Annotated in this window: 49 protein-coding genes and 1 pseudogene (1 of these 50 cut by a window edge); 31 read left to right on the top strand and 19 right to left on the bottom strand. The window is 54.0% G+C overall.

Annotation, left to right across the window (positions count from 1 at the left end; translation table 11 throughout):
- A protein-coding gene (locus tag FEE96_RS12850; RefSeq protein ID WP_138163496.1) for a MurR/RpiR family transcriptional regulator crosses the window boundary here: on the bottom strand, window positions 1–588 show its 5' portion. It extends 267 nt beyond the left edge of the window; only the first 588 of its 855 coding nucleotides appear in the window; it begins with the start codon at window positions 586–588; its stop codon lies beyond the left edge, outside the window.
- Window positions 589–704: 116 nt separating this feature from the next.
- Between FEE96_RS12850 and FEE96_RS12845 the strand changes: the two genes are divergently transcribed.
- Genes FEE96_RS12845 through FEE96_RS12820 form a run of 6 tightly spaced genes read left to right on the top strand, consistent with a single transcriptional unit; the run spans window position 705 to window position 6,708 of the window.
- Window positions 705–2,486 (top strand): branched-chain amino acid ABC transporter ATP-binding protein/permease, encoded by a 1,782-nt coding sequence (locus FEE96_RS12845; protein ID WP_138163495.1) that lies wholly within the window; start codon window positions 705–707, stop codon window positions 2,484–2,486.
- 29 nt (window positions 2,487–2,515) lie between these two features.
- Window positions 2,516–3,670, top strand: coding sequence for an ABC transporter substrate-binding protein (locus FEE96_RS12840; protein ID WP_138163494.1), 1,155 nt, complete (start codon window positions 2,516–2,518; stop codon window positions 3,668–3,670).
- A 10-nt stretch (window positions 3,671–3,680) separates the two neighbouring features.
- Window positions 3,681–4,397, top strand: coding sequence for an ABC transporter ATP-binding protein (locus tag FEE96_RS12835; protein ID WP_138163493.1), 717 nt, complete (start codon window positions 3,681–3,683; stop codon window positions 4,395–4,397).
- A 3-nt stretch (window positions 4,398–4,400) separates the two neighbouring features.
- Window positions 4,401–5,294: a branched-chain amino acid ABC transporter permease gene (locus FEE96_RS12830; RefSeq protein WP_138163492.1), complete on the top strand. Its 894-nt coding sequence runs from the start codon at window positions 4,401–4,403 to the stop codon at window positions 5,292–5,294.
- A 23-nt stretch (window positions 5,295–5,317) separates the two neighbouring features.
- The gene (locus FEE96_RS12825; RefSeq protein ID WP_138163491.1) at window positions 5,318–6,076 is read left to right on the top strand and encodes an N-formylglutamate amidohydrolase; all 759 of its coding nucleotides are present in this window, start codon (window positions 5,318–5,320) and stop codon (window positions 6,074–6,076) included.
- Complete coding sequence (locus FEE96_RS12820) at window positions 6,073–6,708, top strand: cysteine hydrolase family protein (protein ID WP_138163490.1); 636 nt, start codon at window positions 6,073–6,075, stop codon at window positions 6,706–6,708. The genes FEE96_RS12825 and FEE96_RS12820 overlap by 4 nt, the downstream gene beginning before the upstream one ends.
- Window positions 6,709–6,735: 27 nt before the next feature.
- On the opposite strand, the gene FEE96_RS12815 is transcribed toward FEE96_RS12820, so the two are convergent.
- Window positions 6,736–7,773: an OmpA family protein gene (locus tag FEE96_RS12815; protein ID WP_138163489.1), complete on the bottom strand. Its 1,038-nt coding sequence runs from the start codon at window positions 7,771–7,773 to the stop codon at window positions 6,736–6,738.
- Between the two features lie 189 nt (window positions 7,774–7,962).
- Here FEE96_RS12815 and FEE96_RS12810 point away from each other — a divergent pair, with 189 nt between their 5' ends.
- Window positions 7,963–9,450, top strand: a complete 1,488-nt coding sequence (locus FEE96_RS12810) for a caspase family protein (protein ID WP_246079436.1) — start codon at window positions 7,963–7,965, stop codon at window positions 9,448–9,450.
- 114 nt (window positions 9,451–9,564) lie between these two features.
- Here the strand turns inward: FEE96_RS12810 and FEE96_RS12805 are convergent, their stop codons facing one another.
- Genes FEE96_RS12805 through FEE96_RS12780 form a run of 6 tightly spaced genes read right to left on the bottom strand, consistent with a single transcriptional unit; the run spans window position 9,565 to window position 13,872 of the window.
- A complete protein-coding gene (locus FEE96_RS12805) occupies window positions 9,565–11,127 on the bottom strand; it encodes a DUF4384 domain-containing protein (protein ID WP_138163488.1) in 1,563 nt (520 codons plus the stop codon).
- Window positions 11,124–11,531, bottom strand: a complete 408-nt coding sequence (locus tag FEE96_RS12800) for an ExbD/TolR family protein (RefSeq protein WP_138163487.1) — start codon at window positions 11,529–11,531, stop codon at window positions 11,124–11,126. The genes FEE96_RS12805 and FEE96_RS12800 overlap by 4 nt, the downstream gene beginning before the upstream one ends.
- Window positions 11,528–11,944 carry an ExbD/TolR family protein gene (locus FEE96_RS12795; protein WP_138163486.1) on the bottom strand — a complete coding sequence of 139 codons (417 nt, stop codon included), beginning with the start codon at window positions 11,942–11,944 and terminating at the stop codon, window positions 11,528–11,530. Before FEE96_RS12795 ends, FEE96_RS12800 begins: the two co-directional genes overlap by 4 nt.
- A 16-nt stretch (window positions 11,945–11,960) precedes the next feature.
- Window positions 11,961–12,578, bottom strand: a complete 618-nt coding sequence (locus tag FEE96_RS12790) for a MotA/TolQ/ExbB proton channel family protein (protein WP_138163485.1) — start codon at window positions 12,576–12,578, stop codon at window positions 11,961–11,963.
- A gap of 2 nt (window positions 12,579–12,580) precedes the next feature.
- Window positions 12,581–13,000, bottom strand: a complete 420-nt coding sequence (locus FEE96_RS12785) for a hypothetical protein (protein ID WP_138163484.1) — start codon at window positions 12,998–13,000, stop codon at window positions 12,581–12,583.
- 26 nt (window positions 13,001–13,026) lie between these two features.
- Window positions 13,027–13,872, bottom strand: a complete 846-nt coding sequence (locus tag FEE96_RS12780; RefSeq protein WP_138163483.1) for a hypothetical protein — start codon at window positions 13,870–13,872, stop codon at window positions 13,027–13,029.
- A gap of 173 nt (window positions 13,873–14,045) precedes the next feature.
- Between FEE96_RS12780 and tssA the strand changes: the two genes are divergently transcribed.
- From tssA to FEE96_RS12675, 22 genes and pseudogenes are all read left to right on the top strand, one after another.
- A complete protein-coding gene (tssA, locus tag FEE96_RS12775; protein ID WP_138163482.1) occupies window positions 14,046–15,098 on the top strand; it encodes a type VI secretion system protein TssA in 1,053 nt (350 codons plus the stop codon).
- A gap of 66 nt (window positions 15,099–15,164) precedes the next feature.
- Window positions 15,165–15,680: a type VI secretion system contractile sheath small subunit gene (tssB, locus tag FEE96_RS12770; protein WP_138163481.1), complete on the top strand. Its 516-nt coding sequence runs from the start codon at window positions 15,165–15,167 to the stop codon at window positions 15,678–15,680.
- Between the two features lie 11 nt (window positions 15,681–15,691).
- Window positions 15,692–17,188, top strand: coding sequence for a type VI secretion system contractile sheath large subunit (tssC, locus tag FEE96_RS12765; protein ID WP_138163480.1), 1,497 nt, complete (start codon window positions 15,692–15,694; stop codon window positions 17,186–17,188).
- 66 nt (window positions 17,189–17,254) lie between these two features.
- On the top strand, window positions 17,255–17,755 hold the full coding sequence (locus FEE96_RS12760; RefSeq protein ID WP_138163479.1) for an Hcp family type VI secretion system effector: 501 nt from the start codon (window positions 17,255–17,257) through the stop codon (window positions 17,753–17,755).
- 75 nt (window positions 17,756–17,830) lie between these two features.
- On the top strand, window positions 17,831–18,634 hold the full coding sequence (locus tag FEE96_RS12755; RefSeq protein WP_138163478.1) for a type VI secretion system accessory protein TagJ: 804 nt from the start codon (window positions 17,831–17,833) through the stop codon (window positions 18,632–18,634).
- Window positions 18,627–19,124: a type VI secretion system baseplate subunit TssE gene (gene tssE, locus FEE96_RS12750; protein WP_138163477.1), complete on the top strand. Its 498-nt coding sequence runs from the start codon at window positions 18,627–18,629 to the stop codon at window positions 19,122–19,124. The genes FEE96_RS12755 and tssE overlap by 8 nt, the downstream gene beginning before the upstream one ends.
- Window position 19,125: 1 nt before the next feature.
- A complete protein-coding gene (tssF, locus tag FEE96_RS12745; RefSeq protein WP_138163476.1) occupies window positions 19,126–21,003 on the top strand; it encodes a type VI secretion system baseplate subunit TssF in 1,878 nt (625 codons plus the stop codon).
- Complete coding sequence (gene tssG / locus FEE96_RS12740) at window positions 20,967–22,007, top strand: type VI secretion system baseplate subunit TssG (protein WP_138163475.1); 1,041 nt, start codon at window positions 20,967–20,969, stop codon at window positions 22,005–22,007. Before tssF ends, tssG begins: the two co-directional genes overlap by 37 nt.
- 19 nt (window positions 22,008–22,026) lie before the next feature.
- On the top strand, window positions 22,027–24,735 hold the full coding sequence (tssH, locus tag FEE96_RS12735) for a type VI secretion system ATPase TssH (protein ID WP_138163474.1): 2,709 nt from the start codon (window positions 22,027–22,029) through the stop codon (window positions 24,733–24,735).
- Between the two features lie 17 nt (window positions 24,736–24,752).
- A complete protein-coding gene (locus tag FEE96_RS12730) occupies window positions 24,753–25,850 on the top strand; it encodes a hypothetical protein (protein WP_138163473.1) in 1,098 nt (365 codons plus the stop codon).
- A 63-nt stretch (window positions 25,851–25,913) separates the two neighbouring features.
- Window positions 25,914–26,738, top strand: a complete 825-nt coding sequence (locus tag FEE96_RS12725) for an ion transporter (RefSeq protein ID WP_245227173.1) — start codon at window positions 25,914–25,916, stop codon at window positions 26,736–26,738.
- A pseudogene (tssB, locus tag FEE96_RS23810) lies at window positions 26,731–27,234 on the top strand (type VI secretion system contractile sheath small subunit); the annotation flags it as partial. The gene FEE96_RS12725 and the pseudogene tssB (FEE96_RS23810), both read left to right, overlap by 8 nt.
- On the top strand, window positions 27,226–31,476 hold the full coding sequence (locus FEE96_RS24050; protein ID WP_342770970.1) for a type VI secretion system contractile sheath domain-containing protein: 4,251 nt from the start codon (window positions 27,226–27,228) through the stop codon (window positions 31,474–31,476). The pseudogene tssB (FEE96_RS23810) and the gene FEE96_RS24050, both read left to right, overlap by 9 nt.
- Window positions 31,477–31,539: 63 nt before the next feature.
- Window positions 31,540–33,639 carry a type VI secretion system Vgr family protein gene (locus FEE96_RS12715; RefSeq protein ID WP_138163470.1) on the top strand — a complete coding sequence of 700 codons (2,100 nt, stop codon included), beginning with the start codon at window positions 31,540–31,542 and terminating at the stop codon, window positions 33,637–33,639.
- A 9-nt stretch (window positions 33,640–33,648) separates the two neighbouring features.
- Window positions 33,649–34,260, top strand: a complete 612-nt coding sequence (locus FEE96_RS12710) for a DUF6931 family protein (RefSeq protein WP_138163469.1) — start codon at window positions 33,649–33,651, stop codon at window positions 34,258–34,260.
- An 18-nt stretch (window positions 34,261–34,278) separates the two neighbouring features.
- A complete protein-coding gene (locus FEE96_RS12705) occupies window positions 34,279–34,578 on the top strand; it encodes a PAAR domain-containing protein (protein WP_138163468.1) in 300 nt (99 codons plus the stop codon).
- A gap of 8 nt (window positions 34,579–34,586) precedes the next feature.
- Entirely contained in the window at window positions 34,587–36,098 is a 1,512-nt protein-coding gene (gene tagH, locus FEE96_RS12700; protein ID WP_138163467.1) for a type VI secretion system-associated FHA domain protein TagH, read from the top strand.
- 39 nt (window positions 36,099–36,137) lie between these two features.
- Entirely contained in the window at window positions 36,138–37,478 is a 1,341-nt protein-coding gene (gene tssK / locus FEE96_RS12695) for a type VI secretion system baseplate subunit TssK (protein ID WP_138163466.1), read from the top strand.
- Between the two features lie 13 nt (window positions 37,479–37,491).
- Window positions 37,492–38,904 carry a type IVB secretion system protein IcmH/DotU gene (gene icmH / locus FEE96_RS12690; RefSeq protein WP_138163465.1) on the top strand — a complete coding sequence of 471 codons (1,413 nt, stop codon included), beginning with the start codon at window positions 37,492–37,494 and terminating at the stop codon, window positions 38,902–38,904.
- Complete coding sequence (tssM, locus tag FEE96_RS12685) at window positions 38,901–42,464, top strand: type VI secretion system membrane subunit TssM (protein ID WP_138163464.1); 3,564 nt, start codon at window positions 38,901–38,903, stop codon at window positions 42,462–42,464. Before icmH ends, tssM begins: the two co-directional genes overlap by 4 nt.
- A 5-nt stretch (window positions 42,465–42,469) precedes the next feature.
- On the top strand, window positions 42,470–43,147 hold the full coding sequence (gene tagF, locus FEE96_RS12680; protein ID WP_245227171.1) for a type VI secretion system-associated protein TagF: 678 nt from the start codon (window positions 42,470–42,472) through the stop codon (window positions 43,145–43,147).
- Entirely contained in the window at window positions 43,144–43,866 is a 723-nt protein-coding gene (locus FEE96_RS12675; protein WP_138163462.1) for a PP2C family protein-serine/threonine phosphatase, read from the top strand. Before tagF ends, FEE96_RS12675 begins: the two co-directional genes overlap by 4 nt.
- A gap of 26 nt (window positions 43,867–43,892) precedes the next feature.
- Here the strand turns inward: FEE96_RS12675 and FEE96_RS12670 are convergent, their stop codons facing one another.
- Both FEE96_RS12670 and FEE96_RS12665 read right to left on the bottom strand, forming a co-directional pair.
- Window positions 43,893–46,040, bottom strand: a complete 2,148-nt coding sequence (locus FEE96_RS12670) for a serine/threonine-protein kinase (protein ID WP_138163461.1) — start codon at window positions 46,038–46,040, stop codon at window positions 43,893–43,895.
- A gap of 45 nt (window positions 46,041–46,085) precedes the next feature.
- Window positions 46,086–46,667, bottom strand: a complete 582-nt coding sequence (locus FEE96_RS12665) for an OmpA family protein (protein WP_138163460.1) — start codon at window positions 46,665–46,667, stop codon at window positions 46,086–46,088.
- 180 nt (window positions 46,668–46,847) lie between these two features.
- Here FEE96_RS12665 and FEE96_RS12660 point away from each other — a divergent pair, with 180 nt between their 5' ends.
- Complete coding sequence (locus FEE96_RS12660; RefSeq protein WP_138163459.1) at window positions 46,848–47,684, top strand: M15 family metallopeptidase; 837 nt, start codon at window positions 46,848–46,850, stop codon at window positions 47,682–47,684.
- A gap of 6 nt (window positions 47,685–47,690) precedes the next feature.
- Here the strand turns inward: FEE96_RS12660 and FEE96_RS12655 are convergent, their stop codons facing one another.
- From FEE96_RS12655 to FEE96_RS12615, 9 genes are all read right to left on the bottom strand, one after another.
- Entirely contained in the window at window positions 47,691–48,287 is a 597-nt protein-coding gene (locus FEE96_RS12655; RefSeq protein WP_138163458.1) for a hypothetical protein, read from the bottom strand.
- 31 nt (window positions 48,288–48,318) lie between these two features.
- Window positions 48,319–49,818, bottom strand: coding sequence for a caspase family protein (locus tag FEE96_RS12650; RefSeq protein WP_138163457.1), 1,500 nt, complete (start codon window positions 49,816–49,818; stop codon window positions 48,319–48,321).
- A 177-nt stretch (window positions 49,819–49,995) separates the two neighbouring features.
- Complete coding sequence (locus FEE96_RS12645) at window positions 49,996–50,322, bottom strand: hypothetical protein (protein ID WP_138163456.1); 327 nt, start codon at window positions 50,320–50,322, stop codon at window positions 49,996–49,998.
- Between the two features lie 2 nt (window positions 50,323–50,324).
- Window positions 50,325–50,711, bottom strand: a complete 387-nt coding sequence (locus FEE96_RS12640; protein WP_138163455.1) for a response regulator — start codon at window positions 50,709–50,711, stop codon at window positions 50,325–50,327.
- A gap of 36 nt (window positions 50,712–50,747) precedes the next feature.
- Window positions 50,748–51,599, bottom strand: coding sequence for a CheR family methyltransferase (locus tag FEE96_RS12635; protein ID WP_138163454.1), 852 nt, complete (start codon window positions 51,597–51,599; stop codon window positions 50,748–50,750).
- The gene (locus FEE96_RS12630; RefSeq protein ID WP_138163453.1) at window positions 51,596–52,063 is read right to left on the bottom strand and encodes a chemotaxis protein CheW; all 468 of its coding nucleotides are present in this window, start codon (window positions 52,061–52,063) and stop codon (window positions 51,596–51,598) included. Before FEE96_RS12630 ends, FEE96_RS12635 begins: the two co-directional genes overlap by 4 nt.
- Window positions 52,047–54,233 carry a chemotaxis protein CheA gene (locus tag FEE96_RS12625; RefSeq protein WP_138163452.1) on the bottom strand — a complete coding sequence of 729 codons (2,187 nt, stop codon included), beginning with the start codon at window positions 54,231–54,233 and terminating at the stop codon, window positions 52,047–52,049. Before FEE96_RS12625 ends, FEE96_RS12630 begins: the two co-directional genes overlap by 17 nt.
- Window position 54,234: 1 nt before the next feature.
- Window positions 54,235–54,609 (bottom strand): response regulator, encoded by a 375-nt coding sequence (locus tag FEE96_RS12620; protein ID WP_138163451.1) that lies wholly within the window; start codon window positions 54,607–54,609, stop codon window positions 54,235–54,237.
- Window positions 54,606–54,893 (bottom strand): STAS domain-containing protein, encoded by a 288-nt coding sequence (locus FEE96_RS12615; protein WP_138163450.1) that lies wholly within the window; start codon window positions 54,891–54,893, stop codon window positions 54,606–54,608. Before FEE96_RS12615 ends, FEE96_RS12620 begins: the two co-directional genes overlap by 4 nt.
- Window positions 54,894–55,321: 428 nt before the next feature.
- Here FEE96_RS12615 and FEE96_RS12610 point away from each other — a divergent pair, with 428 nt between their 5' ends.
- On the top strand, window positions 55,322–57,670 hold the full coding sequence (locus FEE96_RS12610) for a methyl-accepting chemotaxis protein (RefSeq protein ID WP_138163449.1): 2,349 nt from the start codon (window positions 55,322–55,324) through the stop codon (window positions 57,668–57,670).
- Window position 57,671 lies beyond the last annotated feature (1 nt).

Here is a 57,671-nt window from a genome sequence, read left to right as displayed (position 1 = left end):
CTTCGCGAGGCTGACCTGATAGCGGCGAAAGTCGACCACCAACAGGATATCGCGTGGGCGCATTCGCAGCAGATATTCCGGCCAGACTTCGGGGTCAGGTGGGAGCTGGAAAACTTTGACACGGACTTGGCGTAGATGGCGGGAAATGTACGACGCTATCGTGTCGCTCATCCGCCCGCCAATAACGTAGATGCTGCGCTTTGGATCGCTGAGTAGGCCACAGACCTTTTCAAACTGAACTTCTGTGACCGAAGCCTTTGTTGTTTCCAAAATGTCTTCTGCGCGATCAAGAAACCCAGCCAGAAAGGCGCCCTGCACCGGGGCGCTGGTTTTCTGTAGATCAACTGGAGAACGCTGCCCCTCTTTCAACTCTTCAATGAGTTGACGTTGGAATTCTTGAAACCCCGAAAAACCCAACTTGGAGACAAACCGCGACACTGTCGGAGGAGAGGTCTTGGTGTTTGAAGCCAGCTCCTGAATCGGGAGCAATCCAGCAAATGGATAGTCCATCAGCAACAGCGCGCTCAGGCGCCGTTCTGTTGCCGTGAATTCGGGTGACATGTTTTCGAGGCGGGTTTTGACGTCCATGATCTCTCCTTATCCATCATTTGGCCGTGTTGAAAGTTTTTTGTCAATAATGAAAAAAATATTGACTATGAAAATAATTCATCAATGCTGGGCGCATCCAGAAAGTGGGATTCTTGATGATAACGTCACCGCCGAAACACATAGTCGTCTCTATCCTTGGCATTGTTGCCCTTTGCATTGGGTCAGCTTTGGTTGCAAGCGCACTTGGTTCAGCAAGTGAGCGTATTCTGACGGTTTTCTTTATATCCTTGATCGCGGTTGTGGGCATGGGTGTTTATTCTGGCAATAGCGGCATTCTGAGCTTTGGACATCTGTCGTTTATGGGTATTGGCGCTTATGCCTCGGCGCTGTTGACGCTACCTGTGCAAATGAAGGTCGCAACCCTGCCCAAATTGCCTGAATGGCTGGCAGGGACGGAGACCGGGCTGCTTACGGCTGTCGCTGTGGCCATAGTGTTCACCTCCTTTGTTGCCCTCATAATTGGGCTCGCTCTGAACCGGCTTGAAGGATCGGCCGCGACAATTGCGACGCTTGGGCTGCTAATTATTGTGCATGGGATTACCATCGGCTGGCGGGATGTAACGCGTGGATCTCAGTCGTTTTTTGGGGTGCCACGCGACACCACGCTCTGGTCGGCAGCGATTTTCTGTATTCTCGCGCTAATTGTGGCGCGGCTATATCGAGATTCTGTTTCCGGGCTTAGGCTGCGGGCAGGGCGTGAAAATGCCATTGCTGCAAGTGCGGTTGGTGTACATATCCGTCGCGAACGTCTGATCGCTTGGGTTCTGAGTGCTGCCATCATGGCGCTATCCGGGGCTTTGATGGCGCATTTTCTAGGCGCGTTCAGCCCCAAGAAATTTTATTTCACTGACACGTTTCTTTTGCTGGCGATGCTCATCGTAGGCGGCATGACCACCGTAACGGGGGCGGTCACCGGGGCGCTGACGATCACCATCGTGACCGAAGTTCTGCGCCGGTTTGAAGGTGGGTTTTCCGTCGCGGGTATGGAAATCCCGGCTGTCTTTGGGACAACTCAAATTGGTATCGGCCTGATCATTCTGTTTGCGATGTTCCGAAAACCCGAGGGGCTTGCCGGGCTGAAAGAGCTGGAAGAGCGCTTTCTGTCTGGACACAGTATTAAATCCAAAACCAGAGACACACATGTGTCCGTTGCCGCCGCAGATCCCACACCGCTAACAGGGGATAATCTGACAATGCGTTTTGGGGGGCTGGTCGCAGTCAACGATGTGTCGATTGAGGTTAAGCCTGGCGAAATTGTTGGACTGATTGGGCCAAACGGATCCGGTAAAACAACATTACTGAATATGCTGTCGGGGGTGTTAACCCCAACCGATGGCAGCGTTCAGCGAGGGGACATGGTTCTAACCAACGCAGCGCCACATGATGTTGCCAACCATGGCATAGCCCGAACATTTCAGAACATTCGCTTGTTCAATGAACTGACTGTCTATCAAAATGTGCTGACGGCGGCGCTGTCGACCCTTGACGGCAAACGCGCAACCGAACGCTGTGAGGCTGCGATTGTTGCAATGGGTGTTGCACAATTTGCAGAAAACGACGCCAACACTCTGTCTTACGGCGATCAGCGACGGGTTGAAATTGCCCGGGCATTGGCCTGCGAACCTTCACTGGTGTTTTTGGATGAACCAGCCGCAGGCATGAACCGCGAAGAGACCGACGACCTGATGAAGACCCTGCAAAACCTCACCGGTGAGCTGGGTCTGGGTGTTTTGATTGTCGACCATGATTTGAAACTGATCAACCAGCTATGTGACCGCATTATCGTCTTGAATGAGGGCATGCTGATTGCCCAGGGAACACCTGCTGAAATTCGAAAAAACCCGGCCGTTATAGAAGCCTATCTAGGTCATTCGTGACCCAACCAACCGACCAATGGGAGATTAAGATGAAACGATTTTTGACATTGACCGCCATAGGCGCGCTGCTGGCAGCACCGGCCATGGCTGACACCCTGCGTGTAGGTCTGGCGACCGCGCAAACGGGTGGTCTTGCGACCTATGATTCACCGGTGATCGACGGTGTCCACATCGCAGTGGACGAGATTAATGCCGCCGGTGGTATTGGCGGAACAACCATGATCGAGCTGATCGAAAAAGACGTCCGCTCTGACGCTGCGCAAACCTCTATTGCGGCACAGGAACTGGTAGATGCGGGCGTTTCGGTGCTGGTGCTGCCCTGTGACGCGGACCCATCCCTAGCGGCAATTGGCATCGTGTCCTCCGCCCAGATCCCGGCGATTTCAACTTGTGCCTCATCGCCGACGCTGCCGATGATTGGCGGTGATTACATGTTTGCCAACTTCCCGGGTGACAACGTGCAGGCAACGGTTTCGGCCGCTTGGGCGCGTGAGCAAGGCCATGACAGCACTTACATCATCTATTCGCCTGACAGCCAGTACACGACCATGCCGCTGTATTTTGCAGAAGTCTTTGAGAAATCTGGCGGCACAGTTTTGGGGCAAGATACTCACTCTATCGGCCAGCAGGACTTTTCAGCGATTGCCACCAGAATAGCATCTTTGGAAGATCAGCCCGATGTGATCATGACCTCAGCATATGAGCCCGACTTCCCATCCATGCTCAAGGCGCTGCGGGCCGCTGGTGTTACTAGCCAGATCATCGGCTCAGACGGCATCGACAGCCCGACAACATTCTCGCTGGGTGATGCGGGCGAAGGTGTGGTCTTTACCACGGCTGGCCATGCGCTGGATGGCAATCCACTGGCCGAGTTCAACACCAAGTTTGAAGCGGCAACAGGCAACAAATCCGAAACTGTATTCAACGCAGTTGGTTATGACCTGATCAAGGTTGTTGAAGCTGCGGTTCTTGTCACTGAGGGTTCAACTGACCCTCAAAAAATTCGCGATGCGATTGCAAATCTTGAAGGTATTCAGGGTGCGACCAGCACAATCACCTACAAAGGCACCAATGGTATGCCAGTGCGTCAGGTGGCGCTGATCCAGGTAAAGGGTGGAGAGCGTGAATACCTTGGCTCCCCCAGCCCGGATGCGGCGATGATCCCCGCACCACGTATGCAGTAAGGAAACAGCCATGGCACCCCTTCTATCAGCACAGGGACTCCAAGTCAGATACGGCGCAGTAGAAGCGGTGCGTGGTGTAAGTTTTGAAATTCAGCAAGGCGAGATCGTCGCCTTGCTGGGCGCTAACGGGGCCGGAAAATCGTCTATTCTAAATGCCATTGTTGGATTGGTTCCAACAGCATCCGGTCAGGTCATGTTTGATGGCAAGGACATCACCGGGGCCGCACCAGAAGGGCTTGCCCCTTCGGGCCTGACACTGTCACCTGAAGGGCGTCGCGTGTTTGGGACACTCAGTGTTTCAGACAACCTGCGCATGGGGGCGTTTGGCCTAACAGATAAAGACGAGATAGCTGAGGCTTGGGAGAGGGTTTACGATCTGTTTCCAATCCTGAAAGAACGCAAAGATCAATATGCTGGGACGCTGTCCGGTGGTCAGCAGCAGATGCTTGCGGTTGGCCGCGCCTTAATGTCGAACCCGCGGCTGTTGTTGTTGGATGAACCCTCGCTGGGGTTGGCGCCGCTGATCATGGATCAGATCTTCGAGCTCATTGCCAAACTTAGGGATCAAGGTGTGACCTTGTTGGTGGTCGAACAGAACGTCGCCAAAACTCTGCAGGTTGCCGACCGTGGATACATATTGGTCAGTGGTGAAATTGTCGAAGCAGGCAAGACCAGTGAGCTAACTCAAAGCAGCAGCATGCAAGACGCCTATCTGGGAGCGAACTGAGACATGGAACTTTTCCTTCAACAGACGGCAAATGCACTGGCCTTGGGTGGGACATATGCCCTACTGGCGCTGGGGCTGGCTGTGGTATTTTCGATCATGGGCTTGATCAACTTTGCCCACGGTGAGTTGATGACCATTGCCGGCTATGTACTGATGTACTGTGGTATTGCCAGTGTGCCCTTCGTCATCGCAGTTCCGTTGGCAATTACGGCCTCAGTCCTGGCCGCTGTTGCAATGGAGCGGATCGCCTTTCGTCCGGTTCGCAACGGATCTGGTGCTACGATGCTGGTGACCAGCTTTGCGGTGGCCATGATCCTGCAGGTACTGTTCCAAAACCTGATTTCAGCTCGCTCACAACCGGTTCTTCTACCCGCTTTACTGTCTGATAGCGTTCGTGTGTTTGGGCTGGTGATCGGTGTAAACAAACTGGCCGCGATTGCGTCTACAATTGTCATGCTGGTCTTTCTGGACTGGTTCATGAAGCATCAGAAAACCGGTGTTGCGATGCGGGCCGCCGCTGAAGATTTCGCAGTTGCTCGACTGATGGGCATTCGCGCCAATACGGTGATTGCCGGGGCTTTTGCCCTGTCAGGCTTGCTGGCCGGCGTCGCAGCCGTGCTCTGGGTTTCACAACGGGCTTCGGTTGATCCGCTCATGGGCTTTATGCCCGTATTGAAGGCCTTTATCGCAGCCATTCTTGGCGGTTTGGGAAGCCTGCGCGGCGCTGTCGCAGGTGGCTTTCTGCTGGGGTTCATTGAAATCTACCTTGCCGCATTCCTGCCTCCTGAAATGCAGGAGTTCCGTGATCCGATCGGGCTTGGCATTGTTGTTTTGGTTCTGCTGATCCGACCTAACGGCTTGATCCCGTCAGCGACATTGAAAGCCGAAAAAGTATGAGTTGTGGTCCCAATGTAGCCCCTATGGAGGCTCTGCTTGGCAAGGGCGAAGTAGGGCCGGTTGAAGTCCTCAACGGTGACAGCATCTTTCCTGTTGTTCTGGTTTGCGAACATGCCGGACGGGCAATCCCAGCGGCCTTGGGAGATTTGGGTTTGTCCCCCGAGGATTTGCAGGCGCATATCGCTTGGGACATCGGAGCTGAAAAGGTTGCCCGTCTTGTTGCAGCCCAACTCAACGCGCCGCTGATCCTGCAACGTTACAGCCGGTTGGTTGTCGACTGCAATCGGCCCCCCCACAGTGAAAACGCTATGCCACCAATCAGCGACGGGATATTGGTGCCTGCGAACAATGACCTGTCGCCGCCGCAGAGACAGTCCCGGATTGCAGAGGTTTTCACCCCGTTTCAGGACGCGGTCAGTACACAGATCAGACGACCTTCTTGCGCGATGGTTCTGTCCATCCATAGCTATACCCGCACCATGGCTGGCTATAAACGACCCTGGGATGTTGGATTTTTGTACCGTAAGCATAGCAAAACATCGCAAGACCTTGCCGTAGAATTTGGCGCATTTGTTGCTCCAGAAAAGATCGGTTTAAATCAGCCCTATCAAATAGATGACGAGTTTGATTGGTTTGTGCCGATGCATGGAGAGGCAAGTGGGCTTCCTCACAGCCTTATTGAAATATGCAATGATCTGATCGCCACAGCTGACGGGCAACAAAAATGGGCTGACTGGCTCGCCTGTGCAATCACCCGTTCACTTAGGAAAGACCACTCATGACCCTGACCCGCAATGTGCCGCTCCAACTTGACCAATCTGCGATGCTGTTCATCGACGTGCAGAACTTTGCAGCCCATCGCAAAGGCGCTGAGTTTGCCGGTCTAAGTGATGCGGAGTTCGACGACAAATATGGCTGGTTCTTTGGGCAGATGAAATCAACAATTGTCCCGAATATGCAAAGGCTTCAGGCAGCGTTTCGCAAGGCGGGTGGCGAGGTGCTTTACACCACAATTGAAAGTCTGACCAAAGATGGCCGGGATCGCAGTCTTGATTATAAGATCACCGGTTTCAATGTCCCCAAGGGATCCTGGGACGGCAAAATGATCGACGAGTTGGCACCGGGCGATGATGAGATTGTCTTCCCCAAGTCGTCCTCTTCGGTCTTTGTTTCCACACATATTGATTATGTTTTGCGCAATCTTGGCGTTAAGCAACTGGTGATCAGCGGAATTATTACCGACCAATGTGTAGAGGGCGCGATCCGGGACGCCTGCGACCTGGGATATCTTGTCACTCAGGTAACCGATGCCTGCATGACATATAGTCAGGACCGGCATGATCATTCGCTGAGAACGATTAAGGGGTATTGTCGACAAGTAACGACGGATGAACTGGTCAGCGAGCTTCGCTGACCGTCACAATTCTCGTAGATTCGCGCGCTAGTTTACGACCAAGAACTCGATCCGCCGATTTTTAGCCCGGTTTTGTGCTGTGTTGTTCGGAACCAGAGGCTGTGTCTCACCATACCCGGTCACTTTCATACGGGTCTCAGGTATTCCCTTTTCGTGCAGATATTCGGACACCGCGTCTGCACGCCGCTCACTTAGCCGGACGTTTTGAGATGCTTTTCCGAGACTGTCGGTATGGCCCCCAATTTCAATTACGAGGTCAGGACACCGGCTAACGACATCATACAGTGTATCTAGCAGGGCAGTAGAGCTTGGATCTAGCCGTGACCCGGCAGGGGCAAAATTAATGCTGCCAGTTTTCGACAAGATTTCGAACCGACCGACACAGGCGGCCCTGTCAAAGTTACCTTCGGTCTCTAAGGCGGCCGAAGCGGCAACTACAGGCGTTGGTTGAGGCAAGGCTGTGCCAGGGGTGGTCCGGTCAAAGGTCAAATTCAGACTAACAATAGCCAGAGGGGTGATGGTCACGCCAGCGGCCTCTTCCAGCTTGGCCCGTCCAGCCTCGAGACCGAAGTCTTTCATCAGAATTGGAATTGGTTTGACGGTCGCAACATTGATCCGGTCATTGCTTATTAGCGAAATGATGACTGGTGCGCTTAGCTCGGCCTTTACGCCGTGCAAAGAAAGCGAAAATGGTAATGTCACCTCTTTGCGACGCAGATTTGGTAAGTCTGCCAAATCTGCGGCGTCCAGATGCGTTGTAATGACAGCTTGAGGGTGCAGGAATGTTTCAAAAAACAAGAACCGCATTCGCACGTTGCGCAAATCGACTGCGGTATCGACTGAATCCAATGCAATGGTTAGCACTGCAGTGCCATCTTCGCTGATCTGACCATTCACTGTGGCAAAACTGTTGGTTTCAGCAATGTGGCCTTTCTTAATCGACATGTAGGTAATGTTCGACGCCACCTGATCCAGTTGCCACCCGTTTTCAAATGGGCTTTGTGCCGACAAAAAACCGGGTAGGCACATCAGTAAGAGCGCTGACAGGGAAGGGAATAATCGCATAGCAAAGCCACTTTCAAAACAATTAAACGGAACTTTGGCGCTAAGGCCGAAGCAAAAACTTCGTGTGGTTTTCACATACTAACAGGAAACTTGCACCTTTAGGCAAGTATCGCGATAGTTTGCTAACGGTTTTCTGCTAAGCTATGCCTATTGCGGCTAGTTGGTTAGTTGCTGGGTTGGAGTGTGAGCGTGAAACGATTTTTCTATATGCTTTGCCTGTTGGCACTGTTTGCTGCACTGCCGCTGGCTTGGGGTACCAAAGCCAATGCTGAAGAGCGGCTTGCTCTTATTTTTGGCAACTCCGCTTATGGTTCCGTTTCACCACTGGACAATCCGGTGCATGACGCCAAGCTGATGGCGGATGCGCTGGCGCAGGTGGGTTTCGAAGTAACATTGCTGAGTGACGCCACCCAGCTAGAGATGAAAAGGGCCATTGCCCAGTTTGGCCGCGCCCTGCGTAAGGCTGGCAGTGATGCTACCGGGCTGTTCTATTATGCCGGACATGGCGTGCAGAGCTTTGGCAACAACTACCTGTTGCCTGTGGATGTCGCACTAGAAGACGCTGCAGATCTCGATCTTGTTGCAGTTGAGGCCCAGTCGGTTTTGCGCCAGATGGCGTCAGCGCGCAATCGCACCAATATCGTAATTCTGGATGCCTGCCGGAACAACCCGTTTGGCGATATCCCCGAACTGAACGATAACGGCCTGGCCGAGATGAAAGCGCCGACGGGTACGTTCCTGGCCTATGCAACCGCCCCCGGGGGCGTCGCGCTAGACGGTCTGGAAGGAAATAGTCCCTTTACCCGGGCTGTGGTGGACCAAATATCTGTGCCTGGTCAGCCTGTCGAACAATTGTTTAAACAGGTGCGTCGGGCTGTTTTGAAAGAAAGCAATGGATTGCAGACGCCCTGGGACGCCTCGTCGCTCGTGAGTGATTTCTTGTTTATCGATCAACCTGAGCCCCCTAAGCCAGCCGCAGCAGGCGAGCTGCAGGTGTGGCAATCGGTGCAAGCAACGCGTGACCCGGTGCAATTGACCCTATATCTGCGCGGTTACCCTGATGGCGAGTATGCGGATGAAGCACGCACGTTGCTGGCTGAAATCATCGAAAAAGAACTGGCGCCACCACCCAGTGATCCTGTGCCACTACCGGGCGAGGCAGAAAACAAACTGTTCCAGTCCGCCCAGGCGGATGGCAGCATAGCCGCCTATGAGGCGTATCTTCAGGCCTATCCTAATGGGACCTACTCAGAAATGGTTCGGGCCGAAGTGATTTCTTTGAGTGCCGGAACCAGTACCGACCCAGAGGCCGATGGCGAAGACGAAACGGAGGTTGCTGAAGAGCTTGATAGCTCAACATCGACCCCCAATTCGCCTGAGGCGGGGCCAATTACCTTTGCCAGCCCACTGGTGTCTGATTTGGGTCCTGTGTCTGGAAAATCGCTAGCAGAATTGATAACAGGCTCGCCTGCATTTCCCCCCATTGAGGGACTGCCCGAAGCATACTGGAAGGGGCAGACCTGTTCCAACTGCCATCAATGGAACCGCGAACGATTGTGCACCCAGGCAAATGCCTATCTCAATCTAACCATGCAGCGGTCTCTGACGAAGCAACACCCATATGGGGGTGTCATGAAACGCGCCCTGAAAAGCTGGGCTTCCGGTGGTTGTCAATAAATCCACCTTCTTGACGTGCACTGCTGACACTCCAGTCTATGTGGTCAATTGCAGCTATGTCCTCGGGGCGGCTGCAACAGGTATGATCTGGTCGTAAGGGGAGCATTTGTACCCTTATTGCGTCGTGGTGGACACAAAGAAATAGACCCATTCCCCTTTGAAATCGGCATGTGCAGCGCGTGCTTCGCTGACGCGTTCTGACAGCCAGGTCAAATAGGGCGCGGCCTCTTCGCTAATCGGACGTAAATCCGAATACAGCGGGTGTGATGCAGCAAAAGCAACAGCAATTTCCTGACCATAGGGCGGTCCTACAGTGATTTGCAGTCCCGGATCTGAAGCGGCTTTGGCACCTACCCGCAAGCGGTTTTGGGCCGGGGTCAGCGAAAGAGGGGCTGCAGCATTGGGAGATAAGTGCAGCACATCTCCGCCTGCATCAAAGTAATCAACATATACATAAGCGTCATAGTCTGGTGCAGTCAGATCAAAAAAGAGACGATCGCCGCCAACGTAATCCAGCACTCGGGCGTGGGTGTCAGCGCCAATTAGCCGGGGGTTGGTGATTTGGTCGGTACTTTGGGGCAGTCCGACATTTGAAATTCCTGCCAGTGCACCACATTGCGGGCGGGGTAGAATTTTCATTTGATCCGAGACTTGAATGTCAGCTCCCATTTGCGCTTGTAGAGCCGCCAGAACCGGGGCGCGTAATCCGGTTTCTGGGAGATGGCCGCGCAGATTGAGTGTTGCAGTTTCAGGATCAAACACGACTTGCAAACGCGAACATGGCACCGCAGCCAGAATCCCTGACACCCCATCGCGCAACGGATCACCCGCTGCGCTGATGTCACCGGGCTGCATAAAGCTCTGGAAAGCAGCCAGTGACACTGGGTCAGCCTGACCGGCCCCATCGCCAGAAAAAGCCAACGCGGCCTTAATGTGGGGCACATCTGGCTTGGACAGTGAGGCAGTAACCGGGGCAGGAGGGTGTTCAGTCAAAGCGGTTGCATCCGGGGTTTGTTGCAAGCTTTGCGTGCTCGTGGGTTGCGTATTGTCCAATGGTTGCGCGTCGGGGGCAAGTACCGGTGCTGCGTCTGCTGTGGTAGGAGCCTGGGCCAGCGGTACGGGTGAGGGTTGGGCGATTGAGGAGGACTGCAAAACTGGCAGAGGCACGGCTTTCGTCAAAGAAACTTCAGGCGTAGCCGCCGCTGTTACGTCTGCAACCATCGCTTCACTTACGACAAGAGGTGTTACCGCTGGCGCTGTTGCAACAACTTGATCACTTGGAGAAGGCGCGGGGAGCAGTGTGGCAGGGGTCGGTGCTAAAGGTGTAGCCTGCGGAGCCGGATCTCTGGCTGCGTTGAGCGTGGTACTGGTGGGGCGAGCGGGTTCGATCTGGTCGCTTTGGGGCACCATCGAAAAAGCTGTCGATTTAGGAATTTCTCCAGTCGCAAGGCCTTCTCCTTGGGTGTCAGCTTGGGCGGCTGGATCCGCTGTTGGAGCTTGTGGTACTGCCTCGCTGCGCGGGATGCGGTAGGCTTGGAGCTGTAGTTCGCTTTGAGGGCTGGGTTGGTTTTCAACTGTATCAGGCCGCAACGACCATAGCAGCAGCGCCGCAAATCCCAAATGAGCCAAAGCCGAGCCTAAAATCCCGCCAGCCCATATGCCGGGACGAAGCCTCACTCGTCACGCTCTGGAGTGACGACCAGCACGACATCGCGCACGCCCAATTGTTCGGCCTGTGTCACATAAGGCAGAACATGGCGCAGTTCGGTGGCCCGATGTGCGTTGATACGTAGGCGTAGATCGGGTTGCTGTGTCAGTTGGCTGGTCAGTGCGGTTGCCAGGTCTTGCGTGCTGATTTCGTCGCCATCCAACGCCAGAGAGCCATTTGCGGCTACGGCCAGGGTCACCCCCCCGGCTGGCATGTCGCGCCCTGATTGCGCCATCGGGGGGCGGACTTCAAACGGGGCGGTGGCGTCCATGCGTCCGATCAACATGAAAAAGACCAGCAGGAAGAACACCACATCGATCAGGGCGATAATCGTTTCAGATTGTGCTGCGCGAGGGGGGCGACTTAGTTTCATTGGCTGGCCTCCAGTCTCAGAACGCGCAGCCGTTGCACACCGGCCAATGCTGCGCTGTCCATTACTGAAATGAGGGCCTGCATAGGGGCAGCGCCTGACGGCAAGATTAGGACTTGTGTCAAAGGCTCATGGGCAATCTCAGTTGTCAGATGGTCTGTCACCGCGTCAGCGTCGAGTTGCTGACCGCGCAGCACAGCGTGGCCATCAGCACCAATTCGGATTATGATCGAGCCTTCGGGTTGCGCACTCACGGTCGTTGATACGCTGTCTGTATCCGGTCGCAAAGCCGGGATCATATCGAGGTTCAGATAGGTCGAAGTGACCATGAAAAACACCAGCAAAATCAACATCACGTCGATCATTGGCACCAATGAAATCAGGGCGCGGGGCTGGGCTTGCCGTTTGAGGTTCATCGCACCGCCTCCTAGGCTAGCTGGTCTCGTTTATCAGCAGCAACTGCCCAACCGCGCTTTCTATGTGCAACGCTGCGCCTTCAATTCGCGCAGCAAACAACCCAGCAGCAATGGCGGCAGGAATGGCCACTAATAGCCCGGCAGCCGTAGTCAAAAGGGCTTGCCAGATACCACCCGCAAGCACCGAGGCATTTGCCGCACCCTGTGCCAACTCCAACTCCTGAAAGGACTGGATCATGCCTAACACGGTGCCCAAGAGGCCCAGCAATGGCGACACCATGGCTACCAGTTCCAACAACCGGATCAGGCTGTTCATCTGCGCCACTTCTTCGTTGCCCCGCCGCAGTAATTCGCCTTCGAGACGGGGCCCTTTCAGTCCACTGTTCAGTGCCTGCATGGCATAGCTCATCACCCGGTCGGCCGGAGAGCGGCCATCCGATACGGCCGCCATTGCCGCGTGGCGATCGCCGCCTTTCCAATGCTCTAGGGCACTTGTGCGCATATCTTCGCCTGATCGCACCCGCCACAACTGCGCCAGTTTCACGCCAATAAGCGTCAGCGACATCGCAGACATAAGCGCCAGCAGTGCGATTACCGGTCCCCCGGTGCCCAGCAGTTCCCAAAATGCGGTCATCGCTATTTCACCAACTGGGCTGCGGTTTTCGATCCCAGATTAAGGATCGGAAAGCAATCCATCTGTTCCTCGTTTTGTGGCTGGCATGAGGTCACGTCGTGGAGCAGTATTTCCGATATGTTTCCGCAAGAGATTTCAGGGATTTCGAACAGTTTTAAGGTGGTGCGTTGCACAGGTAATGGTGCGGCATCGATAGACAACAAACGGTCAATCACGCCTTGTCCATCCAGAATTGCCAATGACATTTCAAATCCAGAGAAACTTTTCCCGGTCTGGTTACGAAACAGAAAAAACGCCCGACATCCGCCGCCGTCAATTTCTTCGACCTTGTTCAGTTCGACCTGCAATTGGCCGGTTTCAGCCTGCCCAGTCAAAGGCAGTGCCGCCAATAAAAAGACGGCAACCATGTGTTTAAATGTCATTCGGATCTCCGGTTTGCGGTTTTTGTTCAGTTGATCGTTGCCAGTGCTTTTTCAATGCGGTCCATCATTTTGTTTGCCCCGTTCATGTCACGAGACTTCAGTAATTGGGCAGCCTTGTGCACCGCGCGATCCAATTTACTGCGTGTCGTGCCAGGGGTGCGCGCAACATTGGCACGCAGGGCCTGGGCTCGTTTTACGCCTGCGCCCAGGCTCATACGGTCCCGACTTTGTTGCGCACGGGCTTGGGTGCGTTTGTCATTCTCAATGGTCTTGCCTATTTTGGCCAAGGCCATTTCGATCATGGTAATGAGCGTCTCTGCCTCTTGCAGTTTGCCGTCGTTGACCAGTTTTACAGATCTGGCCAACGCGCGTTTCAGCTTCATTTCCAATGGACCAGGGGCCAGAGCGATGCGAGGATGGATCCTCTTCAGACGTTTCACCAGTTCCTGTGCAGACTTGCCGCTGTCACCCGGCGGGGCCAGATCTGACACCTTGTCGTCGCTAACCACACCATCTGACTTCTCTGGCTTGAGGCTGTCCAGAAGGTTGCCGCCTTTGTCGTAGAATAGCACATTGACCTTAGGCTGATTCTTGCGCAGAAACTTTTTCAGCCCGGTGACTGTTTTGGCAGATACTTTCTCGCAGATCATCTCCATCTGATCTGAGCGCACAACATAGGTGCCCCATATCATTGGTGGACCGCCACCTTCGTTTTTTAGTGGAGCACGCAGAGCTTCGGGCTTTTTACCCGGCTCGACCATCAATAACGGGTCGTTCTGTTTGTCCAAACAAAAGCCAAAGCACATCCGCTCACGGGCGCCTTTGCGCACCATTGACCTAACATCTTCGCCCAATACGCGGCTTGCGACCATAACGAGGTCTCCACAAAAACAGGTGAATCTAATTGACTTTAACAAAACGATAAGGCTCACTTGGGGTCAAGTTATTGTTTATTGTTTCGCAATCCAGCTTCTCCTGAGGTGTATTTCTCTACCCTGATGGCAAAGCTTGGACTGCGAAGACCAATTTTCTGGAGGTCGCTTGCATGGATCCGACTGTACTATTGCAGTCCAAAGAGGATGGCGCCCCAAGTGGCGAGAACCTCGAATATGATCCGACGTTCACGGACATGGAACTGGCCGCTTTGCCCGGCGAGGAAATTGTTCTGGGTGACACCACCACCGAAGCTTCGGACCCTGATTACCGCGAAGTTCAGAAAAATGCGCTGCTGGTCTTGGAGCGCAGTCACGATATTCGCGCAGCCGTATTCCTGTCGGATGCCATCCTTCATTCCGAAGGGTTGACCGGTTTTGCTGATGCCACCACCTTTCTGCGTGGCTGCTTGGAGCAATACTGGGAGACCTGCCATCCCGAGCTCGACGAAGATGACGGTGATCCCACAATGCGGATCAATGCAGTGCAGGATCTTTGCGGCCAGCCTGACGATATGGCAGGTCCCTCACCGGTTTATCGTAGCCTGCGTCGTGCACCATTAAGTGACAGCCGAGGTTTTGGCCGGTTTTCGTTACGCGATATAGAAGTTGCAGAAGGAGTGGTGCCCGCGCCCAGCAATATGGAGAGCGTGCCGGATACCGCCACTGTCAGCGCGGCATTCCAAGATAGCGATGATGCTGAACTTGCTCTGCGCGTGGAGGCGATCGACACTTCGACAGCCAACGTCAAAGCTATTTCAGCGGCTTTCGATGAACATACGCCTGGGCAAGGACCTGATCTGAACCCCTTGGTCAAATTGCTGCAGCAGATGGGAAAACGTCTGCGTGAATATGCCAGCATGGAAGAGGCTGAAACAGATGAGGGCGCTGAAACCGAAGGGGCAGAGGCGGGTTCCGAAGCCCCAGTTGCGATGGCGGCATCAGGGGGCGGGACGACGGGAATCAATTCGCCTTCGGATGTATCGAATGCCCTGGACCGGATCATTGGCTATTATCGCCGCGCGGAACCGTCCAGTCCGGTACCTGTCTTGCTGGAGCGGGCCAAGCGATTGGTGGGAGCAGACTTTCTGGCCATCATTACCGACATGGCTCCGCAAGGCATCAGCAATGTCCATTTGATCGGGGGCATTGACGACGACGACTGAATTTTGCCGCCCGCACCCATTCTCTGTGGTGTGGTGGCGTAACGATTGACGAGTAAGGAGTACCAGATGGCCGGCAGTTCACAAAAATTCATAGCGCGAAACCGGGCGCCCAGAGTTCAGATCGAATATGATGTCGAACTTTATGGTGCAGAAAAGAAAGTTCAACTTCCCTTTGTGATGGGGGTGGTGAGCGATTTGGTTGGCAAATCCGAGGTCGAGCAGCCTAGTGTTGCCGATCGTAAGTTCTTGGAAATTGATGTCGACAACTTTGACGACCGCATGAAATCAATGGCGCCAAGGGCGGCATTTACGGTGCCAAATACCCTGACGGGTGAAGGCAATCTCGCGGTCGATATCACCTTTGAGAGCATGGATGATTTCAAGCCAGCAGCAATTGCCGCCAAAGTGGCGCCGCTGCGTGAATTGCTTGAAGCGCGTACTCAGCTGTCCAACCTGATGACCTATATGGACGGTAAAACTGGTGCTGAAGATTTGATTGCAAAGATCATTCAGGATCCAAGTCTGTTGAAAACCCTCGCGGCGCAGGCAGCGCCGGGTGGCAGTAGCGACGCTGAAGAGTAAGGAGGGTAACAATGGCTGAAGAACAACTCGAAGCAGAAGCCGCTGGTGGTGAAGAAGCATTTGGCTCCAGTGAATTTGCCAACCTGCTGCAAAAAGAATTCCGGCCCAAATCGGACCAAGCCAAGACCGCGGTGGAATCCGCAGTTAAGACGCTGGCGGAACAGGCGTTGGCCAATACCGGGTTAATCAGCGATGACGCGCTGCGCTCTATCGAAAGCATTGTTGCCGAGATCGACAAGAAGCTGACCGAACAGGTCAATCTGGTTCTGCACAATGAAGAATTTCAGCAGATGGAAAGCGCCTGGCGCGGGCTGCATTATCTGGTCAACAATACCGAGACCGACGAACAGCTGAAAATCCGTGTGATGAGCATCTCAAAGAAAGAGATGCACAAGACCCTGAAGAAATTCAAAGGGACCGCTTGGGATCAATCGCCGATCTTTAAGAAAATCTACACCGAAGAATTTAGCCAATTGGGCGGTGAGCCCTATGGATCTTTGGTAGCCGATTATCATTTTGACCAGTCCCCACCAGATATCGAATTGCTGGGAGAACTGTCCAAAATTGCAGCGGCATCCCATGCACCTTTGATCACCGGTGCGAAACCATCGCTGTTCCAGATGGACAGCTGGTCGGAACTATCTAACCCACGCGATTTGACCAAGATCTTTCAAACGCCGGAATACGCCGCATGGCGCAGCCTGCGCGAAAGTGAAGATGCCAAATATGTTGGTTTGGCCATGCCACGCTTCCTCGGTCGTATGCCCTATGGGTCGAAAACTGATCCAGTGGAAGAATTTGCCTTTGAAGAAGATACAGGCAGCGCTGACAGTGGTCATTATTCCTGGGTCAATGCGGCCTATGGCATGGCAATGAACATCACCCGATCATTCAAATCCTATGGTTGGTGTTCGCGTATTCGCGGTGTTGAAAGTGGCGGTACATTGGAAGGTCTGCCATCGCATACTTTCCCGACCACCGATGGTGGTGTCGATCAGAAATGTCCGACGGAAATCGCTATTGATGACCGGCGCGAAGCAGAGCTCGCAAAGAATGGCATGATGCCTCTGCTCCACCGAAAGAATACGGACGTGGCTACGTTCATGGGTGCGCAATCGCTGCACAAACCCGCTGAATACGATGATCCGGATGCCACTTCGAACGCCAACCTTGGTGCGCGACTGCCTTATTTGTTCGCCACCTGTCGGTTTGCACACTATCTGAAATGTATGGTCCGAGACAAAGTTGGATCATTCAAAAGCCGCCAGGCCATGGAATCCTGGCTGCAGGATTGGATCAACAATTACGTTGATTTCAACGCCGAGATCTCCTCGGAGAACGAAAAGGCGCGCAAGCCTCTCGCCGCCGCCCAAGTGGTGGTGGAAGAGGTCGAGGGCAATCCGGGCTATTACAGCTCTAAGTTTTTCCTGCGCCCGCATTACCAGCTCGAAGGCCTTTCTGTCTCGCTGCGGCTGGTATCTAAGCTGCCCTCGGAAAAAGGTGCCTGATTTGCCACTCATCAGGCTAACCCAGCAAAACACGTAACGAGTAGTTGAATTTGAAAGGATAGAAAAATGGCTGCTAACATGTTTGTCGACATTTCGGACATTGACGGCGACGCAATGGAAGATGGACACAAAAAATGGATTGTCGTGCAATCTGCGAGCTGGAATGTTGAGCGGGCGGTAGAAATGACCGACCTTGGCTCGACCCAGCGGATGCACGCGAATTCCAATTTTGGTAAACTCGAGCTGACTTCACAGATGGGCAAGGCGTCAAATGACCTTGCACTGTCTGTTGCAAACGGCACCGTGCGTCCGGAAATCAAAATGCATTGGTGCCGGTCCGGTGACAGTGCATCTGATGGTTTGTTGGTCTATTGCATCTGGAAGTTGAAGGACGTTGTGATTGACACCTATTCGCTGTCTTCCAGCGAAGATGGTATTCCAGAAGAGACCTGGTCACTGGCCTATGCCGGAATTGAGATCGAGTACAAATCGACCGATCAGAAAACTGGTAAGCTGACCACCGAAGGTACCTTCAAGTGGAATGTTCAGACTGGCAAAGTCGAATAGTCCAGCATTGCTGCTCCGGGCGTTTTACGCCCGGAGACATCTGGCGCTGTGAATTAAACGACGGAGCGAATTGCAATGACACCCGAAGAGCATCTGAAATCCGGTGACCCCGCTGCTGCGCTTGTGGCGCTGCAAGATCTGGTGCGCGCTGATCCTTCTGATGCCAGATTGCGCATCTTTCTGTTTCAATTGCTTTGTGTGTTGGGCGATTGGAAACGTGCCATTGCACAATTGAAACTCAGCGCTGAACTTGATGAAAGCGCAACGATGATGGCCAAGGCCTATCGGGAGGCAATCATTTGCGAAGTTTACCGGGAAAAGGTTTTTGCCGGTGAAAAAGATCCGCTGATTTTTGGCGAGCCAGACGAATGGCTGGCGCTGTTGATTGAAGCACAAAAGTTATCGGCCCAAGGCAAAGTGCGAGAGGCGGCAGACCTGCGCGCCCGCGCTTTTGACGGAGCCCCCGCCAGCACCGGCGAACTAAATGGTGATCGGTTTGAGTGGATTGCGGATGCCGATATGCGGCTGGGTCCAGTCCTTGAGGTCATTGTAAATGGGCGCTATTTCTGGCTGCCCTTCGCACAGATTAGTGCGCTGGAAGTCGAAGCGCCAAGTGATCTGCGAGATGCAGTCTGGACTGCGGGTACCCTGACTTTGTCAAATGGTGGTGAACTGGCGGCGCTGATTCCCACCCGATATCCCGGTTCGACACAGGCGGACCCTGCACTGATGCTCGCGCGGGCTACCGAGTGGACCGATGCTGGTGACGACACCTTTGTTGGGACTGGACAAAGATTGCTGACCACCGATCAGGCTGACTTTGCCCTGATGGACCTGCGTACACTGAAAATGGATGGGTCTGAGGAAGACGATGGCTGACAAGACACTAGCCGAACGCCTGCAGCCCTCATTGCTGGACCGGCTGAGCGATCAAAACCCAGGAGATTTGAAAGAAACCCGAGATTCGCGTGTGATAGATTTGAACCGCCTGCGTGAAATTATTCAGCGGGATTTATCCTGGCTGTTGAACACCCACAACGCCGAGTCTCACTTTGATGTTGAACGCTATCCGGCAGTGGCACGATCGGTACTTAACTATGGCTTGGCCGAAGTGACAGGTGAATATTCGACGAACCAAAAAGCCGAAGCTATCCGCCGCTCGATCGAGCAGGCGGTTACGGCCTACGAGCCGCGGATTATTGAAGGGTCTGTAGACGTGCTTTTGCGGAGCGAGACTGATGAGACCGAAATGACTGTTGGTCTGGATATACGCGCCGATATGTGGGCGCAGCCGATGCCGCTGGAATTGTACCTGCGCAGCAAGGTTGATCTGACCACGGGTGAAGTCGCTGTGGAAAGGGGTGTGTAGCGTGGATACACGTCTTCTTGAACACTATGAAAACGAACTAAACTACCTGCGCGATATGGGTGGTGAATTTGCAGAGGCCTATCCCAAGATTGCTTCGCGTCTGGGTATGGAGGGCGTCGAGGTTTTGGACCCCTACGTTGAACGTCTTCTCGAAGGGGTGGCGTTCCTGTCAGCGCGGGTGCAGTTGGAATTGCAGTTGCAATATCCCAACTTCACCTCAAACCTGCTGGAAATCATATACCCTCACTACCTTGCGCCCACCCCGTCGATGATGATTGCTGCGCTAACGCCTGATATTACCAATTCAGCTGTCAAAAGCGGGTATGTGCTGCCACGTGGTTCAGTGCTGCGCAGTCGATTGACAGAAGGTGAACAGACTGCCTGCGAGTTTCGTACTGCCAGTGAAATGACTATGTGGCCCATTGAAATCACAGAGGCCAACTATATTGACGGGCGTGGTGAATTGGTGGCCGCTGGGGTGGCAGGCGGTGTTGATGCCCGGGCTGGTATAAGATTGCGATTGCGACGCTCAGATGGCGAAGCAATTTCTGACTTGGCGATGGATAAGCTGACGGTTTTTCTGGGCAATGCAGGCGGCAACAGTTGGCCGCTGCTGGAACTGCTGAGTACTCAGGTACAGGGCTTGGTTGCTCGGTCCACTGATCGACGCGCAGATTGGCATATTTCTTTGCCGCAGGGCCGGGTTGTTCAGCGCGGTTTTGATCCGGAAGAGGCCCTGTTACCTACACCAAGACAGGTGTTTGATGGCTATCGTCTGTTGCAAGAATTTTTTGCAATGCCCGAAAGATTCCGGTTTGTCGAATTGCAGGGGCTTTTACCAGCGTTGCAGCGGGCAAAGGGCGCTGAGGTCGATATATATATCCTGCTTCGCGAAGGCATGAGCGAAGTTGCTCAAGTGGTGACGCCTGAGGTCTTTACCCTAAATGCTGTGCCAGCTGTGAATCTCTTTGAAAAGCGCTGTGACCGGGTTCAGATCACGGCCCATGATACTGAACACCACGTGGTTCCCAATCGCACTGCTGGTCTGGATTTCGAGATATACAGCTTGAGTTCCGTTGCTGGCATCAGTGGCGAGGGGGAGGACGATGTGGTATTTCGTCCGTTTTATTCCGCCACGGATTTCACTGCCGCGGGTGAAACATTTCCAGCCTATTACACGCTTAAGCGCAGGATGCGGCAACGTTCAGAAAAGGAAAGACTGCGCGGGGTGCGCAGTTCTTACCTCGGGTCAGAAACCTATGTGACATTGGTGGACCGGGCGCAGGCCCCGTACTCGCCACATCTGGAACAACTGGCTGTTAAGGCGTTGTGCACCAACCGTGACTTGCCCATGTTGCTGGCCACTGGTGATGCGAACGTATTTCACCTGCCTGAAGGCGGGCCTGTTACTTCGATCAGCTTGCCGGTGTCACCTACGCGGCCGCGTCCAACACTGGCTCAAGGTGATACCGCCTGGAGGCTGATTTCTCATCTTAGTCTAAACTACGTTTCAGTTACTGAAACTGGCAAAGGGCATTCTGCGGAGGCACTGCGCGAGTTGGTTGGGTTATACGCTCCACTAGGCAATAGGGTGACCGAAAAGCAGCTTGAGGGCATCGTTTCTATTTCAACCCGGCCCATTGTGCGCCGGATGAGCGACGAGATCCTATCGACCGCTGTGCGTGGATTGGAAATTACTCTGGGCTTTGATGAAAGCTTTTTTGAAGGCAGCAATATCTATGCGCTTGGCGCGGTGCTGGAGCGTTTCTTGCGGCGCTATGCCAGCATAAATTCATTTACCGAAACTGTTCTTACAACTGAAAAACGTGGGGAAATTGCCAGATGGCGACCGGAAACAGGTCTGGGCCGGATGATCTGAGCCATTTCGACCAGCTGGTCGAATCCCCTGGAAAGCACCATGTTTTCCAGGCGCTCAGAGTGTTGGAGGCACATTATGCCGATGCTCCGCGTTTGGGCGAAAGCCGACGGCCGCGCCAGGATAAGGTGCGCTTGGGGCAAGAGGCAGAACTGGCGTTTCCGCCAAGTACTATTGCCGATTTCAAGCCTCCACAGGGTGATCAGCCTGCGCGGTTGACCAATCGTTTTTTTGGTCTGTTTGGCCCTCAGGGTCCATTACCGCTGCATTTGACCGAGTATGCCCGCGATCGTAAACGCAATCACCGCGATCCAACTTTGGTGGCTTTTGCTGATATGCTTACGCATCGACTGATGGGTTTGTTGTATCGGGCCTGGGGACAGGGTCAGCCATCGGTGAGTTTCGATCGGGCTGACGACCCGATGGCGCGTCAGGTGGCGGCATTGGGCGGGTACCATGGTGACCATTTGCAAAATCGTGACGCGATGCCTGACATGGCCAAGCTGCATTTTGCCGGCCACCTAGGACAAGCCGCCAAAAACCCCGAAGGTTTGGTGTCCATCTTGTCAGCGTTCTTTGATGTGCCAGTGCAGCTACAGGAATTCATAGGCAGTTGGCTGGAGTTGGAGCCGGATGACCGCTGGCAGTTGGGCTATGCGGGAGGGCTTGGGCAATCCACCAGCGTTGGTGACAAAGTATGGAGCCGGAGTTCCAAGTTCCGGCTGCGGATCGGTCCCCTGACTTTGGCGGACTATGAACGATTGCTGCCCGGAGGCGCAGCACTGACCCGCCTGCGGTCCATTGTGCGGTCTTATGTTGGGGATGTGCTGGATTGGGATGTCAATCTGGTGCTGGCCGGTGATCAAGTGCCACGCGCCAGTTTGGGGGGCAGCACTCGGTTGGGTCATACCAGCTGGATAGGCAGTCGGCCGGATCCCGATGCAAAACGACCAGATGTAGATGATTTGTACCTGTATCCCGGCCTTGGGTCTGCACAGGGTGAATGAGTAGAGGAAGGTATTTGACATGACTGAGATTAGCCGCGTTGCCCTGTTTGGTAAGTTGAATGTATTGGGGTATCAAGCTGTTGAAAGCGCTACTGTGTTCTGCAAAATGCGGGGCAACCCTTATGTAGAACTGGTGCATTGGATGCATCAGATTCTTGCCGGGCAAGACAGCGATTTGCACCGGATTGTTGAACATTATGATCTTGATCCCGGTAAAATCGCGGCTGAAATGACGCGGGCGCTGGATATGCTGCCGCGTGGGGCCTCGACGATCTCAGATCTGTCGGATCACCTGATGGACGCGATGGAGCGAGGCTGGGTTTGGGGGTCGCTGTTGTATTCGGCAAATCAGGTGCGCAGTGGCTATCTGTTGCTGGGAATGCTGAAAACCCCGGCCTTACGCAATATCCTGTCGTCGATGACGCCCGAACTTGCACGCATCGGGGCGGATGATCTGGCAGACAACTTTGTCTCAATCACCCATGGTTCGCCCGAAGAAACCATGGGCGCGCAGGATGGTTCGACCACAGGCGGTGGTGCGGCTCCGGGCGAGGCGTCAGACGCGATGGCGCCGGCGGCCATGGGCAAGGGCGAGGCGCTGGAACAGTACTGCACTGACATGACCGAGCAGGCCCGCAATGGTGAGATTGATCCGATTGTTGGCCGGGACGAAGAGATCCGCCAAATCGTTGATGTGTTGATGCGCCGTCGCCAGAATAACCCGATCCTGACCGGGGAGGCTGGCGTTGGTAAAACAGCGGTGGTCGAGGGCTTTGCTCTGCGCATTGCCCGTGGTGACGTGCCACCAGCACTGCATGATGTTCGGTTGCTGATGTTGGACGTGGGCCTGTTGCAGGCCGGGGCCAGCATGAAGGGCGAGTTTGAAAATCGTTTGCGTCAGGTGATTGATGAGGTGCAGTCCAGCGCTACGCCGATTGTGATGTTTGTTGACGAAACCCATACTTTGGTTGGGGCAGGGGGGGCTGCGGGTACCGGCGATGCGGCTAACTTGCTGAAACCGGCGTTGGCGCGTGGCACCCTGCGCACCATTGGCGCAACCACCTGGGCTGAATATAAAAAATACATTGAAAAAGATCCGGCCCTGACCCGTCGCTTTCAGGTGGTGCAGGTGGATGAACCCTCCATCCCCAAAGCGACCCTGATGATGCGCGGTATTGCGTCAATGTTGGAAAAGCACCACCGCGTGCAGGTGCTGGACGAAGGCATCGAGGCAGCGGTCAGCCTGTCGGCACGCTATATTCCAGCCCGGCAACTGCCAGATAAATCAGTCAGCCTATTGGACACTGCCTGTGCCCGCGTTGCGGTTAGTCAACACGCTGTACCAGCCGAGGTAGATGACTGTCAGCGCCGGATTGAGGCTCTGACTACCGAATTGCTTATCATTGGTCGTGATGAAACCGCAGGCTATGAGGTCGGCGATCGTCGTGAAGCGGTAGAGATTGCTAAAACAGCCGAGGAAGAAAGGCTGGTTGGCCTGACCGAACGTTGGGATGCAGAAAAGGCCGTTGTCGAAGAGATCCTGGATCTGCGCGCCAAGCTACGCGAAGGCGCGGCGCCAGTGGACGCTCCCGCCGAAAACGAGGAAGAGGCTGGTGATAGTCCGTTGGACGATGAAGCTCGCGCTGATCTGATGCAGCAGCTCAAGGACAAGAATGCTGAACTGGAAACCCTGCAGGCTGAAAGCCCGCTGATCCTGCCGATTGTGGATCACCAGGCGGTGGCATCGGTAGTTGGTGACTGGACTGGTATTCCGGTGGGCCGCATGGTCAGCGATGAGATTGAAACTATTCTGAACCTGGAAGAGCATCTGGCCAAACGGGTGATCGGCCAGGATCACGCGATGAAGATGATTGCCAAGCGCATTCAGACATCCCGTGCTGGGTTGGACAATCCGTCGAAACCCATTGGCGTGTTCCTTCTGGCCGGGACCAGCGGCGTGGGTAAAACTGAAACCGCACTGGCGCTGGCCGAAGTGCTGTATGGTGGCGAACAGAATGTCATCACCATTAATATGTCCGAATACCAAGAGGCCCACACCGTCAGCAGCCTGAAAGGTGCGCCTCCGGGATATGTCGGGTATGGCGAAGGCGGTGTGTTGACCGAGGCGGTGCGGCGCAAACCATATTCGGTTGTGCTGCTGGACGAGGTCGAAAAAGCCCACCCCGATGTGCACGAGGTCTTTTTCCAGGTCTTTGACAAAGGCGTCATGGAGGATGGCGAGGGCCGGGTGATTGACTTCAAAAACACTCTTATCCTGCTGACTTCAAACGCTGGGTCTGAACTGATCATGGATCTGTGCAGTGATCCGGATCTGCTGCCCGATCCAGATGGCATCACCAAGGCGCTGCGCGACCCACTGCTAAAAATCTTCCCAGCAGCGCTACTGGGTCGCTTGGTCACCATTCCGTATTATCCACTTAGCCCGGACATGATTGCTAAGATCACTGTGCTGCAGCTGAACCGGATCAAAAAGCGGGTGATGGAGTCACACAATGTGCCGTTCGAATATTCGGATGCGGTGGTCGATAAGATCGTTGAGCGTTGCCAGGAATTGGAATCTGGTGGGCGGATGATCGACGCAATTGTGACCAATACGATGCTGCCTGACATCTCAGCTGAATTCCTGCGCCGCCTGATGGAAGGCAAAGAGGTTGAGAAGGTCAAAATCGATATTGATGACGGTGAGTTCAGCTATTCATTCGATTGATTTCAGGGGGTTAACCAATGCAGTTTGTTATGGAAGCAAGTGGCTACAAAGTCGTTGAAAAAATGAAGATGACCAGCTCGAAGAAATATGTCGAGCTAAAGGGGGATGCCACCTTCAGCTGGACAAACTCCGGTCTGACAAAGATCAGTGACACCAGTAAAAGTTCCTACCTTGTGGTTGTCGGCAAGGCCATTCAGCAGGCCTATAAAAAGACTCTGGCAGGTCTCATGAAGGCGATTCAAAAGCTTCTGGATGGCGTCGAAAAAGAAATGATGTCGATGGAGAAGGCATTTACCAAGAAATACGCCAAGACTCCGCCAACTGGAAAAGAGGTGGAACAAGCCTCGGACGAGATGAACGCGTTCAAAAAGAACGAGTTGGTGAAAATCGGGGCGGAAGCGCAAAAGATGTATCAGGATGCTATCGGTAAATTGACCAAGCCAGCCCATGACGCAGGCTGTAAGAAGATCCAGGAAGGATCAAAGCTAAAGAAAGATCACGGCAAGCTGATCTGGACAGTCATCAAGTTTGTCGTGGTGGCAACCGCCATCGCCTTTGCTGTTGTGGCGACGGTAGCCACTGCGGGTGCAGCGACTCCATTGCTGGTAGCGACTATCCTTGGGGCGGTGGCGTTATTGACCAAGTCGGTATCGTTGGTGATTTCTACCGCCAAGGATATCGCGGAATACGCCAAGCAATATCGGGCCAATGTTTTGATCGCTGCAGATGAAGTGAGCAATGCGGAAAAGGCGATCGACAAGGCGCTGACTGCAATTGAGGCTGCGAACAAAAACCATGAGGCGATGACCCTGAAGGTGGGGCAGGTGAAACAGGAATTTGACACTGCTCTGTCCAAACTCGACGGCGACAAAAGCGGCGATAAAACCATCAAGCAGGCGCAGAAAGATCTGAAAAGCGGCAAGGCTGACCTCGTGAAGTTCGAAACCCAGCTAGGCGGCAAGCCTGCCGATGTACTGGCGGCGTTGAAAAAGGCCAAGGGTGATTTGGTCAAGGCACAGCCCAAGAAAGTGGCAAATCTGGATACTTCAAACAAATGGGCTGATTTCTTCAAAAATGCTGCTGATGTGACCTCCAGCGCGGCCAAAGCTTTCTGAAGCTGCAACAAAGGGAACCCTCGGAGAGTGCAACACCAAATGGAAGCCAAGCCAGAGATAGGTATGAGAGACCGTGCTCGGGCCTTTGTCGAGCAGGATAGCGTCAGGAATACGATCCTTGGCGTTATCATTTTCAATGCGATTACGCTCGGGCTTAGTACGTCATCAATGGTGACTGATCAGATCGGCGGGTTGCTATCAGTGATTGACCGCGCCGTGTTGGCGATTTTTGTTGCTGAGTTGGCGCTAAAGCTTTTTGCCTATGGCTGGCGGTTCTTTGCATCGGCCTGGAATATTTTTGATTTTGTTGTGGTTTCGATCGGCTTTTTGCCTGACACACGGGGGCTGTCAGCGTTGCGGGGGCTGCGCGTATTGCGCGCCTTGCGGCTATTGTCGGTGGTGCCGCAGATGCGAGCCGTTGTGCAGGCTCTGCTGGATGCCTTGCCCGGCATGGGCGCAGTCATCGTGATGTTGTCAATTGTTTATTACGTCTTCGCCGTCATGGCGACACTGATGTACGGCGCTACATTCGACGAATGGTTTGGGACTCTTGGGCGGTCACTCTACTCGTTGTTCCAAATCATGACGTTGGAAAGTTGGTCGATGGGCATTGTGCGGCCAGTGATGATAGAGTTTCCAATGGCCTGGGCATTCTTTGTCCCGTTTATCATCATAACTGCTTTTTCCGTGTTGAACCTGTTCATCGGCTTGTTGGTCAACACGATGCAGACAGCTGTGGAAGATGACGCCGAAGCAGAATTTGAACAGCTGCGCAATTTGGTACGGTCAGAAACAGATATAATCGATGAGCATGTGAAAGAACTGCACGGTGAAATCCGCGCGTTACGCGCAGAACTTGCGGCAGCAAGGGGAGAGACCGATGGCTGATAGTTCACAAAAATTTATTGCCCGCAACCGGGCACCGCGTGTGCAGATTGAATATGATGTCGAGCTGTACGGTGCCGAAAAGAAAGTTCAACTGCCATTTGTCATGGGTGTGATGAGCGACCTTGCTGGTAAATCCAAGGTGGCGCAGCCGGCGGTGGCGGATCGTAAGTTTCTTGAAATTGACGTTGACAATTTTGACGACCGGATGAGGGCAATGGCACCCAGAGCTGCATTCTCGGTGCCTAATACGCTGACGGGTGAGGGCAATCTGGCGATTGACCTGACTTTTGAAAAGATGGCGGATTTTTCCCCGGGTGCCATCGCCGCCAAAGTGGATGCGCTGCAGCCCTTGCTGGAGGCGCGTAGCCAGTTGAGCAATCTGATGGCCTATATGGATGGGAAGTCCGGGGCTGAAGCACTGATCGAGAAGGTTTTAGGCGATACTAATTTGTTGTCAGCGCTGTCGTCAGAAGTCCCCGGTGCGGATATGGAGGACGCGCTGGAAAGTCTGCGTGGTGTTGCGTTGGCAGAACCTGAAGCGGATACAAGCAGTGATATCCTGGCAAATCTGAGTGCGCAGGCCCCTGAAAATTTACCAGAAAAAGACACTTCTGCATCGGCCTTGGCCAGCCTGGCGGCGGTCGAAATTGCGCCTGTACCACAAGATATGAGTGTCGGAGTACTGGATGCCCTTTCTGCACAGGAAGTTGCTATAGAAGTTGACACTGCGGCGTCCGATGCCTTGGACAGTTTGGCTGCAGTGGAAATCGACACGCCAGAAGAGGATGACAGCGCCGATGTGCTGGGCGACCTTGCGGCGCTAGAGGTCACTGAGGAAGACGACACCGCCGCGTCGGACGCTTTGGAAAGTCTGGCAGCAGTGGAAATCGACACGCCTGAAGAGGATGACAACGCCGATGTGCTCGGCGACCTTGCGGCGCTGGAGGTGACCGAGGAGGAAGACACTGCCGCGTCGGATGCCTTGGAAAGTCTGGCTGCAGCGGAAATCGACACGCCAGAAGAGGATGACAGCGCCGATGTGCTGGGCGACCTCGCCGCGCAGGAGGTGACCGAGGAGGAAGACACCACCGCGTCGGATGCCTTGGAAAGTCTGGCTGCAGTGGAAATCGACACGCCAGAAGAGGACGACAGCGCCGATGTGCTGGGCGACCTCGCCGCGCTGGAGGTGACTGAGGAAGAAGACACCGCCGCGTCGGACGCTTTGGAAAGTCTGGCTGCAGTGGAAATCGATGCACATGAAGAGGATGACAGCGCTGATGTGCTCGGCGACCTCGCCGCGCTAGAGGTCACTGAGGAAGAAGACACTGCCGCGTCGGATGCCTTGGACAGTTTGGCTGCAGTTGAGATCGACACGCCAGAAGAGGATGACAACGCCGATGTGCTGGGCAACCTCGCCGCGCTAGAGGTCACTGAGGAAGAAAATACAGCCGCGTCGGATGCTTTGGACAGTCTGGCTGCAGTGGAAATCGATGCACCTGAAGAGGATGACAGCGCTGATGTGCTCGGCGACCTCGCTGCGCTGGAAGTGACCGAGGAGGAAGACACTGCCGCGTCGGATGCCTTGGACAGTTTGGCTGCAGTGGAGATCGACGCGCCTGAAGAGGACGACAGCGCCGATGTGCTGGGCGACCTCGCCGCGCTGGAGGTCACTGAGGAGGAAGACACTGCCGCGTCGGATGCCTTGGACAGTTTGGCTGTAGTGGAGATCGACACGCCAGTGGAGGACGACAGTGCAGACGTGCTGGACGACCTCGCCGCGCTGGAGGTGACCGAGGAGGAAGATACAGCCGCGTCGGATGCCTTGGACAGTCTGGCCGCAGTGGAGATCGACAGGCCAGTGGAGGACGACAGTGCAGACGTGCTGGGCGACCTCGCCGCGCTGGAGGTGACCGAGGAGGAAGACACTGCCGCGTCGGATGCCTTGGACAGTTTGGCTGCAGTGGAGATCGACACGCCTGAAGAGGACGACAACGCCGATGTGCTGGGCGACCTCGCCGCGCTAGAGGCCACTGAGGAAGAAGACACTGCCGCGTCAGACGCCTTGGACAGTTTGGCGGCAGTTGAGATCGACGCGCCAGAAGAGGATGACAGCGCTGATGTGCTTGGCGACCTCGCTGCGCTTGAGGTGGCAGAGGATATTGCAGACGCGCCAGTAGATGACCTAGCGGATCTACTTGGCGATTTGGATGTGGTACCTGAAGAGCAGGCAATTGATCCTGTTGCTGAGGCATTGGGCAGTTTGCCTGAGGCAGCCGACCCTACGTCGGAAGAAAATTCGTTGGAAGATATGTTGGAAGGATTGGATTCCCCTGAAGAGGACGGTTCGGAGGGATTGAATCTAGATGATGTTCTAAGTGGGCTAACGGAGGAAGAGCCTCCAGCTACACCAACTGACGGTGACGGGTTGGACGCACTTCTGGCTGATATTGACGCTGAGGATACAAACACTGCGATGGAAGCGGATGAGCCCACGTCTAGCGATAGTGAAGATGATTCCGCGGCTTCGGATCTGGATGATTTGTTGGGTGATCTGGATCTGGCTGAAGACGCAGAAGATGACGATCTGGATGGGTTGTTTTCTGGATTGGAGGAAGAAGCTACGTCAGAGGCGGAGGACGCTCAAGACACTGGAAGTGAATTGGATGATTTGCTGGGGGATCTGGAGGGGGATGACTCGGATCTGGATGCACTATTAGGTGCTGAAGAGGATGATGCCGAGGTGGATCTTGATGATCTGCTTGGTGGATTAGATGACGTCAGCGACGATGAGGGCGGTGAACTGGATGATCTGCTTGGCGGATTGGATGACGTCAGCGACGATGGGGGCGGTGATCTGGATGATCTGCTTGGCGGATTGGATGACGTCAGCGACGATGGGGGCGGTGATCTGGATGATCTGCTTGGCGGATTGGATGACGTCAGCGACGATGGGGGCAGTGATCTGGACGATTTGCTGGGGGATTTGGACAGTGGTGGTGACACCGACAAAGCCGCCACTGCTGAGCCCAACCAGAATGAGGAACCAGAACTCGCTTACGGGACAATTAGCGGCGACAGACCAGAGCCTCAAAAACTGGTGCGCAAGAGATTCCGGCTAGCAATTCTGGGGGATTTTTCAGGCCGCGCTGCCAAAGGGCAGATTGAAACAGGTGACGCACTGGCGGCCCGCCGCGCAATCCTACTGGATCCGGATACGGTTGAAGATGTCATCGAGAGTTTTGTCACTGAATTGCTGTTGCCAATTGGTAAAGATGGCACTGGGATAGCTGTTAAGCTGGGCGGGCTGGACGACCTGCATCCGGATGAGTTGTATGAAAACGTTGAGTTGTTTTCAGAACTGGTGGGGCTGCGCAAACAATTGCAAAGCGGAGTAACGGCGGATCATGCGGCCAAGACCCTGCGCGCATGGGGTGAAAAGCATGGCAATCGCGTCAAGCCACCCAAACCACGATCCGGTGGTAATGCAGTGCCAGCCGATCGTCGCCTTAGCGCCTTTCAACAGCTAATCGGAGATGCTGAAAATCAGCTGGGGCAGGCTTCGCCGGTGCAGGATTTGTTGGCCCGTGTGGTTGGCCCGCATATCCGGGCGCTGCCGGATGCCGATGCGACGGCGATGGTTGGCGCGGTGGACGAGGCCCTCTCGGATGCGATGCGTATGGTGTTGCATCACCCCGAATTTCAGTCGCTTGAGGGGCAGTGGCGCTCGCTTGATCTGATCGCACGTTCGGTTGAGGTCGATGACACGCTGGAAGTGATGTTGTACGACATCTCCGCCGAAGAGCTTGCCGCCGATCTGGCTGCAGCCGAAGACCTGACAGAAAGTGGGTTTGTTCGACTGCTGACAGGTGAACCACTGGACGAGGAAAATGGCCGAGGCGGATATTCGGCGTTGATCGGGCTGTATCAGTTTGAGGAAACGCCGCCACATGCTGAACTGTTGGGCCGGATTGCGCGGGTTGCGGCGCATGTTGATGCGCCATTCTTTGCAGGTATTTCACCCGGGTTCCTGGATACGGAAAAAGCCAAACTGCCTGCCCTGGTAGCGTCGGCCTGGGATACGCTGCGCGGTATGGCAGAGGCAGGACATCTGGGGCTGATATCTCCACGGTTTATGCTGCGCCGCCCTTATGGGGCCAAAAGTGAACCCATCTACGAGTTTGAATTTGAGGAGTTCACCGAGGCTGAAGGGCTGCGTGGAATGCTTTGGGCCAATCCGGTGGTGCTGGTGGCAATTCTTCTGGCGAGGTCTTTCAAGCAAAACGGCGCTTCGATGGGACTGGGGAAAATTATGTCGCTGGGCGAGATTCCGTTCCACTATGTCAATGATCGTTACGGCGATCAGGTGGCCTTGCCCTGCACAGAGCGTAACATCAACTTGGATAAGATTGCTCTGGCACAAGAGCGTGGTTTCATGGCTGTTTCTTCGGTCAAAGGACGGGATGAAATCCGTCTGACCTCCTTTGCGTCGCTTGCCGGAGGAGAAATTCTAGGCCCTTGGACCGGGGTGCCCGCGCCGAAACCCTCACCACCGAATCCAAAGCCTGTTGCGTCTGCGGACGCGGAGGGGGATGATAAAGATGATCTGGGGTTAGACGATTTGGATCTGGGAGGCGGTGACGGCGACCTGGATGATCTTCTCGCCGGCTTTGGCGGTGATGATGACGATGACGACGGCGACATGGACGAAGACCTGGCCGCCTTATTGGATGATTTATGATGTCAGTGATTGATGAGTTAACATATTTTTTGCGCCCGGTTTTCCCCGGTGAAAGGAGGCGCCATGGCCGAAAGTAAACCACATGAGCATAGCCTGGTTTGGATGTCAGGTAGCTATAAAGCTCGCGAACTGCTGTTGAAGCGCGCCATCGTGCGTGAGGGGTTGAGCAAGCTGACCGAAACCACGGTCGAATTCCAGTCTAAGAACAAGTCCGAGAAGCTGGATCAGATTGTTGGCCATACTATGAATCTGCATGTGCAGACCGAAGATGGTACTGATCAGAAGTTTTCTGGCCTGTGCATTTCGGTTGAAAACCTGGGGATGCGCGATGGGTATGGTCATTACGTCGCCGAAGTGCGCCCATGGTTCTGGCTGCTGACCCGCACACAGGATTGTCGGGTGTTTCAGAACATTTCAGCGCTCGACATCATCAAACAGCTTTTTGGGGAATATGGGCTCAACGATTTTCGTGACCGGACAAGCGGCAGCTATGAAGAACGCGAATATTGCCTGCAATACCGGGAAAGCGATTTTGATTTTCTCTGCCGCCTGATGGAGGAGGAGGGGATCTATTATTACTTTGATAGCACCAGCGATAAGAACGCGCCCGAGAAACTGCTTCTCTGTGATGGCATTAGCGGTCATTCCCCTATTAACGGTAACTCGACCGTTGAATTTCATGCGCGTGATGATGCGGACCGACGGCGCAAGGACCACGTCGCCGAATGGGGCAAAGAAGAGGTTCTGACCAAAGGAAAGGTAACGTTGAACGATTTTGATTTCCTGTCACCTACAGCGGATCTTAAGGTCAACAACAAGATTGAAAAAGGGACCCACCCGCACAAGGATTACGAGGTCTATGACTACCCTGGCCATTATCGCAAAAATTCGGGGTTGGGAAACACGCAGGCCCGGGTCCGGATGGAAGCTGAAGCGATCCGGCATAAACGCTGGCGTGGGGCGACAAGTGTGCGGACTATGGGAACGGGATATACGTTCAAACTGAAAAACCATCCTGAACGCGAAGCAAATGCCGAGTATTTGGTGGTGGATACAGTTCACTATTTGCAGGTGGCCAGCGACTTTTCTGAGCGAGAGAGCCGGCGTAGGAAGGGTCCTGATGGAAAAGAGATGCGCCATGACCTGAAGGCCAAAAATATGGACTTCCCGGAAGAAATGAAAGGCGATGCCTATGCCTCTACTTTTGGAGCTATTCCCAAGCAAGATCAGTTCCGCGCACCACTGAATACCGCCTGGCCTGAAATTGCCGGGCTGCATACGGCCACCGTTGTGGGGCAAAGTGGCGAAGAGATTTGGACCGATGAACATGGACGCATCAAGGTGCAGTTTCATTGGGATCGGGAAGGCGAAGATGACGAGAAATCTTCGTGCTTTGTGCGTGTGGTAACGCCATGGTCAGGCAAAGGCTGGGGTATGGTAGCGGTGCCGCGTATGGGCCAAGAAGTGGTTATCCAGTTTGAGGAAGGGGACCCGGACCGGCCAATCTGCACCGGCATGTTGTACAACAAAGATACAATGCCGCCCTACGCACTCCCCGATAATCAGACGCAGATGGGATTCAAAACCAACTCATCCAAAGGCGGTGGCGGTTACAATGAATGGATGTTCGAGGACAAAAAAGACGCTGAGTTGATGCGCGTGCAAGCGCAAAAAGATCACCAAAGACTGGTTAAGAATAAATCGGTGGTGACAATAGGTCTGGATGAGATTGATGCCGGAGCACATGACGAGGACGGCTGTGAAAGCAAAGTGGTCAAACAGCACGTCACGGAAACGTTGCTAGAAGGAGATCATTACTTCACCATCGAAACAGGGTCTCAGGAAATCGAGATCAAGACTGACAAGACTCAGACCATCGAAGGCAAGCACACCAAGACCATTACTGGGAATGATGCGACTACTGTAAAAACGGGCAACATGACAGTGGATGTCAGTTCTGGAAAAATCGAGATGACAGCGGCCATTGAAATTTTGCTTACGGTTGGCGGATCTTCGATTAAGATCGATAATTCTGGGGTGACAATCAAAGGACCAATGATCAAAATCGAAGGCTCTGGAATGGTTGAAGCCAAGTCACCGATGACAACTGTCAAGGGTGATGGCATGCTGACCCTTAAGGGCGGTCTGACGCTGATCAACTAGGTGGAAATAATGACAACAATGATGTTCAATGACCTGGTGAAAATGCCTGCTGACCCCGTGGCAAAGCTTTTGTCGCGTGCCAATGTTTTGTTGAAAACCCCGCTTCAGTCACCGCCGACGGCAGAGGCTTCTGTGGTGCTGAAAGAGTTGAACGACAAAGGTGCACTGGTGGATCTGCTGAGATTATTGGCAATTCTGTTGCCACCACGTGAACGGGTCTGGTGGGCTTGCATGGCCGCACGCGATTACATCGGGCCGCGCTCAGATAAAGATCCGCCGTCGTTAACGGCTGCCGAGGCTTGGGTTTATGAGCCTTCGGAAGAAAACCGCGATGCGGCTCGGATCACGTTGGACAATGCCTATGTCGATGATGACACGGTGAATTGTGCACTGGCCGTGTTGTATAGCGATGGCACCCTTGGTCCGGGAGATTTGAAACAATATCCTGCTCCGGCAGGGGCATCGGAAACAGCGGCTTTTGCCATGAATATGGTAGCCTTATCGGAATTGTCTGATAAGTTTGAAGAGCATGGCCGTGTTCTGGTCGAGCGCGCGCTGAATATTGGGCGTGGTGGTAATGGGCAGATGGAACCGGTTCATGCCATGGACGACCAAGCGTAACGAGGAGAAGGTTAAGATATGGGAATGCCCCAAGCTCGCGTATCGGACCTGCATGCCTGCATGTTGCCGTCGATTCCACCTCCACCGGTGCTTCCAGTGCCGACACCGATTCTACCGCCCTGTGCAGTTACTGTGCTAGTCGGAAAGTTGCCTGCAGCACGGTTGACGGATATGTGTACCGCGGCGCCACCGCATCCCATTATCAAAGGGTCAATGACGGTATTGATCTGTGGTCTGCCTGCGGCACGGATCATGGATAATGCCGCCTGCGGGGGTATGATCGTCAAAGGCGAGTTCACGGTTTTGGTTGGAGGATGACGCCACCAATGGCAGTGACACTAAAATTCCAGAGTTCGGGCACCATTCCCGGTGATGCCGCTCCAGTTCCAATGCGTGGTCCCAGCCTGACGATTGGGCGTGGCGACAGCAATGATCTGGTGTTACCCGATCCCGACCAATTGTTGTCACGCAATCACTGTGTGATCGAGGACCACAACGGCAATCTGGTCGTGGTTGATCTCAGTTCAAACGGTACTTTCTTAAACTATTCCAAAATCCCGTTAGGCCGTACGCCAACCCCGTTGAACAACGGGGATGTATTGTGTGTTGGCAATTATGAAATGGTGGTGGAGATCCGCAGTGAGTTGGCTGAGGTCGGCGATATGATCGCGGCCCCGGCTGCGCAGGCTTCTGCATCACACGGAATGGCGGAAAACGCGCCGGACCCGATGAAACTGTTGGATGATGCTGGGCCTGGTGGAGATTTTCTTGATGATCTTCTGGGGACGCCTACACCAACCGGACCGTCGCAGATAAACCCAGTGGATCCCATCGACGACTTACTGCCGCCGATGGGGCAGGAAGAGGATCCATTTTTCCAAAAGCCTGTTGATGGGCGGGAAGGAGAGGGCGCCAGTCTGCCGACCCACAATCCGTCAGCGCAGGACGCATTTGCGCCGCAGATGGCACAGTCTACCGCGGCAATTCCTGACGACTGGGATGATGACTTTTTGTCCGGTATTGGCGAAGAACCTGATCGCCAGCCAGAAACAACGCTACCCCCCAGTGCACCGTCGCCAGCGGAGGAACTACCGGCAGCGGGATCTCTGATTGAGGAAGCCCTTCCAGAAGACGTCTCTGAACTCGAGGTTGCACCCGACGATTCTGTAACGCTTCAGCCTGCTACTCGACCTGTTGAGGTCGAAGAGGCACCAGAAACAAAATCGCCCCCAACATCGCCGTCCAGTGCCGAACAGTCTGATGCGATCGAGTCCTTCTTACGTGGTTTAGGGGCCGAAGATCTGAAGCTGGATGCTGAAGACCATCACAATACGCTGGCACGTATGGGGCGGGTAATGCGTACTCTCGTCACTGGGCTGCGCGAAATCTTGATGACCCGCGCCTCGATCAAGTCAGAGTTCCGCATCGAGCAGACAATGATTTCTTCCGGGGGGAACAATCCGCTTAAGTTTTCTATCACGCCGGAGCAAGCGGTAGAGGCCATGGTACGCCCAGCCACCAAGGGATATCTGAGTCCGGAAACTGCCGCCGAACAGGCGCTGAACGATATCAAGGCGCATGAGGTGGCAATGCTGACCGGCATGGAAGCAGCGCTGAAAGGTGTCTTGAAACGGTTAGATCCCAAAACACTGGAAACACAGATCGAGAAAAAAAGTGGGCTGGGTGGGCTGCTTAAGGGCAAGAAGGCGCGCTATTGGGACGTCTATGAACAACTGTATACCGAGATTTCAGACCAGGCGGAAAATGATTTTCATGATTTGTTCAGCCGTGAATTTTCGCGTGCCTACAAGCAGCAGCTGGACAGGCTAAAAGAATAAGCGGCGCCATTTACGCCGAACTAGAATGAGGAGAACCAGGTGTCCTGGGACAGTAAAGTGCTTTGGACCGAGGGGTTGTTTTTGCAACCGCATCATTTCCAGCAATCTGATCGCTATACCGAGGCTTTGGTGACTGGGTTGGCGCGTCGGATGCGCCCCTATGCCTGGGGCGTAAACGGGCTGGAAATCGACCATGAGGCCCTGAAAATTGGACAGTTTGCACTAAAAAGCTGTGAAGGCCTGACCCATGACGGCACCGTGTTTCGGGTGCCAATGGCTGATCCACACCCGCCTGCACTGGAAGTGCCAACAACAATCAAAGATTGCGTGGTTTATTTGACCGTTCCTCAACGGCGTCAAGGCGCTGTTGAAGTGGATCTGTCCGGGGCGGAAATGTCTGCCAGCCGTTTGCGCCCGTCCAAGCAAGAGGTCAGCGATGTTACCAGCAGCGAACGCAAGCCAGTAGATCTTGATGTGGGCAAAATGCGATTGCAGTTTGCGCTTGAGGTGGATGATCTTGCCGACCGGCTGTCAGTGCCCGTTGCCCGCATTATCGAGGTTCGTCCGGATAAGGAAATCATCCTTGATCAGGCCTATATTCCGTCCTGTTTGGATGTCCGAGCAGCCCCCGCACTTTCCGGCTTTTTGCGCGAACTGGAGGGGTTGTTAGCACATCGGATGGAGGCGCTCTCGGGCCGGTTGGCCGAAGGGGGGACAACCCGTGGGGCGGCCGAGGTTTCAGATTTCATGTTGCTAATGGTGGTCAACCGGATGTTGCCGGTGGTTCGCCATATGGCAAACATCGAAAATCTGCATCCGGAGACTTTGTTTGTCACGTGCGCGGCGCTGGCAGGGGAGTTGTCAGTACTGATGTCGACCGACAAACAAGTACCCGAATTCCCACCATATACTCATGACAATCTAAGCGCGTGTTTTGCACCTTTGATCCGCACACTGCGGCAATACCTCAGTTCTGTGCTGGAACAGACGGCAATTTCTATCCCGCTGGAAGCGCGCAAGTATGGCATTTCGGTAGGGGTAATCGCCGACCGCAAACTGTTGGGCAATGCAGGTTTCGTACTGGCTGTGAACGCCGACATCCCAGCGGAAGATGTGCGTCGTCATTTTGCAGGTCAGGCAAAAATTGGTCCTGTCGAAGAAATTCGACAGTTGGTCAACTCTGCGCTGCCGGGGATCACCTTGCGACCTTTGCCAGTGGCGCCGCGCCAAATACCTTACCACGCCGGCGTGGTTTACTTTGAGATGGATGGTGACAGTCCCTATTGGCGCAAGATGACCACTTCGGGTGGTATCGCTGTGCATGTGTCGGGGCAATATCCGGGGCTGAAGATGGAACTTTGGGCCATTCGCAACACTTAAACGGGGATAAGACATGGCTGATCACGACGACCCGTTTGCGGAACCGAATGACACCGATAAAACGGTCATCCGACCCAATCCCGGGGGTCGTAGAACTGCGACGCCACAACCTTCGCCAATGACGCCGGAAGCACCGGCACCAGTTGCAGGCGGCGATGCCTTTGGTGTGCCTCAGGCTACTCCGACCCAGCCTGCAGCGGCTTCGCCGACATCCGGCAAAACATCGCAGATGGCCCTGACAGGGATGAACCAACTGACGGCCTGTGCATCAACGTTGTTTGCTTTGATCAGCCGCATTCGCAACCGCGCCCAGCACATGGACCCGGATAAACTCCGCCAAAGTGTAGTGGCTGAGGTGCGCGGGTTTGAAAACCGTGCCCTTCAGGCCGGGATCACCGCGCAGACGGTTAAAATTGCCCGCTATGCGATGTGCGCAACGCTGGATGATGTGGTGCTAAATACCCCATGGGGAGGCCAGTCCAGCTGGGGTTTGCAGTCGATGGTTGGCACTTTTCACCGCGAAACCGTTGGCGGTGACCGTTTTTATGACTTGTTGGCACGGTTGGAGAAAGAGCCGGGCAGCAATATCGATATGTTGGAATTCCTCTATATGTGCATGTCGCTGGGATTTGAGGGCCGACTGCGGGTTGAACAAGGCGGGCCGGAAAAACACATGCAAATCCGGGGGGCATTGGCGCGGATCATTCGGGCACAACGCGGGCCAGTTGAACGCGATCTTGCACCACATTGGGAAGGCCTGAAAAGACCGTTTAAAGCCTTGTCGGCGTGGCGATTGGTCTGGATTGCATTGACCGTGACCATAATGTTGCTGGGGATGCAGTTTGTTGGTTTGTCCTGGGCCCTGTCGAACCAGACAGAGCGGGTGATTGGTCAGCTGTCCATTGTAGATTCCGGGCCGGTAGCCGAATTGGAACGGCGCGCTCCACCCCCACCTCCGCCGCCACCTCCACCCACCGTTGAGGACCAAATTGCTAAGGTGTCTGGATTTCTGGAACCGGAAATTAGCGAAGGTATTGTCGAAGTTTTCCAAAAGGGGAACACGTTGATCATCCGGGTGGCCGGGTCTGGAATGTTTGGGTCGGGATCGGACAAACTCGCTGCCGATTTTGTGCCTCGGATAGACCGTCTGGCGCTGGCTCTGAATGAAGAAAAAGGCAAACTGATTGTGGTTGGTCATTCGGACAATGTACCAATCCGGTCGTCCCGCTTTCCGTCGAATATGCACCTGTCGCTTGCGCGCGCTAAATCGGTGATGGCGGGTATGGCGGCGGTTCTGACTGATCCAAGCCGTCTGTCCGCAGAGGGCCGCGCTGACAAAGAACAGCTGGAAGATAATGGTACCCGCGAGGGTCGCGCCCGCAATCGGCGTATCGAAATACTGCTGGTGCAGGAGAGTGACCAATGATCCGCCGTTATATCGTACCGCTGTTCAAATCGATCTATTCGTTGTTACTGATTTTTGCAGCGGTTCTGTCTGCCTGTGTCTGGTACTTTGCCCCGCTAATTGGTGGCGAAACATGGCGTCCATTTGACAGTGTGACTTCGCGCATTGTCACGATATCTTTGATCTGGGTGTTCTTCCTTTTATTGATCATCCTAATTTTCTGGCGCCGTCGTCGCAAAGACCGCGAGATGACCGATGAAATTGCTGAGTCTGTGGACACTAGCGAAGATGACGTGCTGGCCGAGGAAATCGGCGAGCTGCGCGGCAAGTTCAAACTGGCGATGGTTGAGCTGCGCAAATCCAAAAATGGCAGACGACACCTGAATGATTTGCCCTGGTATGTGATGATCGGCCCACCAGGTGCAGGCAAGACCACGGCTATTGTCAATTCCGGGTTGCAGTTTCCGCTGGCCGAAAAATTGGGCAAAGCAGCCATTGGCGGGGTAGGTGGCACGCGAAACTGCGATTGGTGGTTCACCAACGATGCAGTCTTGATCGATACCGCTGGCCGGTACACCACCCAGGAAAGCGACGCTGAGGCGGATAATGCAGCCTGGATTGGTTTTCTGGGCTTGCTCAAAAAGTACCGCAAGCGGCAGCCGATCAATGGGGCGATAATAGCGATTTCACTGTCGGACCTATCACTACAGGACGAGATTACCCAAAAGGGGCATGCGCAGGCGGTAAGGCGGCGATTGTCTGAACTGCGAGAAAAGCTGGGCGTGCGGTTCCCGGTCTATGTGTTGTTCACTAAGGCTGATCTGATTGCTGGGTTCAGCGAATTTCACGACATATTGGGCAAAGAAGACCGTGAACAGGTGTGGGGATTCACTCTGCCCTTGCCTAAGGGCAAGAAAGACGAGCCTCCAATTGCCCGATTCGACGAAGAATTTGCGTTGTTGCTAGGGCAACTCAATGCGCAGCTGCTGGAAAAAATGCAGGTCGAGACAGATCATCAACGCCGGGCGCTGGTGGCTGGCTTCCCAGCTCAGGTCGCCTCCGTTCGGACCGTAGCCCGGGATTTCTTGAACGAGGTGTTTCAGGATAATCGCTATGATCAAAGACAGATGTTGCGCGGGATTTATTTTGCCTCGGGTACGCAAGAAGGCACGCCGATCGACCGGTTGATGCTGGGCATGGCGCAGACCTTTGGCATTGGTCGTCAGGCGATTGGGACAGGGCAGGGCACCGGGCGGTCGTTCTTTTTGACCCGATTATTCGAAGGTGTGATGTTCCCCGAGGCGGGGCTAGTGTCCGCAGATGACAAAGTTGAACGCCGCTATCGCTGGACACGGAGGATTGCAATCACTGCAACGATTCTGGTTGCGTTGGCTACGGGTAGCTTGTGGGTGAACTCTTTTCTCGAAAATGCAGAGTTGATTGAGGAAGCCGAAGACCAGGTAGAGGCCTACCAAGCCGCCGCAGCAACGCTGCCACCCAGCCCAGTAGGGGATACAGATCTGGTTCCGGTGGCTGCAGCGCTGAATTTGTTGCGGGATCTGCCTGCCAACCCAGTTTTGTCTGACCCCAAACCAGAACGCGAAATGACCTATGGGCTGTATCAGGGCGAAGTGGTTGGTACTCAGGCAGCGCAGACTTACCGTGCTGCCTTGAACCAACGACTACTGCCAAGGTTACTGGTGCGCCTTGAGGAGCAGATTACAGGCAACATCAACAACCCTGATCTGTTGTATGAGGCACTGAAAATCTATTTGATGCTGGGCCTGCAGGGCCCCATGAATCAGGACCTGGTTAAGGAATGGATGCGGCTCGACTGGGAACTGGTGGCGTATCCGGGCATTGCGCGTGCGCAGCTCCGCAACGATTTAATGGATCATATGACCGCGCTCTTGACGCAGCCGATGGAGGAAGTGGCACTGAACGGGCCGCTGATTGCGCAGGTTCAGGGACTGTTGTCCGAGCTGCCGCTGGCACAGCGTGTTTACAACGGCATCATCAATTCCAACACTGCAACCAGCCTGCCAAAATGGCGTCTAACCGAAGTTGGTGGGCCTTCTGTCAAGCGCGTGCTGGTGCGGAGCTCGGGCAAGCCCTTGAACGAAGGTATTGAGGGAATTTTCACTTATGACGGCTTCCACGATGTCTTCCTGCCAGAAGCTGTCAGTGTTGCTGAACGGGTACAACGCGAAGCCTGGGTGCTGGGACAACGTAGCGAGGAGGAGCAGAGCAACGCTGCGTTACTGGCACTGAGCAGAGACGTGTTGGATCTGTATTACAACGATTACATCACTCGCTATGACACACTCTTGGGAGATGTGGATATCATCCCTCTTGAATCCCTTAGTCATGCGGTTGAGGTTACCAATGTGTTGTCTGGACCAACGTCACCAATCACCAACATTCTGACCGAGGTGTCCAAAGAAACTAGCCTCGCTACGGAACGCGCGACGCTGGATACTTCGGCGCTGTCCGGTGGGGCCTCACAGGTTGCCGCAATTGAAGCACGGTCAAATCTGTCCATTCAGGGTCAAATTCTGCTGGAAGCATTGGTGAAATCCACAGGCGATACTGGGGGCGTTCCTCCAAAACCGCCCGGATCCTATGTTCAAGAGCGGTTCCAATGGCTGCACAATCTGGTGCAACGCCCAGAAGGACAGCCTTCGCAGTTGGATGACCTGATGGTGACGCTGCAACTGGTCTATCAAGAGCTGAACAAAATGTCGTTTAGTGGTGTCGCCACTGGTGGTGAGGCGCTGTTGCAGTTTCAGCAATCCGCTTCTCGGGTCGACGGTCCCGTGCAACGCTGGGCCTCGCAGATTTCTACAGGGTCGTCGGGTATCACATCAGAGGGCACCCGCGCGTCGATCAATGCGCGATGGCAGGCCTCTGTTCTACCGTTCTGCACGCAAGCGTTGGACAATCGTTATCCGTTCAACAGACGGGCGAGGGCAGATGTGGCAATGGCAGATTTTGCCAAGCTGTTTTCACCCGGTGGGCTGATCGATGGGTTTTTCAATGAAAACCTGGCGAAATACGTGGATACTCGAACTCGTCCCTGGACTTGGAAGCGGGTCAACGACGTTGATCTGGGGATCAGCCCCGCAGTGTTGGTTCAGATGCAATATGCGGCTGAAATTCGCGACGCCTTTTTTGCTACAGGGCCAACGCCTGCTGTGCAATTTCAGATCACGCCCAAAGCACTGGACCCCAAAGCCAAAGAGGTTTTACTGGAAATTGATGGGTCAAAGGTTGCCTATGGGCATCGCTCGGGTGCGCCGACTCCGGTTGCCGTGACTTGGCCGGGGGCTGTTGGCTTGGCGCGGATTACGCTGTCTCCCAAGAAACGTGACAATGAAAACACCATGTCACGGGATGGACCCTGGGCCTGGTTCCGCCTTTTGGATGCAGCCGAGGTGCGGCGCACCAATGTATCTGACCGTCGCCGGGTCAATTTCCGCGTAGGAGGTCGGCTGGCGTTGTTCGAGCTACAGTCGGGATCAGTCATCAATCCCTTTGCGCTACCAGCGATGGCAAAATTCAACTGCCCCAAGTCGATGTGATGGCCATGGGGTTTGGAGCTTTTGGTAAGATGCCATCAGTTGGCGACTTTTTCCGGATTGCGCCGGCGCCTGGATTTGTGCGGGTTTGGGATGATTGGTTGCAAGGCGTGCTTTTGGCCGGGCAGGGTTCTCATGGGCCGTACTGGGATGGCTACTATATGTCGGCCCCAATTTGGCGGTTTACTTTGTCACCCGGTTTGGCGGGGGTAGAAAAAGTGATTGGCGTGCTGATGCCGTCGGTTGATCGGGTTGGGCGGCGATTTCCGCTGACGTTGATGGCTGCCTTACCCACACCAGGGCCGGCCGCATTGGCACACTTGGCTGAATCTGCACTTTTTGAAAGGTTGGAAGATCTGGCACTGGCAGCACTGGAGGACAGTATGACACGTGATAAACTGGCCAGCGATCTGGCCGAAATACCTATTCCCGCACCGCGCGTGCATCCACCTTTGCGTGGGGCCGAGGGCTGTATGGTCATGACGGGAGCAGACAGTACGGCGGCGTTACCCAGCCTTTTGGCTGGGGATTTGTTGGGGCAAAAGTTCAGCGGTGCCAGTCTTTGGACAACCATTTTGGACGGCGTCCCGCGCTTGATGATTAGTCAGGGATTGCCTCGCGGAAACGCCGCGATGGGGCTGTTCGATCTGGCGGCGCCAATCTGGAGCGAGGCACGACCGCTATGAGCCAATCGCACAACTATCGCTACACAGTGCAGACACATGTGGGGCTGAAGCGTAAAGTAAACGAAGACGCCGTTCTGGCGCTTCCGGATCACAACATATGGTTGGTTGCAGATGGCATGGGGGGGCATCAGGCTGGCGACTTTGCCAGTCAGGCGGTGGCCGATGCAGTGGCAATGATTCCGCTGGGGCTAGATCCCGCCGCGCGTATGCATGCCCTGCGTGATGCTATTTGTGGGGCTCATCGGTTAATCCGAGCCGAAGCTGAAGCGCGCGGTTCTGGAGTGATTGGAGCGACGGTTGTAGCACTGATGATGGCAAATGGGCATTTCGTCGGGCTTTGGGCCGGTGACAGTCGCATTTATCGGTTGCGAAATGGCCTCATTGAAATGCTGACTACGGATCATTCATCTGTGGCCGAATATGTACTGGCCGGTAGAATGACCTGGGACGAAGCCGAACAGCATCCGCAATCCAACGCAATAACCCGCGCAGTGGGCGTTGGTGATGAACTGGAATTGGACAAAATCCGCGGTCAAGCTCAATCTGGAGATCGGTTTCTGATCTGTTCGGATGGGTTAACCAAATATGCTACATTTGCTATGTTGCAGGATATTCTTGGTACGACCCCAATTGAAACCGTGGTTGAGAGGCTGGTGCAGGTCGCTCTAGCGGGCGGTGGTGCTGACAATATTTCGGCCATTGTCGTGGATGTGTTGTAACACGATAATTTCAAACACGTTCCGCGTCAGGGACGGGCCGTAATCAGCAACTTGCTATCCAGCGACAAAATGCGACCTGCATCCGTTTCGAAACTGGTTTGCAAGGCTTCAGCAAAACCCACTGCGCTCTCGGATGTTGGGCGCATACCGTCGAACAGTGGCAATGACGAGTGCAGAACTAGGATTTTGCTTTTGCCAAGTGAACTGTCATCGACTCTAAACGCAATACCGCCTCCAGTGGACGACGCATCCAAGCCAAATGCCACCCGAACTCGAACTTCGCCGTCACGTCCATTGCGCAATGTCTCGATAGAGCTGTCAGGGCGCGATATATTTGGCAACAAATGAAACACGTTACCCGAAACATCAAGGATAGACACTGTTAGGAAGCCAGAGGTCATCTCAGGCGGCAACACCACATCAATCACCGGGTTTTCACCAACAAAAAACCGTCCCGAAGGGTTTGGCTCGTTGCGATCGCCGACGGTAAAGGCCACCGTTGCGGCGCCAGATGGGGCCTTGGGCAAATGTTGCTCGATCAGGCAAAGGGTTGGGTTCAAAACCTCAAGATCCAACACCACTTTACGTTCTCCAGCCAGGGCACGCAGGGCGTCAAACAGATTAACCCGTGTGGCGGTCTCGGCTACTTGGCCGGCAATGGTGATTGAATCGTTGGGGCCATATCCTTCGACCGAACCGCTCAGCGGGGCTTGCAACAAACCGCAATCCGATTGGGTCTGCAAAATGGAGCGGACATCGTCCACAGGTAGAATTGGCAACACAAAAGAGATGTCAGCTTTGCCTTCCAGAGCCCCGGGCAGTCCCGATCTAAAAACAGCATTTAGTCGAGCCAATAAGTCGGCATCATTAGTTGTGCCGGTCAGTCTGGCCTTATTGTTGGAAACCACAAAACGCCATTCTTCTAGTTCTTCCAGCGGCTGTAAGCTTGCAATCACGTCCTGCCCCCAGCTGTCGGCAATCTCACCAGAGGCCAGAGATACCTCTTCACTGTCAGCCAGTTTGCTCAGTGCCTCGCGGGTGTTCTCGGACGGCATATATCCAACAGCCTGCGCGGCGTTTTCCGGAAGTTTTTCCACGATCAGTGTATAGGGGTCTGCTGAGGGATATGGCGATGGAAGGAAATCATCAAACAGGCCAGAGAAATAGCCGCCAGCGGCGGAGACTATTAGAACTGCCGCCAGACCAACCGCGATTTTTGGCCCGCGAGAGGGTTGTTTGGGTGCAGGGGCAGAGGGTTTGATAGCGGGCTTTTCTGTGGGAAAAGCAATCACTGTTGCCTCGTCTGGTGTCTCCTCGACAGGAGTTTCCATGTCTATGGGCGCTTCGGATTGGGGTTCATCAAGATAGGCCAAAACGGCACTTGCACTTGCCAGACGCTGATCTGCATCGGGGGCACACATTCGATCAATCAACCCCTTAAGGGGTTGCGGAACGCCTGAAGTGTCCAGAGGTTTCTGTTTATTTTCAACCACCTCCATCGGGTTGGACCCCAGATTGGGAGCCGCTCCGCGAAAATTGGCCAGCAATAATGCCCCTAAAGAATAGATATCCGCACGGGCGTCAGTGTTGCCGCTCATCTGTTCTGGAGCAGCATAAGAGTATTTGCCGGCAAATTCATTGCCAACGATGGTTTGGGCGCCGGGGTTAGTGTCTTTGGCGATACCAAAATCAATAATCACTGCTTGCGAGGGATCCCCGCCACGCAGGATGATATTATCCGGACTGAGGTCTCGGTGAACAATGTTGCGGGAGTGTGCTGCCTGTAACCCTTCGGCTACCCGGCGACAGACAATAAGCAAATCCTCGGCCAACATAGGGCCTTGCTTTAGTTTCCTATCCAAGCCCGGACCATCAATGAAGTCCATCAACAGATAGATGTGACCATCCGGGGTTCGGTGGTTTTCAGAATACCTGACAACTGCATCATGGCGGATCTCGCGAATATTCTCTTCGCGGGCCATCAGCACAGTGAAGTCTTCGTTGCCGGCCAATTCCTGTTTTAGAACCTTCAGCGCTACCAGATTTCCTGATATCTCCGAACGTGCCTTGTAGACATCTGATGTCCCACCGCGGCCCAAAAGGGCTTCGATGCGATAGGTATTGTTCAACAAGTCACCAGGCTGAAACAAGTCACCGGGGCGAGAATCCATCATGACGCCCTCCCCGGCGTATAAATAGCGTCAGTAACGCGCGAGAGCCTAGCCAAGAGCTTGGAATTCAACCCGACGATTGATGTCGCCACGTGGGTCGGCATCATCAAATGGAGCCGTTTCACCCATGCCAATTGCGTTGAGCATATTCTCATCTACCCCGCAGGACGAAATTAGATGACGCCGCACTTCTTGTGCCCGCAACAACGAAAGTCGTTCATTATAAGAGGTTGAACCTGAGCTGTCTGTATGGCCAATGATTTGAAACACTGTACCTTCCAGAAGTTGCATGGATTTGCACATATTGACCAATTTTGGTTGTTGATCGGGGCGCAAGGCAGCGCTGTCAAAATCAAAAGAGATCTGCACGTTGATCTGGGATTGCCGATCAACCGGTTCATAGTCTTCTGAGGCAGCGGCGGCGACAGTTGCCGTTTCCTCCGTATTGGCCTCAGTGACGCCAGCGTCTGTCGTTGCTGGTACGATGATCAGCCCACGGGTTTTTTGCTTTTTGAAGGCGGCAGTGATTTCTTCGACTGAAAGTTCACTCGCAGTTTGAGCCAGGGCGATAGGAGCGGATCCAAGGCCGGCTATTAGTAAACTAGAAAATAAGACGTTGAGACGGACCACAACACATCTCCCACTAAAAAAGTTACAATCATCAGCTTATACCACCACCGGGACCCTGCCAATGCCTTTGACGAGGTAGTTGCAATTTCCAAAGGCAAGGTTTTTTTCCGTATTCTCACGAAAGGCTTTACTCGCAACGCTGAAACGGGCTGAATTGGCAATATTAAGTGTGAGGACCCTATGCGCGTTTTACCTGCAATTATTATTGCCGTTGCCCTGATGTTATTGCCTGGCATCTGGTTTGCCTTGAAATGGGCATTGTCTGAAGAAGGGTTTGAAGGAGCGGCGGTCGATTCTACCGCTCGGATTGAAATAGAAATGCTGCGCCAGCAAATCGAAGATTTGCAGGGGCGTCTATCTGAGTTGAAAAGTGAGGTGGCTCGGTTGCCTATTGGTGGCGGCGGTGGGGCACCAGCCACAGCAGATGAGGATGGTGAACGCGCAATCTGGGACCAGACCGAAGGTGCCGATCTGGATTATGCACAGGTGGTGCTGATTGCCGACCGATTGAACGTCAATCACGGATTACGTGTCGCGGGGGGGTCTTACTTGTCTGAAAAATTGGGCCGTCCGCGCCCAGATTTGAATGACAACTGTCAGCCCATGACCAACCCTGAACTGAAGGAAAAGCTGGTCACAACCCAGGTTGGGCCCATTCGCGTTAGTATGCTGCAACCTGCAATCACCAGCCTGCAAGTGGTGTTTGAAAATATCCGCTCAGCTGACCCCGACTTGTATAGCCGCATCAACACTGCTGGCGCGCTTTGCGTGCGTCGTATTCGTGGCACACAAAATTCGCTATCGACGCACAGTTATGGACTTGCAGTTGATCTTAATATTGACGGGCAATTGGACAATTTTACAGATGGTAAAACGCAACTGGGCCTGACCATCATCGCCGATTTTTTCAACGATGAAGGCTGGGTTTGGGGCGCTGGTTTCCGGCGTGAAGATAGCATGCATTTTGAAATCAGTCGCCGCCAATTGGATCAATGGCTGGCAGAAGGAAAGCTTTAGCACGGTTCAGCTGGAGCGTAACAGAACTTTGTTAGACCCTAGCGCCGCAGCAATTTGTTGATATTGCACCGCGCGTCGTGCTGACGTTTCAGCCGCACGCAATAGTTGGGTTTCGGCCTCAGCCAGCACTGCGACTGCTTGTGATAGCGCTTGGCGTTGCCGGGTAGGGGATACAGCAGCCAACGGCCGTGTTGAACGCTGGCTTCCATCTGCTGTTTGCATTCGGGCCCTGGATTGGTCTTGGTCTAAATTGTCCTGCGTAATTTGTTCCAGTTGCGACGCGGTCTCCCTGAGAATGCGCCGCGCTTCGCCAAATCCACCCAAAGAGTGCATCTCCTTTTCTAGCGCTTCCAAGCGCTCTGCGAGACAATCGATTGCATAGACATCGGCCCCCTTACATAGTGCTGAAATATCAGCCAGTTGTGCTACCACCTGACTTGCATCGCGTAGCCCAGGAACATCGTCATCATGCGCCTCATTGTCGGGACCTTTGTCACCATATTCACTGGTCTCCTGAGAAGGACCCTCCGTTTGCGTCCATCCGGCTTGAGGCAAAAACACCGTCACTAGAAGTGACAAAAGCAAGAGACGTAGCAATGCCATTTGGTTCATCCAATATGTTACCAAGCAATAGTTATTCTTCAATTCCATAGGCCCGGCGAATACCACGCTGTGTGCCAGGGCCAAAGTCACCATCAATGGCACCCTGATAGAAACTGTTATCTTTTAGCCTGGCCTGCAATGCACGTCGGGTTTGGTCCGTAAACATTGTGGGCCGTTCGCTTAGCAAGGTAAGCACATCCGAGCTTCCTGTGCGAAGCGCTTGATAAAGATAATACGCCGAATCGTCTGGGCCTTTGTCCGCAATCAGCCCATCATCAATCAACGCGGCGAAATTGAACTGAGCCTGCGGGTGGCGTAGATCTGCAGCGCGTTCGAAAAATTCTAGCGCTTTCTGTGGATTAGCAGGCAGACCTAACCCACCCTGATAGTGCAGAAAACCAAGATCGTTGATCGCGTCAGCAAAGTCTTGTTCAGCAGCAGTCTGATACAGTTTCAGAGCACGAGTATGATCCTCGTTCACCCCTGTTCCGCGTTCGTATAGCTTGGCCAATTCAAACTGAGCTTCCGGGGAGCCGGCATCAGCGGCACGTTGTAAGAATGATACCGCAGCTTTCGGATCAAATCGTCCTTCATTGGGGTTCAAGCGAATATAGGCCAAGCCTAACATCGAACGGGTGTCGCCCAAATCCGCTAGCGCCAGCAACTGATCCTCTTGATCGGGACGCAAGGCGGCCCAAGCATCAATCGCAGCGGACGAAGCCACATCAACCTGACCTTCAGCCGCACCGGCCAGATAGAAAGGGACCCCGGTCAGTGACCCATAGGTATGTGGCTCTTGTAGGTTGCCTGTTTGGTTTAGAACTTGATCACGGACCTGCCGAAACATCAGGCTGATTTCTAGGCCTGGCTGAGCCATTTTGTCCATAAGAGCAAGGGCATAAGGGCTGTTGACGCCGGTTCCATCAAGCGCGACCTGCCCATCACGTGCGGCAAAAGCCACCAGTGTTCCGCGCTCAGGATCTGCTGCTGCCATCCCACCACCGGTCCCGCGGGTGCCATCGACACTTGTGGTATCAATTGCGCCGCCATCCAATGCGATGTCATCGCCAAGCGGGTTGTTACGGCAACTGTCCAGAATAACGATGCGCATTTTTCTGGCGCGATCCACGGCCCCTAACAAGCGCTTCAGGGACATCGATTGTCGCTGCACGTCGAGGTTACTTTGCACTGCTGCATCCACTGGGATGAGGAAGTTTTCACCCTGGACCTCGATTCCGTGGCCCGCAAAATAGATCAGCGCCAGATCGGCAACTTCTGAACGGAAGGCAAAATCATCCAGTAGCTGATCAATCTCAGCCACTCCTGCGTCAACGGACAGGGTAACATCAAACCCGATACTGCTAAGCATCGCGGCCATGGCAGTTGCATCATTTTTGGTATTCTCTAACGAAGGTAGAGTTTGATATTCAGACATGCCCATTACAAGGGCAATGCGGCGCGTGTCTGCCTGGCTTAGGGCCGGGGCAAGTGCCAAAAACAATATTCCGAAAATCCGCAAAAACGCAGTCATATCCTGAACCCAACAAACCAGCTACCAATGTGGAGCAGTCTATCGTGTCAAGTCTACAAAGAGAAAGGAAAATTGCTGCCGGGCAGGTCACATTTTATTTGATGCAGTCAACCAAACGACAAAAGCCGCACCGCCCCAGACAGGGCGACGCGACTTTGGTTCTTCATTTATCCACTATCAGGCAGTGTTCATATCAATAGGGCCGCGCAGTCGGTCGCGCAGCTTTTGTAGAGTGACCTGTTCAGAAGCGAGTACCAGATCCGGTCGGCCGGTGTCTTCGTTTTGCACTTGTACGCGCTGGAAAAACCCAGCCAAACCCGCCAGCGTTTGCGCCACCAAATCAAAATCCTGCAACGCCTGTCGATCCTTGCTTGTCGGTCCGGAGTCGCTTTCGAGAATGCTGAACACCGCGTCTTCAAGGCCCTGTACCTGGGCTTGAAGCTGCGTCATCTCACGGGCGGACACCGCGCAAAGATTGGTCAGAGAGTTGCCATTCTGATCCATGATTACAGACGCCCTACAACTTGTTCGATAGCCTGCTTCATTGTGGCCACCGTAAACGGTTTACGGATGATGTTATTCATCGCAAGGCGACGGCCAACTTCAACCACTTCTGGTGTCGGTTTGCCGGTAACCAAAATAAACCCGGTTCGCTGTGTTACCCGGTTTTCTCGCATATGTTTCAGCAATCCCAGACCGTCCATGCCAGGCATGTTGTAATCCGACAGAACCAGATGCACCGGATTGGTCGTGATCTTCTGAAAGGCTGATTGCCCGTTGTTTTCGACCATATAGTTTTTAATGCCAAGTTCATCCAGACACTGTGTCAGGATTCCACGACTGGTGGACATGTCATCAACAACCATAACGCGCAGCGAGTCTTTGAGGCTCATTTTTAAGTTCCTTGTAGTTCTGTCTTTGCCGAAAATTTAAGTGCTTAGGCCGGCAGAAGAGTTGATGTAGGTTGTAATCCCGGACGTTTGCAGGTGCGTTGCTGCGGGACCGGACATGCGTTCCGAATGACCAATAAACAGGTAGCCACCCGGATTGAGCGATTTCTGAAACGCCGACCAGACATGTTGTTGAGTCGGTGTGTCAAAATAGATCGCCACATTGCGGCAGAAGATGGCGTCGAACTTCCCCTTAAAGGGGAACGGTTCGATTAGGTTCAACACCCCAAAGCTGACCAGCGAGAGGATCTCATCGGGCAATTGATCGCCTGCGCCTTTGGCCCGATATTTCGCAGGGATTTGCGCCAGCTCATCAGCGGGATATTGCGCCGCCTGAGCGGTGCGAACCACCACCGGGTCAATGTCGGTGCCTAGGATCTTTATATCCAGACGTGCCGCGTCGGGGCACAACTGGTTAAGAACCATAGCCATCGTATAGGGTTCTTGCCCGTTCGAACAACCCGCCGACCACAACCGTACCCGTCCGCCACTTCGCGCCTTTTCGATCAGTGGTGGCAGCACGTCTTCGCGAAGAGTTTCAAAGTGATGCGGTTCGCGAAAGAACTGCGTAACATTGGTGGTCAGCAGTGAGAGAAGTTCACTGCGTTCTCCTTCACCACCTGGAGTGTCCAGGTTGCTTAGGTAGCTCTTAAAGTCACGCACATTTAGCCGATTCAAACGGCGTGATAAACGCGATGAGACCAAGGGTTTCTTACTGCTCGACAGAGCCAGCCCGAAATTCTTATGGGCAAACTTGGCGACAGCTTCGAAATCCTGATCCGACAGAATGAACTGACCCGCGCTGGGTTCAATCGAATGGGCTATGGTCACTGGGCCACCTGTTCTGGTGATGAGATCACCGCATCAAGATTGATGATCCGTACCATTTCATCATTCTGCGAGATGATACCCTGGATGAAATCCATGGTGTTGCGGCTATCCACCTGCGGGGTTTCCTGAATGTCATCAGGGTCAATCGAAATGATTTCGGACACTGATTCCGCCAGAAGGCCAACCGGCTTGTCATGCACAGAGACCACGATCACCACGTTGCGTTCGCTGGCATCCGTCTGTTCCAGTCCAAAGCGAGCGGACAGATCGTAAATAGGAATCACCGCTCCTCGCAGGTTCATCACGCCCAGCACATCTGCTGGGGCATGGGGCAGGACTGTCACAGGCTGCCAACGCCGGATCTCGCGGATCTGGGTTATTTTCAGGCAGAATGCTTGACCTGCCACTGTGAAACTGACGAATTCACTGTGGTCAACATGTTTGGCTTCAGCTTGCAATTGCATTGCTCATCCTCCGGTCGGTGTCAAAGACGGCTGCCGAGGACGACGCCGTTACGATGCTTTCAGGATCCAGGATCATGGCGATTTTGCCATCTCCCAGAATGGTTGCGGCGGAAACGCCAGGAACATTGCCACAGACGCCATCCAGACTTTTGATCACCACTTGGCGCTGATCATGAATGTCGTCCACTGCAAGGGCACACCGATCACCGTTTTCGGTTTCTACCAAAAGGTAGACACCTGCCGGCTCATTGGTTGTGTCTCTGCGCAGTCCCAGACTGCTTGCAACGTCACAAATCGGCACAAAGCTACCGCGAATGGATAACAAAGTGCCATCGGCGCCCAGGTTGTTGATCATGTCATCGTTGCCACGCATGGTTTCAACAATGGCGGTAATTGGTACCACCATGGTATGCCCTGCAACGGAAACAACCATGCCGTCCATAACCGCAAGTGTCAGCGGCAGGATAATCGAAAAGGTCGATCCCCGGCCTGGAGTTGAGGCAATATTGACCCGTCCCCCCAGTTTGGTCACCGCATTTTTAACAACGTCCATGCCAACGCCTCGACCCGAAAGGTTCGAGATTTCAGAGGCCGTGGAAAACCCAGGCAAGAACAAGAGATTATCGATCTCATTGTCGTTTAGCTCAGCGTTTTCAGGAATCAGCCCTTTGTCGATCGCAATCTGCCGGATTTTCTTGCGGTTAAGACCCGCACCGTCATCCTTAACTTCGATACAGACCGAGCCCGAACGATGAGCCGCCGTCAGCCGAATTTCGCCGGCCTTCTCTTTACCTGTAGCTGCCCGATCTTCGGGGGTTTCAATCCCATGATCAACTGCATTGCGCAGAATATGTGTCAGAGGATCAGCCAGTCGTTCGATGACAGTCTTATCAACCTCAGTGGCTTCGCCCACCGTGACCAACTTGGCAGATTTTCCTGTGGCAGCGGAGGCCTCGCGAACGATACGGGCCATGCGCTGAAACAAAGGTTTCACTGGTTGGGCTCGGATTGCCATAACACCTTCTTGGATGTCACGGGCTAAGGTCTTAAAACCTTCCAGTTCAGTCTCTACATCGCGGGTATCGCTGGCATCTAGATTGGCAATTTGCTGCGCCAACATAGAATGGTTGATGATCAGCTCACCTACCGCGTTGATCAGTTTGTCCACGCGGTCCAATTCTACCCGTAATGTTGGCTTTGGACCCGCAGACTTGGCTTTTGCGGCATCCTTTTTTGCAACAGGCGTATTTTCACTGGCTGGATCTGATTTTACTTCCGGCACCTCAACAGTCTCAACTTCCGCTAGTGCGGGCGCTTCGACTGGTTCAGGTGCCGGTTGCTCTAAAGGGACATCCACCACGTTTTCCTCTTCTGCTGAGCCAACACCAAAGGCTGCGTTCAGAGCAGCCAAAGCGTCAACTTCGGCTTCGGCATCGCCGTCAGTTGTTATTGACAACTCACAGAGGCCTTCGACGAACTCAAAGACGGCTTCGATAGAGGACCGTGGTTTCGTAGTTGTTAGGGACAGTTCCCATGACAGATAGTTTTCACCATCTTCCATGGCGTCGAACCCAGGCAGCTCATTTTCGTCCAGTGAAACTGAAAGCTCACCTAAATCAGACAGTGCCTGAAACAAGAAGTAGGGCTCGTTGCCCGTGGCATACATTTCTTTGAGCGGATGAAAGCGGATGTCATAGGTGACCTCTTCTTCCACCGCGTCCAACAGAGGGAGGGCAGCAGGCTCAAACGCCGCGCCTACGCCCATGGGCTCAAATACCAATTCCTCTTCGTCTTCGTCTATGTACTCCGCCAGTGCTTTGATCAGCACATCATGATGTGCTGAATCAACCTGACCGCCGTCACGCGCGCAGGTCACCAGATCTGACAGATGATCACTGGCGCGGAACAGCAGCTGAATCAGTTTTTCATCCAGCTCCAGTTTGTTTGAACGAACGTCGTCAAACACGGTTTCAAAATTATGTGCAAAGGCCACCAGTTCATCAAGGCCAAACGCACCAGCGCCGCCCTTGATTGAGTGTACTGCACGAAACACCGCATTGACGGTCTCAGCGTCCTGGTCGCCCTCTTCGATGGCAGCCAGACCCGCATCCATTGCTTCGAGGAGTTCTTCGCACTCCTCAAAGAATGTATCCATGATCGAACCAGTCATTTTATGCGGCCGCCCCTGTAACTCGCTTAAGTGCAAAGATTAGCGACTCATCATCAAATGGTTTGGTGATCCAGCCGGTGGCACCAGCGGCACGAGCACGGGCCTTCATGTCGGCGGCACTCTCGGTGGTCAGCACCAGGATAGGTACCTTTGAATTGATACCGTCGCCACGCAGCTCTTCCAGCACTCCGAACCCATCCAGGTTGGGCATGTTGATATCGGTAATCACAACGTCCGGATCAATGTCCGAATACTTGTCTACACCTTCGCGGCCATCAACCGCGCTAAAGTATTCAAATCCAGCCTCTTCGAGACAGGCCGCTAGCAAATTCCGGATTGTACGGGAATCATCTATCGCCAGAACTTTGGTTTTCATGCTGTGTCCTCATCTTCAAATCGGTTGGTTTCCAATCCCAGTAGGGACAGGGCCCGGCGGCAGCCGTCGTTGATATTGGTGACCGAAAAGCCTAGGCCTTCGGATCGCCATTGTTGTTCGGCTCCAAGCAACACCTGGAGACAACGCGACGGCATCATTGCCACCTTGTTGCAATCAATCTCGATCGGTTGGGAACGTGCCCCATTTAGAAATGAGATCAATGGTGTCAGCTCGGCAAATGCATTTGGCAAATCCAAAACATGCGTTTGTGGTTCTGTCGTCATATTGAGCGATTCGCACCCCCGTTGTTGGTGACGTGTTGGACTTCGATGCAAAATACATATGCGGCGTGCCTTAATAATTGATTGCCGAGATCCACCTGTTTTCAAAAAACAACCGCCCTAGAAAGCAGACAGTTTTCCCTGCATTTTATAAGAATTATTGCGGCAATATCGAAAGGAGGTTTGGCGCTGGTCAAAGTGTACTCAGGCGGCAAAGAGAATGTACTTTATACTATAGGGCCTGAATTCACCCACCCTAGCTTAAGCATTTCAGTAAGGCAGTGACGCCAATGAAAGCCAGAATTCGACTGGCTAAATTTCAAAATATGAAAAAACATGTCGTTTGTAAGGTTCAAATTAACTCTCAATGGGAGATCAAGGGTGTCAGTTCCAACACGGCGAACCAGGCCGCGTTTCCTTAGGAGGGCATAATGAAACTACTTAGATCTCTGCAGTTGGCGCATAAATTGCCAGTATTCGTCGTTAGCTTCGGTCTTCTTGTGACTGTCATTCTTGTTACGCTCAGTACTGTGAGCTTCAAAAACAACACGATTGCCAGTGCTGAAGAGCATTTCAAGTCTTTAGTCGCTGATCGTGACAGAGCGCTAAAAACTTTTTTCGCTAGCGTAGATTCCGACATCATGACCATGGCTGCCTCACCGTCGACGGCTACAGCAATTGAACGGTTTTCGATGAGCTGGAATGGCATTGACGGCGATCCGGGCGAAACCCTGCGTCAGGCCTATGTCAGCGGAAATCCAAACCCATTGGGTCAAAAGCACTTGCTGGACCGGGCAGAAGGTAAATCTTCGTATCACATGCACCACGAAGGGTTTCACCCAGGGTTTCGCACTCTGATGGAAACCAAGGGTTACTATGATGTCTTTTTGATGAACATGGACGGTGACATTATCTATTCAGTGTTCAAAGAGGCCGACTATGGCACCAGCCTGATGACCGGGCCCTACAAAGATTCTGGATTGGGCGTAGTTTTCCGCGCTGCCAAAAATGGCGCTTCAGGCGAGGTGCATTTTTCTGATCTTGAGGGTTACGCCCCCAGCAACGGTGATGCCGCTGCTTTTGTCTCTATGACGATTGCAAATGAAATCGGTGAAACCGTCGGCGTTCTGGCATTCCAACTACCTGTGCAATTGTTGACCAACATCACAAACAGCACAGAAGGCTTGGGTGAAACTGTTCAGATCTATCTGGTCGCTGAAGATTTGCGCGCCCGGACCACGTCCCGCTTTGAAGAGAGTTTTCAGGTTCTCGATGAAATGGCGCCTAGTGAGCAGATCCAATCTGCCATCGATGGAAATACGGAATTTTTCCATGAGGCAGTAGGTCTTGAGGGTCAGCACGTCATTGCATTCTCTAGCAGCGTCGATTTCCATGAGGGTCACTGGGCCTTGGTTGCCGAGCAGGATTGGGCTGAGATCTTGGCTCCGGTCATAGCCGAGCGGAACACTCTGTTGATGGCTTCGGTAATCTTAGGTGCTGTCATGTCCTTGCTAGGGTGGTTGTTTGCCCGCAGTATCACGCGACCGATTGCAAAAATCTGTGAAAACATGGACGAAGTGGCCGCAGGCAATCTAGATGGTGAAGTTGCATCGGCAAGCCGAGGGGACGAACTGGGTCAAATCGGCAAGACTCTGGTTAGCCTGAGGGACGATTTAAAGCGTGCCCGAAGTGCTGAGGAAGACCGCGCCGAACAGCAACGCGAGCAAAACGAGGTAGTCGAACAGCTGAGCCATGGGTTGGTGGATCTGTCTAAAGGTGACTTCTCAAAGCCACTGAATAAGGCATTCCCAGCCGACTACGAACAGCTGCGCAGTGACTTCAACCGGACCCTGACAACGCTCAGCTCAACAATCATCGAGGTGATCAACTCTGCTGACAGCATTCGCAACGGCGCGGGTGAGATCAGCCAGGCGTCGGATGATCTGTCTCAGCGGACTGAAAGTCAGGCGGCAACGCTGGAACAGACAGCCGCGGCACTGGAGGAGATGACCACCAGCGTCAAATCCGCGTCAGAAGGGGCCCGCAGCGTTGAAGGGATCGTCAACGAGGCTAAATCCGAAGCAGAAGCCAGTGGAACAGTGGTGCAAAACGCGGTGTCAGCGATGACTGAAATTGAGGACTCGGCCCGCCATATCAGCCAGATCATCAGCGTCATTGATGATATTGCCTTCCAGACCAATCTGCTGGCGCTAAACGCTGGGGTCGAGGCGGCCCGGGCGGGCGAAGCTGGCCGTGGGTTTGCCGTGGTGGCTTCCGAAGTGCGCGCCCTGGCGCAGCGCTCCTCGGATGCCGCGATGGAGATCAAGACACTGATCGGCGACAGCTCGAAACAGGTCGAACAGGGTGTTGATCTGGTTGGCAAAGCCGGCACAGCGCTGAACAGCATTGTGGAGCGGGTGAGCCATATTTCGCAACTGGTGTCCGAAATGGCAGTTGGCACATCTGAACAGTCCACAGGTCTGGGTGAGATTAACCTCGGCGTGACACAGCTGGACCAGGTGACCCAACAAAACGCTGCCATGGTGGAAGAGGCCACCGCCGCCAGTCACCTGCTGAATACCGATGCCAACAAACTGGCCAAACTGGTGTCGCACTTTAACATCGACGGCAACCAGCAAGCGCCTGCAGAGGACAGCGTCGTCGAGTTCAACGCGCCATCGGCACATGGCTCGGATTGGGACATGGAGCCCGAAACGCAGCCCCTTGCCGCAGCTGCCAATGGTGACCTTGGATCCTCCAAGGTTTGGCAGGACTTTTAAT

Source organism: Parasedimentitalea maritima (assembly GCF_005771405.1).
GTDB classification, from domain to species: Bacteria; Pseudomonadota; Alphaproteobacteria; order Rhodobacterales; family Rhodobacteraceae; genus Parasedimentitalea; species Parasedimentitalea maritima.
The sequence above is the reverse complement of the archived record's forward strand: the minus strand, read 5'-3'. Positions and strand labels throughout refer to the sequence as shown.

Excerpts from the sequence above, each read along its gene's own strand:
- FEE96_RS12845 (WP_138163495.1), top strand. The coding sequence starts at position 705 with ATGATAACGTCACCGCCGAAACACATAGTCGTCTCTATCCTTGGCATT.
- FEE96_RS12840 (WP_138163494.1), top strand. The coding sequence starts at position 2,516 with ATGAAACGATTTTTGACATTGACCGCCATAGGCGCGCTGCTGGCAGCA.
- FEE96_RS12835 (WP_138163493.1), top strand. The coding sequence starts at position 3,681 with ATGGCACCCCTTCTATCAGCACAGGGACTCCAAGTCAGATACGGCGCA.
- FEE96_RS12830 (WP_138163492.1), top strand. The coding sequence starts at position 4,401 with ATGGAACTTTTCCTTCAACAGACGGCAAATGCACTGGCCTTGGGTGGG.
- FEE96_RS12825 (WP_138163491.1), top strand. The coding sequence starts at position 5,318 with ATGGAGGCTCTGCTTGGCAAGGGCGAAGTAGGGCCGGTTGAAGTCCTC.
- FEE96_RS12820 (WP_138163490.1), top strand. The coding sequence starts at position 6,073 with ATGACCCTGACCCGCAATGTGCCGCTCCAACTTGACCAATCTGCGATG.
- FEE96_RS12815 (WP_138163489.1), bottom strand. The coding sequence starts at position 7,773 with ATGCGATTATTCCCTTCCCTGTCAGCGCTCTTACTGATGTGCCTACCC.
- FEE96_RS12800 (WP_138163487.1), bottom strand. The coding sequence starts at position 11,531 with ATGAAACTAAGTCGCCCCCCTCGCGCAGCACAATCTGAAACGATTATC.
- FEE96_RS12795 (WP_138163486.1), bottom strand. The coding sequence starts at position 11,944 with ATGAACCTCAAACGGCAAGCCCAGCCCCGCGCCCTGATTTCATTGGTG.
- FEE96_RS12790 (WP_138163485.1), bottom strand. The coding sequence starts at position 12,578 with ATGACCGCATTTTGGGAACTGCTGGGCACCGGGGGACCGGTAATCGCA.
- FEE96_RS12785 (WP_138163484.1), bottom strand. The coding sequence starts at position 13,000 with ATGACATTTAAACACATGGTTGCCGTCTTTTTATTGGCGGCACTGCCT.
- FEE96_RS12780 (WP_138163483.1), bottom strand. The coding sequence starts at position 13,872 with ATGGTCGCAAGCCGCGTATTGGGCGAAGATGTTAGGTCAATGGTGCGC.
- tssA (WP_138163482.1), top strand. The coding sequence starts at position 14,046 with ATGGATCCGACTGTACTATTGCAGTCCAAAGAGGATGGCGCCCCAAGT.
- tssB (WP_138163481.1), top strand. The coding sequence starts at position 15,165 with ATGGCCGGCAGTTCACAAAAATTCATAGCGCGAAACCGGGCGCCCAGA.
- tssC (WP_138163480.1), top strand. The coding sequence starts at position 15,692 with ATGGCTGAAGAACAACTCGAAGCAGAAGCCGCTGGTGGTGAAGAAGCA.
- FEE96_RS12760 (WP_138163479.1), top strand. The coding sequence starts at position 17,255 with ATGGCTGCTAACATGTTTGTCGACATTTCGGACATTGACGGCGACGCA.
- FEE96_RS12755 (WP_138163478.1), top strand. The coding sequence starts at position 17,831 with ATGACACCCGAAGAGCATCTGAAATCCGGTGACCCCGCTGCTGCGCTT.
- tssE (WP_138163477.1), top strand. The coding sequence starts at position 18,627 with ATGGCTGACAAGACACTAGCCGAACGCCTGCAGCCCTCATTGCTGGAC.
- tssG (WP_138163475.1), top strand. The coding sequence starts at position 20,967 with ATGGCGACCGGAAACAGGTCTGGGCCGGATGATCTGAGCCATTTCGAC.
- tssH (WP_138163474.1), top strand. The coding sequence starts at position 22,027 with ATGACTGAGATTAGCCGCGTTGCCCTGTTTGGTAAGTTGAATGTATTG.
- FEE96_RS12730 (WP_138163473.1), top strand. The coding sequence starts at position 24,753 with ATGCAGTTTGTTATGGAAGCAAGTGGCTACAAAGTCGTTGAAAAAATG.
- FEE96_RS12725 (WP_245227173.1), top strand. The coding sequence starts at position 25,914 with ATGAGAGACCGTGCTCGGGCCTTTGTCGAGCAGGATAGCGTCAGGAAT.
- FEE96_RS24050 (WP_342770970.1), top strand. The coding sequence starts at position 27,226 with ATGGAGGACGCGCTGGAAAGTCTGCGTGGTGTTGCGTTGGCAGAACCT.
- FEE96_RS12715 (WP_138163470.1), top strand. The coding sequence starts at position 31,540 with ATGGCCGAAAGTAAACCACATGAGCATAGCCTGGTTTGGATGTCAGGT.
- FEE96_RS12710 (WP_138163469.1), top strand. The coding sequence starts at position 33,649 with ATGACAACAATGATGTTCAATGACCTGGTGAAAATGCCTGCTGACCCC.
- FEE96_RS12705 (WP_138163468.1), top strand. The coding sequence starts at position 34,279 with ATGGGAATGCCCCAAGCTCGCGTATCGGACCTGCATGCCTGCATGTTG.
- tagH (WP_138163467.1), top strand. The coding sequence starts at position 34,587 with ATGGCAGTGACACTAAAATTCCAGAGTTCGGGCACCATTCCCGGTGAT.
- icmH (WP_138163465.1), top strand. The coding sequence starts at position 37,492 with ATGGCTGATCACGACGACCCGTTTGCGGAACCGAATGACACCGATAAA.
- tssM (WP_138163464.1), top strand. The coding sequence starts at position 38,901 with ATGATCCGCCGTTATATCGTACCGCTGTTCAAATCGATCTATTCGTTG.
- tagF (WP_245227171.1), top strand. The coding sequence starts at position 42,470 with ATGGGGTTTGGAGCTTTTGGTAAGATGCCATCAGTTGGCGACTTTTTC.
- FEE96_RS12675 (WP_138163462.1), top strand. The coding sequence starts at position 43,144 with ATGAGCCAATCGCACAACTATCGCTACACAGTGCAGACACATGTGGGG.
- FEE96_RS12670 (WP_138163461.1), bottom strand. The coding sequence starts at position 46,040 with ATGATGGATTCTCGCCCCGGTGACTTGTTTCAGCCTGGTGACTTGTTG.
- FEE96_RS12660 (WP_138163459.1), top strand. The coding sequence starts at position 46,848 with ATGCGCGTTTTACCTGCAATTATTATTGCCGTTGCCCTGATGTTATTG.
- FEE96_RS12655 (WP_138163458.1), bottom strand. The coding sequence starts at position 48,287 with ATGGCATTGCTACGTCTCTTGCTTTTGTCACTTCTAGTGACGGTGTTT.
- FEE96_RS12650 (WP_138163457.1), bottom strand. The coding sequence starts at position 49,818 with ATGACTGCGTTTTTGCGGATTTTCGGAATATTGTTTTTGGCACTTGCC.
- FEE96_RS12645 (WP_138163456.1), bottom strand. The coding sequence starts at position 50,322 with ATGGATCAGAATGGCAACTCTCTGACCAATCTTTGCGCGGTGTCCGCC.
- FEE96_RS12640 (WP_138163455.1), bottom strand. The coding sequence starts at position 50,711 with ATGAGCCTCAAAGACTCGCTGCGCGTTATGGTTGTTGATGACATGTCC.
- FEE96_RS12630 (WP_138163453.1), bottom strand. The coding sequence starts at position 52,063 with ATGCAATTGCAAGCTGAAGCCAAACATGTTGACCACAGTGAATTCGTC.
- FEE96_RS12625 (WP_138163452.1), bottom strand. The coding sequence starts at position 54,233 with ATGACTGGTTCGATCATGGATACATTCTTTGAGGAGTGCGAAGAACTC.
- FEE96_RS12620 (WP_138163451.1), bottom strand. The coding sequence starts at position 54,609 with ATGAAAACCAAAGTTCTGGCGATAGATGATTCCCGTACAATCCGGAAT.
- FEE96_RS12615 (WP_138163450.1), bottom strand. The coding sequence starts at position 54,893 with ATGACGACAGAACCACAAACGCATGTTTTGGATTTGCCAAATGCATTT.
- FEE96_RS12610 (WP_138163449.1), top strand. The coding sequence starts at position 55,322 with ATGAAACTACTTAGATCTCTGCAGTTGGCGCATAAATTGCCAGTATTC.